Origin of the sequence: Bifidobacterium sp. ESL0732 (genome assembly GCF_029395535.1) — a bacterium.
Taxonomy (GTDB): domain Bacteria; phylum Actinomycetota; class Actinomycetes; order Actinomycetales; family Bifidobacteriaceae; genus Bifidobacterium.
In genome coordinates this window covers 173,015-230,685 of record NZ_CP113920.1, presented here as the reverse complement: position 1 = coordinate 230,685, position 57,671 = coordinate 173,015, and the positions used below count along the sequence as shown (strand labels likewise).

Annotated in this window: 36 protein-coding genes and 2 rRNA genes (2 of these 38 running past the window's edge); 18 read left to right on the top strand and 20 right to left on the bottom strand. The window is 56.0% G+C overall.

Features of this window, described 5'->3' with window-relative positions; translation table 11 throughout:
• Positions 1-83, bottom strand: the 5' portion of a protein-coding gene (dnaK, locus tag OZX70_RS00685; protein WP_277181143.1) for a molecular chaperone DnaK. It extends 1,807 nt beyond the left edge of the window; only the first 83 of its 1,890 coding nucleotides appear in the window; its start codon is at positions 81-83; its stop codon lies off the left edge, out of view.
• Between the two features lie 450 nt (positions 84-533).
• Positions 534-1,130 (bottom strand): helix-turn-helix transcriptional regulator, encoded by a 597-nt coding sequence (locus tag OZX70_RS00680; protein ID WP_277181140.1) that lies wholly within the window; start codon positions 1,128-1,130, stop codon positions 534-536.
• 450 nt (positions 1,131-1,580) lie between these two features.
• Here OZX70_RS00680 and OZX70_RS00675 point away from each other — a divergent pair, with 450 nt between their 5' ends.
• The 5 genes from OZX70_RS00675 to OZX70_RS00655 all read left to right on the top strand — a co-directional run bounded on the left by OZX70_RS00675 (position 1,581) and on the right by OZX70_RS00655 (position 6,904).
• Complete coding sequence (locus OZX70_RS00675; protein ID WP_277181138.1) at positions 1,581-2,738, top strand: ATP-binding protein; 1,158 nt, start codon at positions 1,581-1,583, stop codon at positions 2,736-2,738.
• A 337-nt stretch (positions 2,739-3,075) separates the two neighbouring features.
• Positions 3,076-3,903, top strand: a complete 828-nt coding sequence (locus OZX70_RS00670; RefSeq protein WP_277181136.1) for an MptD family putative ECF transporter S component — start codon at positions 3,076-3,078, stop codon at positions 3,901-3,903.
• On the top strand, positions 3,861-4,727 hold the full coding sequence (locus OZX70_RS00665) for an energy-coupling factor transporter transmembrane component T (RefSeq protein ID WP_277181134.1): 867 nt from the start codon (positions 3,861-3,863) through the stop codon (positions 4,725-4,727). Before OZX70_RS00670 ends, OZX70_RS00665 begins: the two co-directional genes overlap by 43 nt.
• Complete coding sequence (locus OZX70_RS00660) at positions 4,721-6,220, top strand: energy-coupling factor ABC transporter ATP-binding protein (protein ID WP_277181133.1); 1,500 nt, start codon at positions 4,721-4,723, stop codon at positions 6,218-6,220. Before OZX70_RS00665 ends, OZX70_RS00660 begins: the two co-directional genes overlap by 7 nt.
• Positions 6,221-6,235: 15 nt before the next feature.
• Complete coding sequence (locus OZX70_RS00655; RefSeq protein WP_277181130.1) at positions 6,236-6,904, top strand: hypothetical protein; 669 nt, start codon at positions 6,236-6,238, stop codon at positions 6,902-6,904.
• A gap of 591 nt (positions 6,905-7,495) precedes the next feature.
• On the opposite strand, the gene OZX70_RS00650 is transcribed toward OZX70_RS00655, so the two are convergent.
• Both OZX70_RS00650 and OZX70_RS00645 read right to left on the bottom strand, forming a co-directional pair.
• Positions 7,496-11,767, bottom strand: a complete 4,272-nt coding sequence (locus OZX70_RS00650; RefSeq protein ID WP_277181128.1) for an Ig-like domain-containing protein — start codon at positions 11,765-11,767, stop codon at positions 7,496-7,498.
• A gap of 445 nt (positions 11,768-12,212) precedes the next feature.
• A complete protein-coding gene (locus tag OZX70_RS00645) occupies positions 12,213-13,940 on the bottom strand; it encodes an MFS transporter (RefSeq protein WP_277181125.1) in 1,728 nt (575 codons plus the stop codon).
• A 365-nt stretch (positions 13,941-14,305) separates the two neighbouring features.
• Between OZX70_RS00645 and OZX70_RS00640 the strand changes: the two genes are divergently transcribed.
• The 4 genes from OZX70_RS00640 to nrdE all read left to right on the top strand — a co-directional run bounded on the left by OZX70_RS00640 (position 14,306) and on the right by nrdE (position 18,933).
• The gene (locus tag OZX70_RS00640) at positions 14,306-15,190 is read left to right on the top strand and encodes a TetR/AcrR family transcriptional regulator (protein ID WP_277181122.1); all 885 of its coding nucleotides are present in this window, start codon (positions 14,306-14,308) and stop codon (positions 15,188-15,190) included.
• Between the two features lie 476 nt (positions 15,191-15,666).
• On the top strand, positions 15,667-15,942 hold the full coding sequence (gene nrdH, locus OZX70_RS00635) for a glutaredoxin-like protein NrdH (RefSeq protein ID WP_277181120.1): 276 nt from the start codon (positions 15,667-15,669) through the stop codon (positions 15,940-15,942).
• Between the two features lie 58 nt (positions 15,943-16,000).
• Positions 16,001-16,612: a class Ib ribonucleoside-diphosphate reductase assembly flavoprotein NrdI gene (gene nrdI / locus OZX70_RS00630; protein WP_277181116.1), complete on the top strand. Its 612-nt coding sequence runs from the start codon at positions 16,001-16,003 to the stop codon at positions 16,610-16,612.
• Positions 16,613-16,773: 161 nt separating this feature from the next.
• Positions 16,774-18,933, top strand: coding sequence for a class 1b ribonucleoside-diphosphate reductase subunit alpha (gene nrdE / locus OZX70_RS00625; protein ID WP_277182053.1), 2,160 nt, complete (start codon positions 16,774-16,776; stop codon positions 18,931-18,933).
• Positions 18,934-19,113: 180 nt separating this feature from the next.
• On the opposite strand, the gene OZX70_RS00620 is transcribed toward nrdE, so the two are convergent.
• Positions 19,114-20,193 carry a LacI family DNA-binding transcriptional regulator gene (locus tag OZX70_RS00620; RefSeq protein ID WP_277181114.1) on the bottom strand — a complete coding sequence of 360 codons (1,080 nt, stop codon included), beginning with the start codon at positions 20,191-20,193 and terminating at the stop codon, positions 19,114-19,116.
• Between the two features lie 278 nt (positions 20,194-20,471).
• Here OZX70_RS00620 and OZX70_RS00615 point away from each other — a divergent pair, with 278 nt between their 5' ends.
• Together OZX70_RS00615 and OZX70_RS00610 are read left to right on the top strand one after the other, a co-directional pair.
• The gene (locus OZX70_RS00615; protein WP_277181112.1) at positions 20,472-23,183 is read left to right on the top strand and encodes an alpha-L-rhamnosidase; all 2,712 of its coding nucleotides are present in this window, start codon (positions 20,472-20,474) and stop codon (positions 23,181-23,183) included.
• Positions 23,184-23,402: 219 nt separating this feature from the next.
• Positions 23,403-24,740 (top strand): MFS transporter, encoded by a 1,338-nt coding sequence (locus tag OZX70_RS00610; RefSeq protein WP_277181110.1) that lies wholly within the window; start codon positions 23,403-23,405, stop codon positions 24,738-24,740.
• 175 nt (positions 24,741-24,915) lie between these two features.
• Here the strand turns inward: OZX70_RS00610 and OZX70_RS00605 are convergent, their stop codons facing one another.
• The 3 genes from OZX70_RS00605 to rhmD form a co-directional block, all read right to left on the bottom strand.
• Positions 24,916-25,710 (bottom strand): IclR family transcriptional regulator, encoded by a 795-nt coding sequence (locus OZX70_RS00605; protein WP_277182052.1) that lies wholly within the window; start codon positions 25,708-25,710, stop codon positions 24,916-24,918.
• 88 nt (positions 25,711-25,798) lie between these two features.
• Entirely contained in the window at positions 25,799-26,572 is a 774-nt protein-coding gene (locus tag OZX70_RS00600; protein ID WP_277181108.1) for an aldolase/citrate lyase family protein, read from the bottom strand.
• 11 nt (positions 26,573-26,583) lie between these two features.
• Positions 26,584-27,810, bottom strand: a complete 1,227-nt coding sequence (gene rhmD / locus OZX70_RS00595; RefSeq protein WP_277181106.1) for an L-rhamnonate dehydratase — start codon at positions 27,808-27,810, stop codon at positions 26,584-26,586.
• Between the two features lie 193 nt (positions 27,811-28,003).
• Between rhmD and OZX70_RS00590 the strand changes: the two genes are divergently transcribed.
• The 3 genes from OZX70_RS00590 (at position 28,004) to OZX70_RS00580 (ending at position 31,484) form a co-directional block, all read left to right on the top strand.
• Complete coding sequence (locus OZX70_RS00590; RefSeq protein WP_277181104.1) at positions 28,004-28,801, top strand: SDR family oxidoreductase; 798 nt, start codon at positions 28,004-28,006, stop codon at positions 28,799-28,801.
• A 189-nt stretch (positions 28,802-28,990) separates the two neighbouring features.
• The gene (locus OZX70_RS00585) at positions 28,991-30,007 is read left to right on the top strand and encodes an amidohydrolase family protein (protein WP_277181102.1); all 1,017 of its coding nucleotides are present in this window, start codon (positions 28,991-28,993) and stop codon (positions 30,005-30,007) included.
• Positions 30,008-30,269: 262 nt separating this feature from the next.
• Positions 30,270-31,484 carry a ribonucleotide-diphosphate reductase subunit beta gene (locus OZX70_RS00580; protein ID WP_277181100.1) on the top strand — a complete coding sequence of 405 codons (1,215 nt, stop codon included), beginning with the start codon at positions 30,270-30,272 and terminating at the stop codon, positions 31,482-31,484.
• A gap of 271 nt (positions 31,485-31,755) precedes the next feature.
• Here OZX70_RS00580 and OZX70_RS00575 read toward each other — a convergent pair whose 3' ends face one another.
• From OZX70_RS00575 to OZX70_RS00560, 4 genes are all read right to left on the bottom strand, one after another.
• On the bottom strand, positions 31,756-33,006 hold the full coding sequence (locus OZX70_RS00575) for a class C sortase (protein ID WP_277181098.1): 1,251 nt from the start codon (positions 33,004-33,006) through the stop codon (positions 31,756-31,758).
• A 335-nt stretch (positions 33,007-33,341) separates the two neighbouring features.
• Positions 33,342-35,435, bottom strand: coding sequence for a SpaA isopeptide-forming pilin-related protein (locus tag OZX70_RS00570; protein WP_277181096.1), 2,094 nt, complete (start codon positions 35,433-35,435; stop codon positions 33,342-33,344).
• Positions 35,436-35,579: 144 nt separating this feature from the next.
• The gene (locus OZX70_RS00565) at positions 35,580-39,233 is read right to left on the bottom strand and encodes a BspA family leucine-rich repeat surface protein (protein WP_277181094.1); all 3,654 of its coding nucleotides are present in this window, start codon (positions 39,231-39,233) and stop codon (positions 35,580-35,582) included.
• A gap of 603 nt (positions 39,234-39,836) precedes the next feature.
• Complete coding sequence (locus tag OZX70_RS00560; RefSeq protein WP_277181092.1) at positions 39,837-41,183, bottom strand: putative ABC transporter permease; 1,347 nt, start codon at positions 41,181-41,183, stop codon at positions 39,837-39,839.
• Positions 41,184-41,569: 386 nt separating this feature from the next.
• Between OZX70_RS00560 and OZX70_RS00555 the strand changes: the two genes are divergently transcribed.
• Complete coding sequence (locus OZX70_RS00555) at positions 41,570-44,176, top strand: YhgE/Pip domain-containing protein (protein ID WP_277181090.1); 2,607 nt, start codon at positions 41,570-41,572, stop codon at positions 44,174-44,176.
• Entirely contained in the window at positions 44,173-46,749 is a 2,577-nt protein-coding gene (locus tag OZX70_RS00550; RefSeq protein ID WP_277181088.1) for a YhgE/Pip domain-containing protein, read from the top strand. Before OZX70_RS00555 ends, OZX70_RS00550 begins: the two co-directional genes overlap by 4 nt.
• 136 nt (positions 46,750-46,885) lie before the next feature.
• On the opposite strand, the gene OZX70_RS00545 is transcribed toward OZX70_RS00550, so the two are convergent.
• The 6 genes from OZX70_RS00545 to OZX70_RS00520 all read right to left on the bottom strand — a co-directional run bounded on the left by OZX70_RS00545 (position 46,886) and on the right by OZX70_RS00520 (position 55,256).
• A complete protein-coding gene (locus OZX70_RS00545; protein ID WP_277181086.1) occupies positions 46,886-47,671 on the bottom strand; it encodes an ABC transporter ATP-binding protein in 786 nt (261 codons plus the stop codon).
• Positions 47,672-47,727: 56 nt separating this feature from the next.
• Complete coding sequence (locus tag OZX70_RS00540; protein ID WP_277181084.1) at positions 47,728-49,140, bottom strand: FtsX-like permease family protein; 1,413 nt, start codon at positions 49,138-49,140, stop codon at positions 47,728-47,730.
• A gap of 7 nt (positions 49,141-49,147) precedes the next feature.
• A complete protein-coding gene (locus OZX70_RS00535) occupies positions 49,148-50,512 on the bottom strand; it encodes an FtsX-like permease family protein (RefSeq protein ID WP_277181082.1) in 1,365 nt (454 codons plus the stop codon).
• A gap of 345 nt (positions 50,513-50,857) precedes the next feature.
• Positions 50,858-52,132, bottom strand: coding sequence for a Fe-S-containing protein (locus tag OZX70_RS00530; protein ID WP_277181080.1), 1,275 nt, complete (start codon positions 52,130-52,132; stop codon positions 50,858-50,860).
• A 559-nt stretch (positions 52,133-52,691) separates the two neighbouring features.
• Positions 52,692-53,333, bottom strand: coding sequence for an iron transporter (locus OZX70_RS00525; protein WP_277181078.1), 642 nt, complete (start codon positions 53,331-53,333; stop codon positions 52,692-52,694).
• A 108-nt stretch (positions 53,334-53,441) separates the two neighbouring features.
• Positions 53,442-55,256 carry an FTR1 family protein gene (locus tag OZX70_RS00520; RefSeq protein WP_277181076.1) on the bottom strand — a complete coding sequence of 605 codons (1,815 nt, stop codon included), beginning with the start codon at positions 55,254-55,256 and terminating at the stop codon, positions 53,442-53,444.
• 284 nt (positions 55,257-55,540) lie between these two features.
• Between OZX70_RS00520 and OZX70_RS00515 the strand changes: the two genes are divergently transcribed.
• Together OZX70_RS00515 and OZX70_RS00510 are read left to right on the top strand one after the other, a co-directional pair.
• The gene (locus OZX70_RS00515) at positions 55,541-56,248 is read left to right on the top strand and encodes a hypothetical protein (RefSeq protein ID WP_277181074.1); all 708 of its coding nucleotides are present in this window, start codon (positions 55,541-55,543) and stop codon (positions 56,246-56,248) included.
• Entirely contained in the window at positions 56,245-56,568 is a 324-nt protein-coding gene (locus OZX70_RS00510; protein WP_277181072.1) for a transcriptional regulator, read from the top strand. The genes OZX70_RS00515 and OZX70_RS00510 overlap by 4 nt, the downstream gene beginning before the upstream one ends.
• Positions 56,569-56,853: 285 nt before the next feature.
• On the opposite strand, the gene rrf is transcribed toward OZX70_RS00510, so the two are convergent.
• A 5S ribosomal RNA gene (gene rrf, locus OZX70_RS00505) occupies positions 56,854-56,970 on the bottom strand.
• A 162-nt stretch (positions 56,971-57,132) separates the two neighbouring features.
• A 23S ribosomal RNA gene (locus OZX70_RS00500) occupies positions 57,133-57,671 on the bottom strand; it runs 2,532 nt beyond the window's last position.

The window sequence follows — 57,671 nt, the reverse complement described above, 5'->3', positions numbered from 1 at the left end:
ACGATGACCGTGGGCTCGCCGCCTTCAAGCGTTGCGATGCAAGAGTTTGTGGTACCAAGATCAATACCTACTGCACGTCCCATATTCGTTTCTCCTTATATTCGTTACGTTTCACATCTGTTCGCTCGGGTCCGGTGCCGTTGCACGACGTTCGTTTCGTCGCTCGCGGCCCGCATCCAGGTTCGCACCTGTTACATGTTCCAAAACCTGAGCCTACTACACTCAACTTTTAATCTCAAATTATATTCCCGATTTCCCCAAAAAACTTGAGTCTTTTTGGCTCAACTTTTTGAAATCAGGGATTCTATAGCTGTAAAACGCTGAAATTTCAAGGCTTTGATAACTTATAAGGCATAAAATGATTTTGAATAAAAATCTTGGTCGACGTTGACTATTCTCGCGCAAGCCGTCAAATCACGAATTATTTCTCCTTATTGGCAAAGATTAACTTACACTAACCCATGGTTACCAAAAGAAAGACGTGAATACCTACATATTATCTTTAGCAGCCAAGAGTTAGTGCGAGTGCGCAATCATAGAAACTTGTACGAGAACAGACCCATTACGGCGCCGACGAAAGCGCAAATAATCGCAATGACAACAATCTGCTTGGTACTTAGCGGCTTGCCCTTGCGCGACGAACGGTCGACCTCATCCCCCGCCAGATATTGGCGCAGCTCCTTATAGGTCAGCACATCGATATCGCGTTGCAACTTGTAGCACCAGCCGACCGCAATAAGGCCGCACAAATAGAGCACCATGCTAATGGGCGCGAACCATCGCCATGCCTGGGCAGGGCCTTGGCCTTTGAAGACCATCAGCACCGTCATCACGAGCCCCGCCGCGATAAACACACACCCCACAATGAACAGCGTCAGTATGCGTGTGCCGTTGCGCTTGATTTCTTCGTTCATCTTTTCCACATCTCCTTTGACCAGTTCGTCCAGTGTGATGCCGAAAAGATTGCCCAGAAGCAGGAGGTTCTGCACGTCGGGGTAGGTACGGCCGGTCTCCCAATTCGAAACCGTCTGGCGGGAGACGAAGATCTTGCCAGCCAGATCATCCTGCGACAAGCCCATTGCCTCGCGATGGTCACGGATCTGACCACCCAACTGCATCTCGACCGCCATCGCTATGCCTTTCCATCTTTCTCGTCCTACAAACGCTTCACTGCCATGCGTTCATTCAAGAGTACTTCAATCACTCCCGTTTCTTGCGATATCGAACGAATGCTCTCGTCTGAGCCGCCGGCAACCGTTTCGGCAATTTCAACGTAACCCAACACGCACAAACACTCCAAGCCGGAACGCGAAAAAGCCCTGCCAAAAGTCTTTGACATGGCGGAATACCAACGATTTTGAGACGCACACACCGTATGCGATTATCATCAACCGACAGATTGCATAATCCTTAATTGACAATCTGCATAACTTGAACTGACAGATTTGCATAATTCGAATTGACAGATTATCATAACCTGAACTGACAGATTTGCATAATTCGAATTGACAGATTATCATAACCTGAACTGACAGATTTGCATAATTCGAATTGACAAATCATCATAAGAAAGCGCGACTATGATTCCTCGATTGCTCACTGAAGAAGCCAAGAAAATGGCAACCTGGTTCCCCATCGTCTCTGTTATGGGACCGCGCCAATCAGGAAAATCAACCTTGCTCCGCAACGCATTTCCTGACTACACCTACCTCAATCTCGAACTCGGACGCTTACGGGATTCAGCCAATACCGACCCTGAAGGGTTTATGGTCACCCAACCAGTTCACTCGTTCATCGACGAGATGCAATACGCGCCTGATTTGTTTCCAGAAATGCAAGCAGTCTCAGACGAACGTCACGAGACCGGACAATATTTGATTTCCGGATCGCAGAACTTCCTGATGAACAAAAACATCACGGAATCATTGGCCGGCAGAGTGGGGATTCTGGAGTTACTGCCGCTCAGCTACAAAGAAGTCCAAGGGATTCCGAGCGTTCCGAGCGTCGATGAATTCACCTTCCGAGGCGGGTATCCGCACCTTTACGAAACAGACGTGCCTGAAGGGACGTTCTATTCAAGCTATCTGTCAACATACGTCCGCCGCGACGTGAGTACGCTTTCCAATATCCGTGATTTTTCATCATTCGAAACGTTCTTGCAACTTTGTGCACAAAGTTCCGGAGAACTACTGAACACGACCCATCTCTCCAGGGAATCACAAATATCGTTGAACACTGCGAAGGGATGGCTGAATATCCTCGCAGCCAGTTATATCGTGTTTCTGCTGCCGCCATATTTCTCGAACGCACGCAAGCGGCTTACGAAGACACCAAAACTTTATTTCTACGACACGGGTCTGCTGTGCTACCTGCTCGGTATTCGCAGCGTTGACGAACTAATCCGCCACCCCAAACGCGGAGCCGTATTTGAAAACCTCATCGTCGAAGAGACGCTCAAACGCGGGTTCAACACGAACAGTGAATCCCGGCTCTATTTCTACCGTGATTCCAACGGCGTGGAGGTCGACCTGATGGACATGACCGATTCGTTGAAGCCACAACTCATCGAAATCAAGTCCGGCATCACACCAAAAGACGATTTCTTCCGCCATCTGAAAACAGTCGGCCGCGACCTCGATATCCCAATTGAACAGCGCCAGGTAGTCTATCGCGGAAACATCAGCTACCGTACACCCAACGGTCGGTTCGTATCAGCTAAAGATTATCTGCTGAAATAGCAACTCGGCACGAAATCTCTAATATTGCGTAACTCCAACGATTTCAAGAGCTCTGAATCGCTCCCATTCCACTGGCATGCAGTCTCGTAAAGGAGAGTCGGCCAGTCTCATAAAGAGGGAATTTACCTGCCACCTCATCACAAAGGTCGCGACAAACCTCAGAAAAAAATCTCAAAAACTCTTCCATATTTTGCGATTCTCCGCTAGCATTTTCGGATAGTGGCATGGCGCACTTGCTTGATGAAGAGACGTCCCATAAGCGCAGTTACTCTGCGAAACATGCTCACTGCATTGACGAAATGCACACAACGTGCACAATATCAACGAAAGATTGAGCATGAACACCAACGATTCGGACGGCGAAACCACCCGACAAGCCGCAGAAACGACACCAAATACGGCAGCTTCCCGAGTAACCGAACAAACCACGATGGCGGACGCAACGACAACTCCCGATGCGGCTACGATACTAAGCACAAGTGCAAAAACGACAGGAACGTCTGGCGATGCTGCGCCGGCGGCAATGCCCGCAAATTACCAGACCGCGGCCCCGATGAAAAACGACGCAGTGTCGCATCTCAAGCGCCTGACCATCCCCGACTTCGTTTCCATCGGCGTATTCACCGCGCTTTATTTCATTCTGGTATTCATCGCCGTGATGGTCTCTGGCATCCTCATCCCCGGTCTTTCAAGCATCGCGCCTGCCGTTGCCGCCCTTATCGCCGGCAGCGTCTATATGCTTCTGGTCGCCCGGGTCCAGAAATTCGGCGCCATCACCATCATGGGTTGCGTGATGGGCATTTTCTTCTTCATCTCGGGGCATTTCCCGCTTTCGTTCATCCCCTTCGTCATCTGCTCATTGATAGCTGACCTCATCGGACTCGCCGGCCATTACAAAAGCAAAATCGGCCTGCTCGTAAGCTACGTCATCTTCTGCTATGGCGACACCGGCCCGTCGCTGCCGCTCTACTTTATGAAGGACGCCTACGTGGCCAACTTACGGGCTCGTGGCAAAAGCACGCATTACATAAACGCGATATTCACCAACATCAACATGACCAGCTTCGCCATCACCATGGTGGCCATTCTTATCTGCGCCATCCTCGGTGGCATCTTTGGGCAATGGCTGATGCGCAAGCACTTCAAGAAAGCAGGCATCATCTGATGGAGGCCCGGCCAGCCAACAGCGTGACGACCATGACCATGACTATCAAAAGTGCCAGAAGCGACAAAGCGGTTGCACAACTCGAGCAAACCAGTTCTGCCGCAACCCAACCGACAGGGCGAAAGACAGGTTTTCGGCTAGACCCGCGGACAAAACTGTATCTGCTGCTCCTCTCGAGCCTGTTGCTGTTTTTCCACGTCCACGTCGCCATCGAAGCGAGCATCACGGCACTGTTGCTGCTGCCTTTCTTTTTGTCGGGACAGCACAAGCAATGGCGAACGGGCGTACGGCTCACGCTTATCTATGCGGCGATGCTGGCCGTCACCACGCTGCTTCCCGTAGCTTCCGGAGTCGCATTCTCGTTCATTGCGATGATCGTGGTCGGGTTGCGGGTCATGTATCCCTGCCTGGTCGCAGGCGCCTACACCTTCACCACCACCTCGATCGGCGAAATGGTCTGCGCACTGCGGAAGATGCACACGCCGGAATCAATCATCATCACGTTCATGGTGATGATTCGGTTCTTCCCCACCGTGCGCGAGGATTACCGCCAAATCCGCGCGGCCATGACTTTGCGCGGCATTGCTTCCGGCTGGCTTGGCCTGCTGCGACATCCGATGCGCTCGCTGGAATATATACTAGTTCCTCTGCTGATGAATAGCACGGAAGTGACCCAAGACCTTACGGTGGCAGCACTGACCAAGGGCATCAGCCTGCCTGGGACGCACACGAGCGTGGTGCAAATCGGTTTGCGGCCTCTTGATTGGTACTATATGGCCGTTTGCACACTGCTTTTGTGCACGTCCGTGGGAGGCTTATGGTGAACGAAACGAACGAAGGAACCGATACTTTATATATCGATGACAACGATAGCGCCACCCCGATCATTAACGTACGCGATGCCTCCTTCCGCTATCAAGGTGCCGACAGTGATTCGCTGCGTTCAGCCACTTGCCGCGTTGCGCCGGGCGAATGCGTGATGCTTTGCGGACAATCGGGCTGCGGCAAGACCACACTCACCAGACTGCTCAACGGCCTTTCCCCTACCTACTTCGCCGGGGCTTTCGCGGGTTTGGCGAACGTCGCGGGATGTGAGGCGGGCAAGACGCCCATCGAGGCCTACGTACCGTTGATAGGCAGCGTTTTCCAGAACCCGAAAACACAATATTTCAATACCGACACCACCGCCGAACTCGCCTTTCCATGCGAAAACAACGGTATGGAACCGAGCGAAATCAAGATGCGCATCGATAAAATTGCAAACGCATTCGACTTGCAACACCTGCTTGGACACAGTATTTTCGAGCTTTCCGGAGGCGAGAAACAACGTATCGCTTTCGCGGCGGCCTGTATGCTGAAACCGCAAGTCTTGGTCTTGGACGAACCGACGAGCAACCTTGACGACACTGCGATTGCGCAACTGCGCGACATGATCACGGCTATAAAGCGGCTTGGCGTCACCATCGTCATCGCCGAACACCGCCTCGCGTGGTCGCGCGATCTTGCGGATCGCTATATTCTGATTGAAGACGGACATGTCACCAATAGCTGGAAATCAGCAGAATTTCAACGATTCAGCGATCAACAACTGGCACAATTGGGCTTGCGCACTCTGGACCTGAAACCATACCAAGTTGAAGTCACCAAGAAAACACAATACATCGACAGCGCCAATGACAACGCCGAATCCACCGACAAAGACGATTTCGACAAAGCTCTTATCTCGGTGCACGACCTGACCATCGGCTATCGGCGCAACCGACCCGTGGCACACATCGAAAATCTCACGCTGCGAGCCGGGGAAAGTGTCGCACTGATGGGTCACAACGGATGCGGGAAATCAACGCTGGCCAAGACATTGTGCGGGCTGGTCAAGCCACTTTCCGGCACGGTGCAATGGAGCGGGCATGCTGCCAAAAGACGTGAACTCAACCAACATAGCTTTCTGGTGATGCAGGACGTCAACTACCAGCTCTTCTCCGATAGCGTGCGCGAAGAGGTGCTGCTCAGCGCAGGCGAACCCGAGAACTGTGATGATGTGCTTGCCTTGCTGGGGCTTGAAAATCTTGACGAGCGCCACCCGATGAGCCTTTCCGGCGGGCAGAAGCAGCGCGTCGCCATCGCCTCCGCCATGCTCTCAGGCAAGGAATTCATCGTGCTGGATGAGCCGACCAGCGGGCTTGACCGGTTTCACATGGAACAGGTGGGCAACATGCTGCGTCGGCTTACCGATCTCGGCAAATGCGTGCTGGTCATCACTCACGACGATGAACTTGCGGCATCAAGCTGCGACCGAGTCGTTCGGCTCGGATTATAACGAAAGGATAACCAAATGGAACTCAAGATTTCCGACTGGCAGGGGCGCTGGGAAAATTTCGAGCTGTGGCTCGATTCCGACGACCCCGTGCTCACACAGGCATGGCAGGAAGTGGAATCTGCGATTGCGAACGGCACCATTCCTGCGCGGTTCGCCAAGGCGTTCGGCCCCGACCCGCGCGCGTTCTGGAAGCCGCTGAACGCCACAGCCATGAACGGAAATGCATCAAAGCTTGGCAATTGGGAAATCCGACCCAGTACGGACGGAACCAACAGCATCGAAATCACCTGGTTTGCCGCCGATGGGCAAAACCTCGGATCGGCCCGTTACGCACCGGACCACACCGTAGCCAAGGGGTTGGAAGGCAAACCCAACCTGCTACTGCGAGCGGTGGAGCCGACAATTGTGAATCCTGCGAGCGAAACCGGATCAGCACAAGCCAATACCGACTGGCCATTCCGCTGGCTAATGATGATGGAACCTATGCCGGAACGCACCGAGCGCGAAAACGGTGGCCTAATTGCCCACACTCATTTCCAGTTCGGACCGGAAGTTGCGACCATTGTGGACGTCGATGACAAGCTGACCAATCCGCGCTGGTACGCCACGATGTGCGACGAACCGCGCAACAACGCCGAACGCATCCGCACCATCCGTTCCTTGCACGGGCTTGAATGGAAGTAAGAGAGGCCTCTACTCGACTTCGTCGCGTAATTAGAGATTTCACGGCCTGAATTTCTTTTCCGCAGCAGACTATCGGTTGGAAATTCGGGGGTGCAAACCCATTAAATGCGATGCTTGTTATACACCATCATTAGTAATTTTATTACTTTTGTTGCATTTTCAGCCAATGCCTTATAGACGCCCAATATCAACGAAACTGAACAGTGTTAGGTAATATAATCACACTCTTCGTTGTTCTGACGGCGAATTGTTCGCGCTCACCGTTGCTCCAAAGCAAAACGTCTAAAATCAGCTAGCAGCATAGAACTGAACATTCCATTTCGTAGCCGCATAAAGGTTCGTTTGGTCTTTTTAAGACAAACATCAGATAAATCGTTTCTAAAATTTGCAGCACTGGATCGTCCGCTCGAACGTGAGGATCGCCTCTCCCGCAACGATACTTTCCCTAAGCAAAGGGGCCACGGGATAAAAAGCGAATATAAAACTTGCGGCACCCTCCCGCAATCGGATCATTCGATTCGACTTGCAAGAAGATGCCGCAAGTTACTTTGCGTACTTTGTCCGGATTATTCGCACAATGTCATTGCACGCTCACCGAACGAATCTACGCCGCAACATGACCGCAGCAACGAGCGCAAGGGACAGAATGCCAGCCATCGCGGCCACCGCAATCACCGCGCTGACATTGGCACCCGTTTCGCTCAGGCTTGCACCGTTGGCATTCGCGAGGGCCTTGCCTGCACCGGACATTGCTCCCGGGCCGCCAGGCAGAGGCGACGGGGAACCAGGCAGTTGCGAGCCGGGACCGGGAGCTGAAGCTCCAGGACCAGAGCCACCGGACGGCGGAGTAGGCGTTTGCCCATCGCTGGGGTGTGACTGCTCGTAGTCGCTCAGCGATTGCACGCTGATACGAAGCGAACCGGACAGCCCCGGAACCTGCTCGCTTGTGGCCGATACCTCGTATTCTGCGGTTTCGGCATCAGAGGGGATGGTAATTGTGCCAGACTGGTCGATCGTCGGCTCGCCAGGCGTCCCGCCCTGCGCCGAAACCGATTCCGACTCCGGAGAAGGAGCAGGAGCGGGGGTCGCGCCAACGCGTGTCAGCGACCAGTGTACCGCCTTGCCCCAGTCGTCGGCCTGGGTATACGGCGCTTTTCCGGCTACATTCAGCGCGAGCTTCACCGAAGCCTGCTTACCGGCCACGATCGGCCCGGTGGAGCCAGTCGGCAACGCCAGCCTAATCGCCACCGGCAGCGGATGTGTGCGCACCTCCTGCCTCGGCTTGAGGTTTTCGGGATTCGATACACCGAGCGGCAGCACCAGCGAGCCCGGGAAACGATAGGTTCCCGGAGCGCTCTGATCGGTGTAGTTGGTCGGGTCATCGTCCCAACCGGGAATGTTGAGGGTGACCTGCCCACCGCTGGCAAGATGCGCGACGATGGTGCTCGGCATACCAAGCTGCGTACGACCTAGCCCCACCGGCTTATCGAGCGTAGGTAGCGGGTCGAGCGAGGTGATGGCATCGGATTTGACATGAATCGTCGCGGCCACCGGCCTGCCGATCTGCGGCACATCCGCGCTGACCGTGAAGTCACCGTCTGCGGTGAAGCTCTGCACATCGAACGTCGGCCATGTCACCGGCACGTCCATATTCCTGCCGTCAGAATACGTGACGTGTACCTGGTTCGGCAAGGTCGGCACCTCGCCGGGCTTGATGGTGGCTTCGACTGGCTTGACTGATGATATATAGGAGTCGGAGACGAGCAGCTTGGGCGCAAGCGCCGTGGCACTCATCGTAAAGCCCTTCATCGAATCGGGAAGCTTGAACGTCCCGGCTGTATAATCGATGAACGCCCGTTGCGCCCCCGCGGCGGAGAAAGCATCAAATCCGGCGTTGTCACGGTTGAAGTTCGTGGTATCGCTCATGGGGACGTCCACCAGGAAACTCACTGGCTTCATCGAGCCAAGGCTGCGCACATACTGCGTCACGTCGATATCCAACGCGTATTGGTTGTCGATGATTTCGCCGTTGGTCACCACCCGGCTACCCGCCGGTTTGAGGGTGTTGTAGGTGGGAATATTTTCGCCCGCCCCCAGCGGTTGGTGATTGGCCGCAGTGACGTCGGCATTGCCGGGACCGTTGTTCCACGTCACGGCGTTCGCATCCCAATTCGCATCAGTGGCATAGGCATCCACACGGAATGCGGTGTTGCGCAGCTGTTCATCAGGCGTGGAGCCGGCACTGTTGTTAAGGTTGAACTGGTTGACATATACACGCAGCTTCGCGTTCTTGATCTCGTCCGGCCGTCCTGCGTAGGCGGACGGGTCGAACTTCACATAGAACCTCCGATTGTAGCCTGCCAAGGAAGCATTCTTCAAACGCAGGATCAGATTGTTTGAATAATTCCTACCAAACGGCGACTTGGGGCTGCTGACCGCCGTGCCGCTACCAGCCTGTGCCGCCATGGCGGTGTCAGCGATGTCACGCTGAACGGAGGCATCCGCCGTATCGACGAATGCACTTTGCACATTCGCCCCAGACCCCAACGTGCCGGTCACCGTCACCGTGGCGCTGGCCTTCACAGCAGTGATGCCGTCAATCGCTCCGGAAACGTTGACGGTTCCAGCGCTGCCGTAATCATCCTGCTTGACGTAATCCCACTTGACCGCATGTTTTTCCGTACGCTGGGTGGTGGTTCCATCGACCGTTTCCTTGATGGTGACATTGATGGACTGCGGCAACTGCGGATAGACGCCGGCCGGCGTTGAAACATTGACGGCTTCGGGCGTGTAATCCGTGCGGATCTCGTGATCGGAGACCTGGTGGGCACCGATATCGATGCCGCGATCAACCGTACTACCGCCGAAGAGATCTTCGCTCGGCATGCCATCCTGCTTCTGGCCTTTGGCCACGGCAGGGCTGTCGGCGGCAATCTTGAACAGAGATGCGCGCTGGCGCAGGCGTTCCTTTGGATTGCCCCACGGCAGACTGGTTGCCGGGTTGTCGAGCACGGTGTTGATCTGGCCGTCCAACTCACCCACGCCGTTGGGCTGGGTTTCGATGGCGAGCTTCGGATCGCCGAAGACGTTGCCCGTGCCCTGCAGTCCCGAAACGGTGGTGCCGCTGGCCGCGCTGGCGATGTCGGCGGTCGAGAAGAGGTTATGGTTCAGATAGGACGCGGCATCGGCGTGCAGGCTGCGTTCCGTGGGGGCGCTGCCATTAGACGGATAGTTCGAAAGGAACTTCACCTTGCCTGCACCGGCCTTGGCGACGACATTGTTGTTAAAGTGGGCGATGGCGCCGCTGTTGTCACTGCTGTTGCCCTCACCGAACAGGGAGGTGGTCACCCCATCACCGACGTAGAACGTGTTGTTATAGATATTGGGCATAGCCGGACCGTCGTCCTTGATCCAATAATGGAAGAGGCTCTGTTCCTTGTAGGTGTAGGGAGAACCGCCCGCGCCCGACCCGTCCGCATTCGTGCCCTGGTTGCCGCCGCCGTCGTTGGCCGAGATGTTGTATCGCACCGTCGAATTGGCCTGGTCGCTCATCAAAAGCATGAAACCGCCACCATTGCCGTGGCTGTAGTTGTATTGGTAGGTCACGTTGCTCGATTGCATGTCGATGTCGAACGCCTCGGCGTCGTTGTAGCCGTATTTGTTGCCGTAGACCTCGTTGTATTGGGCGAGCACATTATGGCTGGCCATCACCCACAGGGCCGCGTAATTCTGCGTACCATAATCGGCAGCGCAGGCATGGACGACGATATTGCCTTCGATCAGACCATTGTCGCCGACTTCGGACATCACGATGGCGTCGCCGGCGATGTCTTCAAGATAATTGTTCTTGATGGTCACGTCGGTGAAGAGCTTCGGATAGGACCCGGTACCGCTTTCGGCCTTGGTGCGCAGGCCTTCGAGACCGACACGCTGAACGATGTTGTTCTGCATGGTCAAGTGGCTGAATCCGGTGTCGGCCACAGGGTTGGCGCTGTTGACGGCATTGCCATCGGGGTTAATCCAGTAGCCGAGCGCAATGATGCCGCCGCTGTGCTTGAGTTTCATCGGCAGGCGATCATGGTCCGCTTTGAGGTAGTACTCGGACTGCACATCGTGCACGTAATCGTTCTCAACGGTCACGCCGTTGAGGTTGCGGTTGAGGCCGTAGCCCAGCAGCAGGATACCCGCTCGTTGCTTGTCTCCGGGTTTCTTGAAGCCCTTCGGATTGGAGAGCTCCGGGGTGTTGGTCACCTCGAGATCGCGGATGGACCAGTATTCCTGATTGGTCAGCTGCACGGCGCCGGAAATGTAGCGCTTGAAGGTACCCAAGACGTTCTCAGTACCGTTGCCATTGATCACAGGCCGTTTCGAAGCGGTGTAAGTGGCCGCGCCACCCTCACCACGCGTATAGAGATCCACGACGATGGGTTTGCCGTCCACACCGTTGCCTTTGGGCATGAGCGTCTGGCCGTTCCACGTGCTGCCGGACTCCAGAAGGATGTGGTCGCCGGGGGCATAGGTTTGCGCCGAAACCTGGGTCAGATTTTTCCACGCGTGTTCGGCGCTCTTGCCGTCGTTGGCGTCACTGCCGTTGGTGCTGTCAACATAGTAGGTCGTGCCGTCGGTCGACGGTCCTACCGAAACGAAAGTGGCATCGCTTCCCCTTGTGCCGACACCTTGCGTCGACAGGGTTTTCGCGGAAACGCCTTTACCTCCACTTACCGGCGTTGCCATTGTCATCGACGGGCTTACCAGCACCATCGAAAGCAATGTGGCCGCCGCGGCAAAAACCGCCACCAGCTTCCCTTTTTTCGAACGCAGTCTTTCGGAACCGCGTTTGCCTGGCATTGAACCTATTCTCATAAGCCACCTCGCTTCGGGCTGATACCGCCGACCGCATCGTCGGAAGTATCGCTGAACGCACTTTGCGCTCTATCGCGATAATAACTATAGAATTGTAATAACGCGAAGGATTGCCGTTATTTGTCGTCAATCGTTTGCCCTTATTTTGGGACATTTTAGCAATTTCGCCGAAATAATAGGTATTACCTTAATTTGTAAGACATACAAAATACTGACATTTAAAATCAAACGATATACATAATGAGAAAAAACGAATCGTCCGACAACAAAACGATTACCGTCTTCGCGATAAACCCAGAGCCTCAATCCGACACATCTGCGCTGAGCACGACGTCGTCATCGAGTCTAGATTGATCACATGGATGGGCCCCGAAACTCGGCTCACATGAAAAAGCCCTGCCGAAAATTTTGGCAGAGCACAATTTCAAAATGATGAAATCTCTAATTACTCGACTTTGTCGCGCTGGGCGGCACGGGCGACCCAGATCGAGGCGATGAGGCCGATAGCGAGCAGGACGATGGCGGCGACCAACGTCCATTGGCTGGCACGGGTGAAGGCCGAGGTCATCGCGTCGACCACTTGCGGGCCGAGCGGACCAAGCTTGCCGTGAGCACCCTGAGCACGGATGCCGACGATGGCGGAACCAGCCGAAGCGTCAAGCGAAGTGGTGAGGCCGGAAACCAGCTGCGACGGCAGGCCGCGTACACCTTGAAGCGACGTGGGCGCGATATTCGTGACCATGACGGAAAGCACCAGGCCCGCGAGCGCCGCACCGACTCCAGTGCCAAGCTGACGGATAGTCGATTGCGTCGCGGAGCCTTCTCCCGATTGGGCGACAGGCACTTCGGAAAGCACCAGGCTGGTGAGCTGGGCGGCGGCGAAACCGAGACCGACGCCGTACATGACGAACGGCACGAGCATCCAGACCACGGAAAGCCCCGGACGCATCATCGCCATGAGGACGAGAACGCTCAGGATCTCCACGATCAGTCCGAACTGCACGGTGTGCGGGGCACCGATTTTCGCGGTGACCGGACGTGCGAGGCCGCCGGAGACGATGGCGCCGAGACCCATGGTCGCCAGCAGCGCGCCAGTGGGAATCATGTTGAGGCCGCGCACATTAATAAGGTAAAGCGGCAGGACGAACATGATGACGAATTCTCCGGCCTGGATGGCGCCGGCGGCGATGTTGCCCATGGCGAAGGTCGGGATGCGGAAGAGCGAGAGGTCGAGCATCACCGGCTGCGCACGGCGGGCGCGGCTGTTTTCGGTGTAGATGAACAGCGCGAAGAAAACGATGCCGAGTACGATGCAGATCGGGATGACCGAAACCGGCCAATTCGCGCCCCACTTGAAGCCGAAGATGCCGAAGTCGCCCTTGGGCTTGACCCAGCCGTAAGTCTGGCCTTCAATCAGACCGAAGAGCAGGAAGGCGGAACCCAGCGCGGAAAGCACGATGCCCAGCGGGTCGAAACCGTCGGGTTTGCCCGCGGACTTGGCGGCATCGACGGCAGCCAGTTTTTGGGCGGCGGCACCCATTGCGGAGGCTCCGGCCTTGCCGCCGGTTTTCGGCACGAAGAATATGGCGGAAACGAACACAATGATGCCGATCGGCAGATTGACCAGGAAGATCCAGCGCCAGCCGATGGTCTGGGTAAAGAGACCTCCGAGGAACGGGCCGACGGCGGCGGCTGCGCTCATCACCGAACCCCAGACGCCAAACGCGATGGCGCGGTTCTTGCCCCGGAAGGAAGCCGAGACGATGGAAAGCGTCGAAGGCATCACCAGCGCCCCACCGATGGCCTGCACCGCTCGGGCGCTGAGCAAGAGCGTGGCGCCATTTGAGGAGGCGGCAAGAATCGAGCCGGAGACGAAGATGACGACGCCGACCTGCAGGGTCATTTTGCGGCCTTTGAGGTCGCCGAGCTTGCCGAACGGCAGGAGCAGCGCGGCCAAAATGATGTTGTAGAGCGAAGTGACCCATTGCGCGTCGGTCAGGTTCAGGCCGATCTCACGAATCATCACCGGAATCGAGACGTTGACGATGGAGCTGTCGAGCACGATCATCGCCAGCGCCAACGCCAGCACCCACAACGCGTTCCACGGCGGCTTGACCGCGGAATCTGCAACTTTGTGACCTGGGGCGACTTGGCCATTTTGCTGTTCAGTCATAATCAATCTTTCGTAATGACGGCGATATACCTCAAATCCCATAAGGCATATCGTCAACAAATGCATATTTTTGCGACTAGGTGTCGCAAACCTTCAGCGACTATACGCTTTAACCTCGCGACGCGCAAATCGGATAGCGGCAAAATCCAAAATTCCGCAACCGGCAAAGCAAAGAGAGACTAAATACCGATAAAATCTACCACAACCGATGACAACGCGAATGGAATGCCTATAGTATGGTCGGGAAACATTTGTGGCGCACTCGGAAGTCTGCACAATGGGCAGGATTGGAATATGGACAAGCAGTGCAGATAATATGGAATATACGATTACCCAGCCGCGCCGCGAAACACGAGAGGGACGATATGCCACGCATCAATGAGGCCAATCTTGAGGAACATCGACGTCACACCATGAACGCGCTGCTCGATTCGGCGGAAAAAATCATGCGCGAGCAGGGCGGCGAGGCACTCACCCCAGCCAACGTCAGCAAAGGTGCCGGCATCGCACGAAATTCCATCTACCGTTACGTGCGTGACATGAAGGATCTGCGTCGCCAGCTGATGGCCCGGCACATGCCGCAGTGGGTCGAAGCGCTGGAAAAGGGCTTGGGCGGCATCACCGATCCGGCGGAAATCATCGTGCAGTGGGTCAAGATCAATCTCGAACAGTCCATCCTGCAGGGTCACGATTGGATGACGCAGATACCGCTGAGCGACGCCCAGACCTATCGCGACGACAAGCGGCTTTGGCCGAAACCCGACGACAAGGCTGGCGACAACGATGACGACCAGGACAATAACCACAACTCTGACATTCCACAAGAACAAAACACCGAATCGGAATCACAAGAAGTATCAGGCGACGCACTATCAGGAAAGAACCCTGAAGCCAAATCAGGCAATATTTCAAGGTGCCCAATCGCCGAACCCAGCAACGTTTCGAAGTGCCCGATAGACATACCGGCGAGCGTTCGCGGCGAAGACAATGCCCGGATGCCGAGCGACCAGCCGCTCGAACCCGCCCAACCAAGCCTGCACCAACGTGTCAATGCCCCAATCGTCGCCGCCTGGGGGCAGCTCAACTCAACCAGCCCACAGGTCGGCATCGCCATCTCCGAAGGCCTCGTTTCCAGCGGGATGAAACTTTTGAGCGGCAAAGAGCAGACGGAAGAACTCCGAAAAGCCGAAATCAGTGACATCGAACGCGCCATCCGCGCCATTGTCAAAGAGCTGCGCGAGGACGACTGAGACTCGGAGCAACCAGTATATTATCGCCCCACAAAACTACCTCTGTAATAACGGAACTGTCCACAATGCCATGCAATAGTCATGCCATCAAAAATCGGTCGCCGCGTTATCTGCTTACAGCCCGCTCTTCGCAGCAACCCGAATAGCAAAAACCGCAAGCAAAACAGTTTGCCGCCCGTTTCCGAAAGCCAGCAGCCAAAACTTACTTATCCACTGAATTATCCAGATTTTTCCACATCAATCCACTTGTCTATTTTCTTTTGCCGACCTGTATTGTGAAATAGCCCACATCGTATGTAATACGCAATGTTGCGTCCCTTTGCGACACCCCTTGCGCCATCTGCCTTTAGGAGCCGTAAGCACTATATCTAGTGGTTGATAAATCGACACGCTACTAAAAGTTGGGGTTCAGTTTGGAACTACATCCATGTAGTCTGGTCACTTGAAAGCTTAAAGACATCAATTCGGAGGCTACGATGACCGTTACCGTTTTCACCAAACCACGCTGCCCACAGTGCGAAGCGACCAAGCGCCAACTTACGCGAGCGAACATCGCGTTCGAGACCGTGGATCTGACTGAAAACCCCTCCACCCTCGAGCAGCTCACTCAGGCCAGCTTCCGTCAGGCGCCTGTCGTCATCACGCCGGATGCCTCCTGGAGCGGCTATCGCCCGGACCTCATCAAGCAGCTTGCATCCAGCGCCGTTGCGACTTCCGCCGACGCCAAGACCCAGCAGACCGTTCTCGCCTAGTTCGACGATGAACCGGACCAACCAGACCAACCAAACAGAACTTAGAGAGAAGGCGACGATGGCGGACGCGAGTATCGATAACGCCACCACACACGCAGAATCCGCCACAGGAACCGCGAACGCGGCAACCGAGCCGTACGACGACGAGTGCATTACACCAAGCGTTCCGGAGGCCAGGGCCAAAGGCGATCACATCGGCGCCGTGGTCTATTTCTCGTCGGTTTCGAACAACACCGCGCGCTTCATCGAAAGCTGCGGCTTCCCCGACGAGGGCATCAACGTTTACCGCATCCCGCTGCGCCCCAAAGAGGCTCCGCTGCAGGTGCGCGAGCCGTACATCCTGATTGTGCCGACCTACGGTGGCGGCAACGTCGCGAAAGCGTTGCTCCCCCAGATCCGCAAATTCTTGAACGGACACAAGAACCGCAGCTTCATCCGCGGGGTTATTTCCTCTGGTAACAGGAACTTTGCGACCGCGTTTTGTGCGGCAGGCGACATTATTTCCAAGAAGTGCCATGTCCCGTTCATGTATAATTTCGAGCTGCTCGGCACCCCGGACGACCAACGCCAGGTGCGCGAGGGTGTGAGGGACTTCTTCCTGAACGCGAAGAACACGCAAGCCACGCAGAACGAACAGAACATACAGAACATGCAGGACCAACAGCAATAAACTGCCGCCAAAAAAGTTATATAAGTTTTGCGCCGCCACCCTGCCCTACGCAGGAAGGCGGCCATAAAAATTAAATTTGATATCGCTATATTGCCGCCGGACTCACGACGGCGATCCAAAAAGATAGGAACACTATGGGACTCAACGATTCCGCGCTGAGCATGGACAACACCGTCGAAGACACCGGTTTCGACCCGGAGCACGACTACCATTCGCTCAATGCCATGCTCAACCTCTACGACGAGGACGGCAAGATCCAGTTCGACAAGGACAAGGAGGCCGAGCGCGCCTACGTCAACTCTCACGTCGCGCAGAACACCAAAAAGTTCAGCTCCACCGCCGAGCGTCTAAAGTACTTGATCGATAACCTGTATTACGACGGCAAGGTCTTCGACCAGTACACTCCGAAGTTCCTCGACTCCTTCTACCAGCACGTCGAGGACTTCGGCTTCGAGTTCGAGACCTTCCTCGGCGCCTTCAAGTTCTACCGTTCCTACGCGCTGAAGACCTTCGACGGCAAGCAGTACCTCGAGGACTTCCCGCAGCGTTGCGCCGCCGTGGCGCTCGAGCTGGCCGCCGGCGACGAGAAGGCCGCCGTCAAGTACGTCGACGAAATCCTCTCCGGCCGCTTCCAGCCCGCCACACCTACTTTCCTGAATTTGGGCAAGGCCCAGCGCGGCGAGCCCGTCTCCTGCTTCCTCGTGCGCATCGAGGACAACATGGAGTCCATCTCTCGCGGCATCAACTCCGCCCTGCAGCTTTCCAAGCGCGGCGGCGGCGTGGCTCTGCTGCTCACCAACCTGCGTGAACAGGGCGCTCCGATCAAGCACATCGAGCACCAGTCCAGTGGCGTCGTGCCGGTCATGAAGCTCTTGGAGGACTCGTTCTCCTACGCCAACCAGCTGGGCGCGCGCCAGGGCGCCGGCGCGGTCTACCTCAACGCGCACCACCCCGACATCCTGCGCTTCCTCGACACCAAGCGCGAGAACGCCGACGAGAAGACCCGAATCAAGTCGCTCTCCCTGGGCGTTGTGATCCCCGACATCACCTTCGAGCTCGCCAAGCGCAAGGAGAAGATGGCCCTCTTCTCCCCCTACGACGTCGAGCGCGTCTACGGCAAGCCATTCGCCGATATCAGCGTTACCGAGAAGTACGACGAGATGCTGCACGACGACCGCATCCACAAGACCTACATCGATGCCCGTGAGTTCTTCATGACCTTGGGCGAGGTGCAGTTCGAGTCCGGCTACCCCTACATCCTCTTTGAGGACACCGTCAACAAGGCCAACCCAATCGACGGCCGCGTCACGATGTCCAACCTCTGCTCCGAAATCCTGCAGGTGCAGGAAGCCTCCACCTACAATGACGACCTGAGCTACAAGCACGTCGGCAAGGACATCTCCTGCAACTTGGGCTCCCTCAACATCGCCAAAGCGATGGACGGCGGCTTGGCCGACCCGGTCGAGACCGCAATCCGCGCACTCACCTCCGTTTCCGAGCAGACCCACATCGACTCCGTGCCGTCCATCAAGCGCGGCAACGAAGAGGGCCACTCCATCGGGCTCGGCCAGATGAACCTGCACGGTTTCCTCGCCCGCGAGCGCATGCATTATGGCTCCGAAGAGGCGCTGGACTTCACCGACATGTACTTCATGACCGTGGCATACCACGCCTACAAGGCCTCGCACAAGCTGGCCGTCGAGCGTGGCCACGCCTTCGCGACCTTCGATACCTCCGATTACGCCAAGGCCGCAGGGCAGGGCAACTACTTCGACAAGTACACCGACGGCCGTCGTTCGCTCGAGCCGAAGACCCAAACCGTGAAGGACCTCTTCGAGCGCTTCGGCATCCGCATCCCGACCGTGGCCGACTGGGAGACGCTGCGCGACGAAATCCTGAAGGACGGCATCTACAACGAGTACCTGCAGGCCGTGCCGCCGACCGGTTCGATCTCCTATATCAACCACTCCACCTCCTCGATCCACCCGATCGCCTCGAAGATCGAGATTCGCAAGGAAGGCAAGGTCGGCCGCGTCTACTATCCGGCGCCATACATGACCAACGACAACCTCGAGTACTTCGAGGACGCCTACGAAATCGGTTGGAAGAAGATCGTGGACACCTACGCCGAGGCCACCCAGCACGTCGACCAGGGTCTGTCGCTGACCCTCTTCTTCCCCGCCGGCGTGACCACCCGCGAGCTCAACAAGGCGCAGATCTACGCCTGGCGCAAGGGCATCAAGACCCTCTACTACATCCGCATCCGTCAGCAGGCGCTTGAGGGCACCGAGGTCGAAGGCTGCGTCAGCTGCATGCTCTGATTCCAGAGCCACGCCAGCTCATGATTTTCGTTGATAACCATATGTTGGCGTGAAGCTCAATCAGAGACGAGAAGCATAGAAACCCGTCCAGATCATAACGGTCTTGGCGGGTTTCGCATATCCGATAAATCCTTCGGGACCGAAGCCGCACAACGATGTCGGAATTTCCGTAATTCCTTGTTATTTATTCGCGTCAGGATTCGGCTTCGTGGTCGCCCGTCGCACAAGTTTCGGGTCGACCAATGTGGTGGTATGGATGTGGGTCTCCGGATTCTCGATCTCATCAATGAGATGCGTCATGGCCTCGCCGCCCATCTCATTGGCTGGCGCGTTGACAACCGTCAGAGGCATGGGCGATATCACAGGCAGCTTCAACCCCTCGCAACCGACGATGCCGATATCGTCAGGCACGCAAATCGAACCACTTTGACAGAGACTCGTCACCAACCCCACGGCGAGCGCGTCACTTCCCACGACAATTCCATCCGGACGGTCCTTTTCGGGCATCTCGGCCAGATGCAATCCAAACTGATACCCGTCTTCGACCATCAACCCTCCGGTGTCGTAAACGCTGAACTTCACGCCGACCCCCGCCCCGATAGCCCCCTCCACGCCAAGCTGACGAAGCTGGATGGCTTCATAATCGAAAGAATGCGCGGCGAACATAATGCTCCTGCACCCTGTTTTGATCAGCTCCTCGGCCGCAAGCCTGCCCACGGTCACGTTGTTTTCCATCACCGCGCAAACAGCGTAAGGGTCGGCGGGCGCACTATGATCGAGCAGCACGACGGGTAAATGTATCCGCTGGCAACGCGCGATATCATCAATCGGATTGGTGACAGTACTGAGCAAAATACCGGCGACCTTCAATTCGATGAATCGCTCGACCAATTCGCTCTGCCTATCCTTGTCCGAAAAAGCATTGGCACCGATCACCTGCATATCGTGGTCTTCCGCCACTTCCTGAATACCTTCGAAAATATGGGTAAACAAGGAATGCTCGACATCGGTCAATACGTAGCCCACAAGGGACGAACCATCGCCATAGACGGATTCATTTTTTTTCGCAGTTTGTGCGCGATCCGTCAAAGCCGCGATTCTCGGAGGCTTTCGAGGCTGATAGCCTAGTTCAGCGATGACTTTGCTGATACGAGCTTTAAGCACATCGGAAACGCGGTCAGGATAATTGAGATAGTTGGAAACCGTACCGATGGAAACGTCGGCAAGACGCGCGATATCAGAGATGCTTGCTTTTTTCACGAAATCACCGGAACCTCGGTCATTGGGCGGACAGTACCTTTATTCTATTACTATTTTTGCCCTGTCCGATACGGCAAAATTGAAAAGTTCAAATATAGGGACGACTGTTTGAAATTTTCAAAATCTGGTCTTAGGATATAGGCATTCAGCCTTTTCCCGTTTATTGACACCGCAGAAAATGAACGAGAACCCGCCTCCATCCCGCGGACGACGATTATTGCCGCACGCCGATGAAGACACGAAAAGATGAAACCGTTGAAGCCAAGGAAGGATTATCAATGGACAATGACAACGCAATAACACCCAAAGGCGACAAGCCTCTGACACTCGATCCCGAGGCCGCGACCGAAGAATACAACGTCCACGGACTCACCATTGAGCATTTCCCGGGTGACGTCATGGGCATCGGCGTTCCCGCACCGCGAATGAGCTGGGTTTATGACTTCGAGCCCCCAGAAGGCGCGCAAATCCTCTTGAAGATTCGTCGCCGCGTTCCTGGCGGCAAACCTACTGACGAAAACACCTATCTACCGGCGCAGCAAAGCGTGATGGTGCCGTGGCAATTCAACCAGCTCACATCACGCGAACGCGTGGTCGCCAGCGTTCAGGTCGTCACCTCGCAGCATGCTCCACTCGGCAAACCGTCCGAGGAACTGCACTTCGAAACCGGCCTGCTGCAAGAAGCCGACCATGTGGCCGATTACGTGGGGCCTTCGTGGCCCGAGGCCGAAACCGACCATCGCCATCTGCCCTTGGTACGCGCCGATGTCACCCTGCGCGAAAAGCCCGCGAGCGCCCGTCTCTATCTGTCGGCATTGGGACTGGTTGAGGCCGAAATCAACGGTCATAAAGTCAGCGAGGACGCCCTGACCCCCGGTTGGACGCAGTACGAAAAGCGCATCCCCTGCTGGACCTACGACGTGACCGACGAGCTCAACGCCGGCGGGAACGCCATGGGCTTCTGGCTGGGTGACGGCTGGTACCGCGGTCGCATCGGCTTCGACGGCGGCTATGCCAATTATTACGGGGACCGCATCGGAGTCCTGGCGCAGCTTGAAGTCGAATACGCCGACGGTACCACCGAAAAGATCTGCTCCAATTCGTGGGACAGGCAGTGGAAGGTCACGTCCGGCCCCATCGTCAGCTCCGACATGTACGAAGGCGAATGCTACGACGCCCGCCTCGAACAGCCCGGATGGTCGACCTACGGTTTCGACGACAGCGCATGGAAGCCAGTTGCCGAATCGTTCTGCGACCCGGCGAAGATCGAGAATCCCGAAATCCTTTCGATTCGTCCGCAGGAAAAGCACGAGCCGATCTCCATTAAGAAGATCGGCGAGCGCAGTTGGCTAGTCGACTTCGGCCAGAACTGCTCCGCCCGCATCCGTCTGCATCTGCACGACCTCGCGTCCGGCGACACCGTCACGCTGCACCATGTCGAGGTGCTGGAACCCGACGGCTCCATCGCAACCCGCACCCTGCGCCGCGGCCAGCAGCTGGATTCCTACACCTCCAACGGCCAGGACGCCTGGTGGGAGCCTCGCTTTGTGATGCATGGTTTCCGCTACGTACAGATCGACGGCTGGCCCGGCGAGCTGACGGCGGACGATATGGACTGCAGGGTCTACCATTCCGAACTCAAGCGGACCGGCGAGCTGGAGACCTCCAACGAGATGCTCAACAAGCTGCACCACAACATCGTCTGGTCGATGCGCTCGAACTTCATGAGCATCCCTACCGATTGCCCGCAACGCGACGAACGGCTGGGCTGGACCGGCGACATCTGCCTGTTCTCACCCACTGCAGTATATTTGTATGACGTCGAGGCGTTCCTGAACAACTGGCTCCAAGACATGAGAACCGAGCAGCTGAAATGGGGCACCATACCCTACTACGTCCCGTTCGTCCCGCTGGGAGGCTGGGCACACCCATCAGCCATCTCGGAATGGGGCGACGCAGCGGTAGCAGTGCCATGGACGCTTTATATGGACAGCGGCGACATCGAGATTCTGCGCGAAAACTACGACCTGAGCCACGACTGGGTGGATGAGGTCGCGGGTTATCTTTCCCCAGACGGCGTATGGGACCGCAAGCCCGAATTCGCCTTGGGCCAGCTTGGTGATTGGCTTGATCCGACCGCTCCGCCCGAAAATCCCGCCCTTGCCATGACGCAGAAGGAGCTGGTGGCCACGGCATACTTCGCCCGCAGCTGCAGCGAAGTCACCAGAATGGCGCAAATCCTCGGCAAAGACGACGATGCCAAACACTTCGGTGAACTCTACAAGCGCGTGCGCCGCGGATACATCGATCGGTTCAGCAACATGGACGGCACCATGACCAGCGACACGCAATGCGCCTACGCGCTCTCCATCGCCTTCGGGCTGCTGGACGACGATGACGTGCGTCGGGTCAAAGCCGGCAACAGGCTGGCCGAGCTCGTGCGCGATTCGGGAGGCAAAGTGAGCACCGGTTTCGCCGGCACCCCGTTCGTCCTCCCCGCATTGAGCATGACCGGTCACGACAAGGAGGCTTTCATCCTGTTGGAATCCGACGAATGTCCAAGCTGGCTTTATCAAGTGAAGATGGGAGCCACCACCACCTGGGAGCGCTGGGACTCCATGGAACCCGACGGTGCGCTCAATCCAGGAGGCATGACCTCGTTCAACCATTACGCGCTGGGCTCGGTGGCTGCGTGGATGCATTCGCATATCGGTGGTCTCGAAGCCATAGATCCCGGTTGGAAGCACTTCCGTATCGCCCCGCACATGGGCGGCGATATCACCCACGCCTCCACGTCGCACATCACGCCGTTCGGCCGCGCTGCGGTCTCGTGGAAACTGGTCGACGCGGAAGGCAAGGAAAGCACCGACGGCAACAGGCTTGAAATGGACGTCACGGTTCCCGTCGGAGCCACGGGCACTGTGGAACTGGCGAACCACGAGCCTTGCGAGCTGAAAGCCGGCCATTACCAACTTACCGTCAATCGGTAAACAAATCCTGTGCAGGCGTTTGAACTCCTTCCGTTCGAACTGTTTCCATGCGAACCACAACATTCAAACGCCTACACACTTTACAGGTTTTGCCTGTGTACTTGACGCAATCCTAGCGCAGGCACACAGGCAAAGCCCAACCAACTTCAATATTGTTAAGGTCCTGAGAGAGCAACGTATCCGGGCCTTACAGCGGTACAACAAAGAAAAGGAAGAAATATGGAACTCAATGACGAGCCTCGTCCTGATACGGATGAAGGCCAGATATCTCCAGACAGCGGAACAGCCTCCGTTGCCGTGGACACAAGGAATCTTGCTCCCGATACCCACAAGCCGATGGACACAAAAACAAAGATTCGTTTCTGCGTCGGCTTTACGCTGTTCTCGCTGCTATGGATGACGGCAGGCACCGCCGGCTCGGCGGTTTTGCTGCCGCAACGTTTCAGCGACCTTCATATTGGTGTGCCGGAAGTCATTTTGGGAACGATGAACTCGGTGGGCTGCGTATTCGCCCTTGTGTCGAACATCGTCTTCGGCGCATTCAGCGATGTGACACGCTCGAAATTCGGAAAACGTACCCCTTGGATCATCTTCGGCGGCGTCATAGCAGGCATCGGTTACGCGATAACCGCCTATAGCGTCAACCTCTTCGGCATCGTGGCCGGCTGGTCCATCGTCCAGATCGGCGTCAACTGCATGATCGCCCCCTGCGTGGCCGTGCTTTCTGACCGCATCCCGGAGAATGTGCGAGGAACCTTCTCCGCGTTCTACGGCGGAGCTCAAATCGTAGGTTCTTCACTCGGCACTTTCATCGGAGCGAAATTCATTTCCAACATGACCCCCGGCTTCATCCTCGGCGTCGTTTTGTTCGGCATCACCGGTATCGTCGCCGTACTGCTCTTCCCGCGCGAAATGTCCTCGAAGAATGAGAACGCCGAAAAGCTCAAGGCGACAGACATCCTCAAGGCTTTCATCCCGCCGACCAAGAACTGCCGCGACTTCTATCTGGCGCTTGTCGGCAGGCTCATGCTGATCCTCGGCTGGCAGATGATCGCGGGCTATCAGCTTTACATCCTGCAGAAGTATTGCGGGTTGGGCAAGACCAGTTCCGCCGGTGTCATCTCGCAAATGGCGGCCATCGCCATGGTGGTCCAGATTATCATGTCGTTGCTCTCCGGACCGATTTCCGACAAGCTACAGCGCCGTAAGATCATCGTTGTGCTCGGTTCCGTCATCATTGCCATCGGCCTTTTAGTTCCGTGGCTGATGCCGACAGCGATGGGTATGCTGATTTATGCGTTCGTCGGAAACCTGGGTTATGGCATCTACATGGCCGTCGATCAGGCCCTCAACGTCGACGTGCTGCCGAGCAAGGATGAAGCAGGCAAAGACCTCGGTATTCTGAACCTCGCTAACACCTTGGGCCAGGTCATCGCACCGGTTATCGTCGGCGCCATTGTGGTGGCGACCAATAGCTATGCAATTCTCTTCCCCATCGCCATCGTTTCAGTGCTCGTTGGCGCTGCGGTCATCATGTTCATCAAGAAAGTGAAGTAATTTCTCAGAGACAGAAGTACACCGAAGAACGCCGCCCCCGAAAACCTCGGGAGGCGGCGTTCTTTATTATGATGCTTGAATACCTTGCTAGCTTTTTGGCCTAACTCGCTTTCGGAAAGAATCGCAGACAATTCCGCTTCACGGCTCCGCAAAAGACAAAAATAAACGCAAACGGCTATGCGCCTTTACCGGAAGATCCACCCGCCCAACCGAGCTCGGCGGAAATCGAAGCGGCGGCATCGGCCACCAGCGGGCCGACCTCGCGCATGCGCTCGAAAGGCATGAAGGTCTTGAAACTCGAGACGGAAATCGCACATACGATCTTGCCGGATTCGTCGCGCACCGGCGCGGCCACGCAGCGCACGCCCGGCTCGTTTTCCTCGAGATCGTAGGCCACCCCGCGTTTGGCGTAGCGTGCCATTGCATTGGCGAAGGCTTTCGCCCCGGAATAATTGTGCTCCGGCTGACGTTCCATGCGCTTGCGATCAGCGATATACTGCTTCTCCCAACGGTCTCTCTTGTCAAGCAGAAGCGCCTTACCGATGCCCGTGTAAGTCAGCGGCATCCGGCAGCCAGGCCACGAACGAATCTCGACGGAACGCGTGCCGTTGATCTTGTCAAGATACAGCGTCTCGCCATCGTCCTCGACGGCGAGATGGATGGTGTCGCGGGTGGCATCGGAAAGGTCAAGCAAATACGGACGGGCGACGGCGCTGATCGACGTGTCTTCCCTCGCCTGAAAGCCGAGCTCGATCAGGGCGGGGCCGAGCGCCAGGCTGCCGTCGACGTTGTCGCGCAGCATACGTTCGCCACGCAGCGCCTGAATCAAGCGATGCGTGGTACTGCGGCTCAAACCGGTGGCCTCGGTCAGCGCCCGCAGCGTGCGTGCCCCTGCGGCAACGGCTTTGAGCACCGCTATGCCGTTGATAAGAGTCTGGGCACCACGCACGTTCGTGGTTCCTTCATTCATATCATTCAACAATAGCCGCCTATCCTTCAGTTACGTGCAGTTATGTGCCAATGCCATTGCCGCCTCCTGCCCAATGCCACATGCGCAGTCACTTATATTGCGCAAGCGCGGCGTCAAGGCCGTGCACATAGACGTCGGTATCGCCGGCGACCGCAATGAAATCGGCACCCCATGCGAAATACTGCTTGGCGGTGGGAGCATCGAAGGCGAGCGAACCAACGGCCTTGCCATGTGCCTTGATGACGTCAAAGGCGTGATGGACCTCGTCGCTGATGGCGGCGGCGTCGTCGGGATGGCCGAGCGAGGCCGAAAGGTCGGCGGGTCCGATGAAGACGCCGTCGATGCCGTCGACACTGGCGATCTCTTCGATATTGCCGAGCGCCTCACGCGATTCGACCTGTACGATCAGGCAGATTTCGCTGGCCGCGTCACGCATGTAGTTCGGAATCATGCCCCAACGCCCGGAACGTGCGATGGAACCGCCGACACCACGGATGCCCTTGGGCGCGTAGTTGACGGCCTTAACCATCAGCTCGGCCTGCTCGCGGTTGTTGACCATCGGGATCAACAGCGACTGGGCGCCGATGTCGAGCACCTGCTTGATGCGCACCGGGTCGGCCGCCGCCGGACGCACAATCGCCGGGGTATCGTAACCCTGGCAGGCGCGAAGCTGCGCCTCGATCGTGGTCAGGTCGTTCGGGCCGTGCTCGCCGTCGATGAGCATCCAGTCGTAACCGATGCCCGCGGCGATCTCCGCCGACGTCGCGGATCCCATCGCGACCCACAGTCCCTTGAGCTGCTTGGGGCCGGGCTGGTGAATCGCCGCCTTGAACGGATTATGTTTCAATTGCTGTGTAGCCATGATGCTCTTTCTCAGTGCTGATACGGACGCTCAAGCGGGCAGTCGCGGTTGAGTTCGACGCCGAAACCGGGCTTGTCCAATTCCTCGGCGGTGATGATGCCATCGTGAGGGACCGGCTCGCCGATCAAGATCGGGTCGAATTGCGGACGGATATGGTCGGCCTTCGGCGCGGTCATCAGCATCTCGCTGAACGGGGTGTTGGTGAAGGTGATCACGGCGTGGTGCGAATAGACGGACGAACCGTGAGGCACGACCAGCTGGCCGTGGGCCTTGGCGACCGCCGCGATCTCGCACAGCGACGTGACGCCGCCGCACCAGCCGACGTCGGGCTGCAGGATGTCGACGCCCGCGTCGGAAAGCTCCTTGAAGCCCTCGAGCGTGCCGGTGTGCTCGCCGGTGGTCATCAGCATGCCCGCCGGCATCACGCGCTTCAACTCGCGGTAGGAATCGATCTGGCTGGCGGGGAAGCATTCCTCCATCCACTTGAGCTTGTAAGGCGCGGCCGCGTGGGCGAACTTGGTGGCGTAATTGACGTCCATGCTCATCCAGCAGTCATACATCAGCCAGAAATTGTCGCCGACCTTCTCGCGCATATCGGCGAGCGTCGCAATGTCTTTTTCAATACCCTCGTCGCCGAACGCGGAGCTCCAGTGGGTCGGCATCTTGCCGCCGATGAAGCCCATTTTCTGGGCCAGATCGGGCCGTGCGCCCGTGGCATAGAAGTGGATCTCGTCGCGTACCGCGCCGCCGAGCAGCTTGTAGACCGGCATCTTCAGGACCTTGCCGTAGAGATCCCACAGCGCCAGGTCGACGCAGGAGACGGTGTTGATCACCACGCCGCCACCGCCGGAATAGAAGAGCGTGGCGTTGAGCATCTGGTCGTGGATCAGCTTGATCTGATCGACGCGCTTGCCTTCGACGAAGCGCGAAAGATGGTGCTCGACGATGAAGCAGCCGATGGCCCCGGCCGTGGAAATCGCGAAGCCCGTGGTGCCGTCGCTGGCCTCGACCTCGACCACCAGCGTGCCCAATACATTGAGGCCAAAGCTCTGGCGGGACTGCTCGTATTCGGGGTACTTGCTCATCGGCGTGGCGATGTGGTCATCGATCCAGTGGCCGGGCCCTTGGTCGTGATAATCCCCGCCGCCCTGTCCGTGGACCTTGGCTGCGGCCCCGCCCATGGAATAGGCGCGGATCGCGGTAATCGTGGGCATCTTCAATGATGGTGCCAATGTCATAGCGATTCCTCTCCGTTAAAGAAAAAACAGTGCCGATATCCAGATTATCGCGCACATATATTTGTCCCTATATATGAAACAATGTTCCAAATATGGTGAAATAGGGGATATACAGGGTTTCGCACACCTCGACCACGCTTCGGCAGCCGTCGCCTGCGAAAGCCCGGAATCGTCAAGCAACGAAGGAGTGTTCATGACCAGCAATTCTTACGATTTCAATGGCAAGGTCGTCATCGTCACCGGCGGCGGCACCGGCATCGGCAAGGCCGTCACGCAAGGGTTCCTCGACAACGGTGCCACCGTGGTGGCCGTGGGTCTGCGCAAAGAACCGCTCGAAGATACCGTGAAAGGCTACGACAAGGGCCATATCCACATCACCGACGTTTCCGATCACGCGCAGGTCAAGGAACTCGTGCAATCCGTCGTCGACGAATTCGGCCATCTCGACGTGGTCGTCTCCAACGCTGGCATCTTCGAGGGCGGTGAGGTCGAGCACGTCTCCGACGAAGTCTGGCACAAGCTCTTCTCCGTCAACCTCGACGGCCTCTTCTATCTGACCAAGGAGGCCCTGCCCCACCTCATCGCTTCGCACGGCAACATCGTGGTCGACACCTCCGTTTCCGGCCTTTACGGCGACTGGGGGCAGACGGCCTACAACTCCACCAAACACGCCATGAACGGCTTCGTGCGCTGCGTGGCCCTCGACTACGGAGCCAAGGGCGTGCGCGTCAACGCCTTCGCACCCGGCTTCATCGAAACCGACATCAACAAAGAGGTGTGGAGCGACCCCGATCGCGTCGCCCCCTACACGCAGCGCGTGGCGCTTGGGCGCACCGGACGGCCCGAGGATTGCGCGGGGGTCGCGCTGTTCCTCGCCTCCGACGACGCAGCATACCTGACCGGCCTGGTCGTGCCCGTCGACGGCGGCACCACCGCAGCGACCGGGCAGGGTCGCAACTCCTACGAGAACGACACCCGTTCCGTGCTCTGAATTATCTGGCTGGCGGCCTGCGCTGAATCCGGTAAAATTCAATCATCGTAGGCTGCCACCCGCCTGGTTGCCAGAGAAACGATAGATACGATTTGCTTAAAATAGTCGACATATCGGTTATATCCGGCAAACAGAAATATGATGGTCCTTATTATTAAATAATAATTTTCAAGTCAAGGGTGACATCGAATGAGAACTTCATACGAAAATGACAACTCAAAAAATCCGGAGCCAGCAGGCAAGTCCGCGATTTTCAGTGAAACCGTAACGGACCGCCTGACGACTATCATCCCGGAAACGCGAGCGCAGTCCGCCAAGCCACGGCCATTCATTGACACGCACGTGCATCTGATGAAAACCTCACTCTATTCGTGGTTCAATCCTTCGAAACCCCCGACATTCGAGGGGCCTTGGGATCCGCTGTTCGCCATGGGCGACTTCACCAACGAGCAGCTGGAACAGGAAACGAACGGCACGCCAATCGAACTGAAAGGCGCCGTCCACATCCAAGCGAACGCCGACGACCCCATCGCCGAGATCGAAGCGGTGGAGACCATGGGCGAACGCGCCGCGTGGCCGATCATGATCGTCGGTGGAGGCGACCTGAGCGATCCCGGTATCGAAAGCCTGCTGGAACGCGAGGCTGCGTTCGCCGACGTGCGGGGCGTGCGGCAGAACCTCAACATGCATCCGCACCCGCTCTATAACTACGTCGACAAATCCTACATGGACGACCCGCAATGGCTCAAGGGACTCGCGCTGCTCAAAAAATACGGCATGAGTTTCGACATGCAGCTTTACCCCACCCAATTCGCGCGCGCCTGCGAGGTCATCGACGCCAATCCAGAGACACTGTTCATCATCGACCACGCGGGAATGTGGGCCGACCGAGATCTCGCCGGATGGCAGCTTTGGAGCAAGGGGTTGCGAAATCTGGCACAGCGCGATAATTGCGCCATCAAGATCTCGGCGCTGGCCTCGCTCGACCACCGCTGGACCCTGGAAAGCATCAAGCCCATCGTCTATACGATTCTCGACGCGTTCGGCACCGATCGCGTCATGTTCGGCTCGAATTTCCCCGTCGACAAGCTGCACGGCACCTACGGCGACATCGTGCACGGCTTCGCGCGCTGCGTCGAAACGCTTTCCGAGCCCGAGCAGGACGCGCTCTTCGTCGCCAACGCCCAGCGCTGGTATCGGTTCTGAAGCATTTCGCAGGATTCCAGAACAGTTCCACAAGTCCGTAGAAGGATTTTGAGGAATTTCCAGAACAATTCCCAAAGAGACTTTAATACATTATCGGAAAAGTTTCAGGAGTACTTGACGAATTCCAAGAGGTTTTCGAGAGAGAATTTCTGCGCTATTCTACGGACACCATCTCTCACATCTTTCGCTCAGCGAATACGAGAGCGGGCCTCGGTAATCTAGAAGGCAGAGCCCCTTTTATTAATCTACGTAAGGAACATCTATGCCCTTCACCGCTATGAACTGGAATCTCGCCGGCGCCAACGCCGATACGGACCGCGACGCCTTCAACGCTATGACCGCGAACCTGTGGGCGCCGGAACAGATTTCGCTGGGCGACGACGCCGAGGATATTCGCGGGTTGAGCGACGCCCAGCGGGTCGCGCTGAGCCAGATTTTCGCGGGCCTTGCCGCAGTGGAGTCGCTGCAGGCCAGCGGCGCGACCGGCGTTCTGAGCACCGACGCCGGCAAAGGCAATGACCGTGCCGGTATCGGGCAGGCCGTGTTGACTGCCATCGCACTCGGTGAATCCATCCACACGAAAGCCTATTCGGCGCTTATCGCGGCGCTCGGAAGCAACGACGACAACGATACGCAATCCCCGTTTACTTGGGCCGAGCAGAACGAATCGATGCAGGAAAAGCTGCAACTGCTCAATGATGTATATGCAACTGCTTTGAATATTCCAAACGTCACTGTTTCCGGCGCAACGGAGCAATCAAACCAAAACGCGGGCACTCCCGCCAATTCGCTGGGCATCTCGTCACCGGACGAGATTGCGACACCAAACTCTTCGGCTTCAGATTCTTCAAGTGTTAACAACGACAATTCCGGCGCTGGAAGTACCCCCGACCTCAGCTCGCTCAAGCGACTCGCGGCGGCAGTGTTGGCCGAGGCTCTGCTGGTGGAGTCCGGTTTCTACCTGCCGATGTGGCTTTCCAGCCGCGGAACGATGACGAAATCCGCCGATATCATCCGTCTGATCAACCGCGATATCATCACTTCCAGCTCATATCTCGGCTCCGTCTACCAGAGAAAACTCGAGCTACTCGACGACAGCACCCGCGAGGAGATGCGCCAGTATGTCTACGACTTGGCCAACAACCTCTATTTCGCCGAAGAGGATTACAGCTATACCCTGCCGTACGCCGACCTCGGCCTCGACGACGACATCGAAAAGTTCCTGAGCTACAACTCCAACAAGGCCCTCTCCTACTTGGGATATCCCGCCCTGTTCCCCGCCGACATCAGCCAGCCGAACCCGGCCGTCATCGACGAGCTCAACGACATAGAATCGCTGGCGTCCGCGCTTAAACCCGCCAGCCTGTTCGCAAGTTCCAGCACCAATTCCGTGACCGCCGCCGCAGTCTCGGCCTCTACTGGCGCCATCGCCGCCAACACAGCCGAGGAAACCAACGACGACGATTGGGATTTCTAATCCTTCCAATCTCAGCCTTGCCGCCGCGAAACAAATCCCGTCCGGGGCGTCCAATTCCCGCCATCAACAAGCGGTCACTCACCCGCAAGTAGCTCCAAAATAGGGTAACTGAGAAGTCCCGCTGTATTTGAAACACTAATCGAACTTAAACGGCTTGAATTTGGAAAACAGAAAATTTGCATCAGAAAAGCGGCTTGGCATGGGTCAGCAGCATCAAAACGGCGACTTCCCCTCTGGCAATCCGACCCCATCACATGAACCAATCCGGCCGTCAGGCGCCACGCATAGGCCTTTTGGGCTTGCTATGCCGCCCAATCATACCCATCGGAGGCAAACCACGAGAATCGAAACTGCGTGGGAAGACAGTGTGACGCGCGACTGGTGTGCCGTCATAATGCCACGGCGGCGGCACCAAAGTACGCGAATTATGTAGCAAGACGAGAGCGAAGCCGAGCAAAGCGATAATCGCGGCCACAATCATCGCGATAAGTTTCGCGTCCACCCCATCATCAAGTTTCGGTACGTCGTCGGGGATGTTTCCCCGCTCTCCGGTGATGATCAACCGGTGCGTATTGATGCCCTGCGGAGTACAGGTCATCAGTGTGACTAGATCACGGCCGGGCACGACCTTGTAAAGGTGAGTGTCTTCGGGCAGGACGACGTGGATGCCCGTGACCCGGTAACCCATGGTCCGCCCAAGCGTCTGTATATAAAACACGTCACCGTGCCTCAGCTCTTCGAGACGCGAAAAAAGCACGGCATCCGGAATACCGCTGTGCCCGGTGAGCACGGCGTTCGTCGACCCTCCGCCGACCGGCAGACTGGTACCGTAAAGATGCCCAACACCATTGGCCAGCGTCGCCTTCGAGGTGCCATGGTAAATGGGCAGATTCATAGAAATCTTGGGGATGCGAATCGAACCCATGCCACCGGATTCAGTACGCAGCAATGCCTGGTAACGCGTGTCCTTGCTCGATCCCGAGTCGTTGTCCTGCTTGCCTTCGTCGGTGAAGGGATCCAGAATCTCGCCCAAGGAGGTCTGCGGGGAAGCCGCAATCTGACGGTTATAGGCTTTTGCATCATTGTATTCTTTAGCCGCCTGGCCACGGGGCCATTTTGTCTGCTCCTGCTGAATTCGCATGGAAGCGATAGAGGCCTGACGGGCATTATAGACCCAATTGATCGGCGCCCACAGCAACACGGCAACGGTGAGCAGAACGAAGAGATCATGGACGGCGCGGATGCCTACCCGATATGCGATGCGTGAGCTATTCCTGCGTGGATGCATGAGGTCTTCAAACGAACGATGGAGAAAGTCCGTATGCGTACCAGCCCTACCGAAGGCGCGCACGGAACCGGCACCGCGCAAACGGCCGGCATCCTTCTCGTCATCCGCCGACCAGCCGCCTTTGCCCGAAGCGACGACGGCATCTCGAACACGACCGTCGCTTTTACAGTGTCGACCGTGAGCGTCAACGGCTTCGTCCATCCGTCGCACGCTATGCTTCGCATCTATCTTCACAGCGTTATACCTCTATCCGCCCAGGCCGACTATCTACTTGTAACAATCAAATCTTCAACGGCAAGAATGACCTGCCCAAGCGTCTACGGCCCATAATCCGACGCATCAGCGTCTAATATCCGTAATTACGCTTGGGCAGGTCATCCTACCATCATTCGCAAATTGGCTATTCGAGGATTCCGTGACCACCGGTTATATGGCGGTAGAATCCGGATTTGTCTAATCACAAGACTTGAATCAGCAGGCCTTGGTGGAATCCTCATGCCAATCATATCTGGGAGCCGAAGACCGAATCGATAGCGACCGATCTCTAGCTGACAGACCTGCGAACCGTATTACTCTTCCTGCTCGGAGCGATTCATCATCTCGCGTTTGCGCAACACGGTGGTTCCGACAGCCACGCTGCCAAACAACAGTGCGAGCACCACGAGCAGAATGAGTCCCGCGCCACCGGTCAGAGGCAACGAGCTGATCGAATCTACCGAGTCGACGGTCACCTTTCCATCGGTGTTGTTCTGTGCAGGGCTGACCGGACCCACATCGTGTGCCAGTCCCCAGAAGTCCGCCGTAACCATCTCGAACTTCGCAGGAGCCTGCGGAGTGGTGGTGGTGGCAGGAGTGATTCTGAAGGTAAAGGTCGGCAGCGTCGCGCCCACCATACCCGTAGCGGCCTTGGTCTGCTTGACTGTATAATCACCGGCAGGCAGGCCGTCGAACTTCAGATGACCCTTCGCCTCGTCGTTGCCGCCCAGCGTCTCTCCTGCCCCGGGGTTACCGTCAGAGACCTTCAGGGTCGTGACATTATCGGCATTGGTAGCGGTCTGGTTGTAGCTGTAAAGGCTCAGCGCATTTCTGTCAGCCTGGCCTCCCGTAGCCGCCACGTGCTTGTTGTTTTCAAACTTCAGCGGACTGTTGGCCACCGAATCCCCGGCAAAGACTTGGAATTCCGCGCCGGCCAGATCCTTGGTCTCGTCACGCTTGAACACGTTGTGAAGATCCATCGAGTAGTTGACGACGTCGACCTGGCCGCCGCCACCGTTGCTACCGCCGCCGCCACCGCCGTTGCCGCCGTGGTCGCCGCACGCTCCGTCGGTGGGCGGATTATCGACGTCACAGTTGTTATCATTCTTCGGCGGCTTTTGGTCGTTGTTGGAATAGATGACCATAGCGGAGTTGTGCTGCGCACCCTTCTCGGTAAGCTTCATCTCATACTCGATGGTAATCGGGGTGTTTTGGATGTAAGGCTTTCCAGCGCTCCCATAGGAGCCAACATTGCCGTTGGCGTCAAGGAGCTTCCAGAAGCTGAACTCGAGGTCCTTGTTTGACTGACCATATCGTTTGAAGGCCACGTCCTTGTTATCGCCAGCAGAACCGACAGAGAGCGTATCGTTGGTGGAAGTGGTTACGCCGGTTCCATTTGTGAAGTTGACGGCGTCGGAGCCAATCCAGATTTTCGCGCTGCCATCCACGTAATCGAGACCATCAGTAGGCTTATCCTGCACCTTGTAGATGTAATGCTTGAAACCAGTGGTCTGCGGTACCTCAGTCTTGATGCGGAACCGCAAAGTGTCACCGATTGCAGCGCTCTTATCGGTAGTCCAATTGTTGCCCTTCTTGGTGCCGACCCAGGTTTTCTCAATCGTTGGCTGGTTGTTCTTGATGTTGACCGTGCCCAACGTGTTCTTGTTGGTGAACGTGGAGAACGTTTTCGCGTTGCCACCTATCGTCGCCTTGATGGTGGTACCGACCAACACCGGAATGGTGTTCGTCTTGCCGGTTGAGTTCGAACCCGACACATCCTGAATCACATACAGACCTGCCGGAAGCTCCTTGCCGCTGGCGAATTCAGCCGCGGTACCCGTCACACCTGGCGCGTCCTTGAACGATTGCTTACCGACCAAATTGGTAACGAAGTCCCTCAGCTTTCCAGAATACAGACGAGGGCTGTCTGCGTCGAGGGTGGTTGAATTATTAGAGGTTTTGTCACCATTGGCGCTGTTGCCTGCAGCGTCATATCCAAGCCAGTTCTTGGCAACGTAGTCCATAGGATTGGCCAGTTCCTCGGTGGTGAGTGCGGGATCGCCGGAGGTCTTGACAGAGTTCACCGCGTCCTCGACATCTGCCACCTTCGGATTCGCAACAGGGTCAAGCGAAAGACCGTCAAGTGTGTCGTCATAATACTGGGCGTACTTATACGAGGCCACCAGAGTTGCCTTGAACTGGTGGTGCGTGGTGCTCGAACCCGTGCCGGTCGCAGTGTTGTCCGCATCGTTGATAGTGATGGTGCCTTTGGTGGTGCTGTCAATCGGCACGTTGCCGGTGGCCGGATCCGCGTTCGCAGTGCCGACACCGGTAGCGGCGAGCGCCACCAACGTGGCCGCCGACAGCACGATGGCTGTCATACCACGTAGTTTTTTGTGTATTTGCATGGTTTCCCTTTCTCGAGGAATCAATCGAATTACTGCTTTGTTTATTGTCTTTCTGTCATGCTCATGGTCGTAAAGGTCCTCATCCTCCTCTCAACCGTGCGCAGAATCGAGTATCAATCTGGCAAGTCTGGTCTTTCAGCTGGCTCATGATTGCATCGCCTGCTTTTTCTCTTTCCTCTCGCAGTGATGGCGATTGGAAAGGTAGACGGCAGGCAGACTGACCGCCAGCACGGCGACCACAACGGCGATACGCAACCACAGGTTCTGGTTGCCCGTCAACGGCAGACCGTTCAGAGGTTTGTATGGCGACTTCAACTCGACCTGGTCGGGCGAAGACTCATTGTCCAGCGCGTCTTTGGCCTGCAAGCTGACGTTCCCGTTCCACATGCCCGGCGGCACGGAAACGTTCCACTGGCCGGTAGTGGGATCCTCGTTAACCGTCTTTTTGCCGCCATTCGGCCAAGTCACAGTCACCCTGCCGTTCGGCTCCCTGCCGGGTGCCCGCAACGTCGGTGGCGTATCCGACACGTCCCTGTCCCAGCCTTCCGCTTTGGTCGGCAGCGTCAGACCGTTCGGGAGATTCGCCAAGGTGCCCGAGATATTGACATTCGTTGACCCGAGGGTGTAGCTGGTGGAAGAGGTGGTGATGACCGGAGGTGCGTAATCAAGCGGATGGGCGCGAACCTCCCATGTCGATTCGCTGACATTGGATGCGTCACCTGAGTCGGAATAGAACGCGATGGCGGTAAACGTCCAATCATATTCGGGGTACGTTCCGATGAACTTCAAAGTGCTGGCGTCGAGGTAGAAGGTCGCTGTGTTACCAGCGACGACGGCGCCAGGCAAGGTATACTCACCCGAACTGGTCATGGTATCACCTTGGCGCGGAATGTTGCTTCCCCTTGCAAAGGTTACGACATTGACCGGGAACCGCTTGATATCTTCCTCAGTGCCAAAGCTGTTGCTGCCAGGCTTGGCGTAGAACCTCAGCTTGGTGCCCGCCTTCAGCGGTCCGCCATATTGAATGGTCAGACGCACAAGAGCGGACGAGCTCGAATCATATTTGCCCGGAATGGCGGGGAACTGGCCATTGACTTTATGTCCATTTTGGACGATGCTGTCAAGGATGATCGGCGTCGGCAGCAGTTTTGTCCACTGCGCGGAGAATTTGATCATCGTATTGCCAGACGTATCCGGAGAAGTGTAATTCGCACCTTTCGCATATTCCTTTTTGTTGTCAACGCCTTTCCACACGCGGAAGCGATATCCATCGATTTGATAACCGCAAGAAGGCATGGCAAAGGACTTTCCGGGCTCTGCTGCCCAGACATCCATTGCACCTTTGACGCCACTCATGCTTGCTGCATCCGAATTTTTCGGATTGTTAGGAAGAAATCCAAACGCTACATAACCCTGAAGCACATAGGTTGTCGGCACGTTTCTAGGTGCTTGCGAAGTGGCGTATCCGCCGCCGACCATCTGCGGCCAGAACCCGGTCCACGTACCTGCCGGATCGACCTGCACCCAAGGTTTGCCCTCGTCATTCGTAGCATGGTAGAACGGATCGGTGCCTGAGTTTCCCGACGACCCGCTTCCGTCTACGGGCATTCTGGTTTTGCTTCCCAGAACAATGACCTTGATTTGGTTGTCGCCCGAGAACATCTGGAGAGCGCTCGTCACCTTACTCATGTCGAAGCCACTCAGATTGAGCCGCTGGAGTTTCGAGTTGCCGAAGAACATCCTGTCCATCTTGCGCACCAACGCGGTATTGAAACTCCCGGCGTTGATGCCTTGAAGCTCAGCATCGCCGTCGAACATGTTTTCCATAGTGCCGCAGGGATACTCGGCGTTGCCGTCGCCTACGCCTGCTGGCTTGCATGAGGGGTCTTGAACCAAAGATCCGACCGCACTGGTATCAAACGCAGAGACGTCGAGGACGGGGACATTCGCCAATCCCTGGAACATAGAGGACATGTCGATGACCTTGCTGGTGTCGAAACCACTGACATCAAGATTCGTCAGTGATCTGTCACCGCTGAACATCCCGGCCATGTTCATCACCTGTCTAGTGTCGAAATGGCTCACGTTAAGCTGTTTAAGAGCCAAGTCGTCGGAGAACATCCTGTTCATACGAGTAACCTGAGTGGTCTTGAAATCCTGGACGTTCAGGTCGGTAAGGGCTCTGCAATCCGAGAACATGCCGCTCATCGACGTCACCTTCGCGGTGTTAAACTTCTCCACCGCAAGCGTGGTCACCTTCCAGCAACCAGCGAACATGAAATCCGTGTTCTTGACCAGCCCCAAATCGAACCCGCTAACATCAAGTGCATTAACATTGGTGCAACCATTAAACATGTATGACATATTGGTCACTTTGGCGGTGTGGAAACCGCTGACATTGATGGTCGCGAGACCGCTGAGCCCGTAGAACATCTGCTGCATATTGCCGACGTTATCGGTGTTGAAACCACTGACATCAAGCGTATTGAGCTTTGAACAGTTGCGGAACATGAATGCCATATCCGTAACCAGGTCGGTTTTGAACTTCGTACTATCCCACCTAAGCGTCGCCAGGCTGGATTTGCTGGGATCAGTAGATATACCCAACGCATCATTGTCAGTATCAAACATGGCACCCATATCAGTAACATGAGCGGTATCGAAACTCCTGAGATCAAGGGCTTGCACCGCTTTCATATTGAAGAACATGGCATGCATGTTCGTGACGCTCGAAGTGTCGAAACCACTGACGTCAAGCGAGGCAAGCCGATCGCAGTTATAGAACATATTGGACATGTCCTTGACCGCAGAAGTCTTGAAATACCATGGATCGGTACTTGAACTCCGAAAAACCAGACGCGTCAAAGACCTCATACCTGAGAACATTCCGCTCATATTCTCGACTTTGGAGGTGTCGAAATTAGGCGTATTCAGCCACAAGCCAGTAAATGCCGTTCCGGCGAACATGTCGCTCATATTTTGGACTTTGGAGGTATTGAACGTGGAACGGTCAAGCCCGATCAGCTGAGACAGCCTCGTCATTCCATCAAACATGCTTTGCATTGTGGTGACGTTGGATGTATTGAAATTGGTACTGCCGCCAAATACGAAATTAATCGACGTGTAACTCGAATCCCCTGCGAACATATAGCTCATATCCGTCACACGGGCGGTGTTCACCTTTTCGAGACCGTTGATGAGCGTCAGGTTCGGCATATTACCGAAGAAATATTTGCCGGGCGTAGAAGCCAAATCCATCGGACCATCAATGTCTATCTGGGTGATGCCTTGTCTGTAAGTATCGCTGCTCCACGTAACGGGATTGCCATTGCCGGTACCGCCGCTGATGTGCAGAACGCACTGTCCGCCTTCCTGAGCGATCTTCCAAGCGAAGCCGCCTTCATTTTTCCCAGTGACTGTCGTGCAGGTAGCGTCCTGCGGCGAAACACCCATGGTTTGTGGGGAAATTTTGTTCTCCGACGAGCTGGGACTATTCGTTTGCTCGGATGGACCGACGCCCTGTGCCTGCGTGGCATCACTCTTCTGATTTTGCGCCTTGGTATTCGAAAGACCCGCTTCCGGCTGCGTCTTATCGTCTGGGGGTTGCACACCATCCACACCCTGTGCACCTGAACTGACTGTGCTGTTCTGAGCATCACCCTTAGCCGGCTGAGGAACAACCGAAGAGGCTGCAGAACCAGAATCCCCACTGGCCGTCGCAGCGAACGCAGGTACCAGCAAGGCACACACCGCCAGTGCAACGACTGCGGCGCGTTTGAGTCTTGTACCCTTACTCATCTATCCGTCTCTTTCTTCAAGCAACAAAAGCCACTACGTTATACACAACACGTTTTCTCTTTTTTCAAAAACGTTTTATGAACCCAAACACGCATTACACGTTCCAAAAATCTTCAGATTCAAAGTGCTCAGACATTACCCCCTAATAAAGGCGACATTTCAATCATTTAAATCATTGAAACCATCTGCTCATTTTCTTGTATCTCAATTAAGGCTAACGATATGTGATAAAAAGTCAAAAAATACGTCAAATGATTTAAATACCAAAAATAAAACCCGTATGATTAGTTTTTGCTCGAATAAACTACTCAACACAACATTCCGCTATACAGGAAAAATGGGACGCTAATTTAAATATATGATTTGATATTTTTCATCCCATTAAAAAATTTAGAGAAAATCTACTATCTACAAAAACATTCACAATTTATTTTAAAGTGATATCCGAAACGCCAAATCACTGTCATACAAACATCAGCAGTCTCACCGATCACGATTCGGCCGAGGGCACAAACCGATGTATTCCCGCTACTCAGGTCATGTCAATGGCACGATTATAGCGGTTTTTAGAAGCAAACGAAGTAAAAACAACAACGCAACAGCTTATGCACGACCGGACCACTTTGGGTTGATGCTCATCGTCTGGAAACGCTGTTGCATCACCGTGTTGTCGAAATGCGCGCCGAAGAAACGGGCGACCGGGGAGGTCTGCGGCAGCCCGGCAACGCGGCCATACCAGCAGTCAAGCGCCATCAGCGTGACGGCAATATCGATGAGCATGAACACCAGCGCGACGGCCGTCAGCGCATAACGCCACTTCCAGGGGATGAGATTGATGAATTTCAGGATCCTCGGCAACAATTCACGCAGCCAGATCAGACCCGCCAAACCCCAGAAGACCATGTACTTGCCGCTCGTCTTCCCACCGAAAAGCGGCAGCCAGTCATTCGAATAATTCCAGGCAATAATGCCGAACGCAATTTGCATGAACCATGCCACGAACGCTTCAAAACAACCGCCGATAATCGCACTGGAGAAGAAAATCAGAACGGCGTTGGCGTGCCAGAGACGGTTCAGACACATCGTCAGTACCACGACGCCGAACCCGTAAATCGGCGAGAACGGCCCCCAGATCAGCCCCGCACGATCCTGCCATTCGTTGAAGAATATAAGGTGATAGATTTCTTCGACTATCAGCCCGCCGACGCAACCGACCACGAAAAGCCAAAACACATTGAAAACATTGAGCTCGACGTAGCCTTTGCCGCTCGGGTCGCGGCCGAGCATGCCGGCGCCCTTGGCCTCGATGTATTCGTCGTGCTCGTCCATCCGCTTGAGCTTGCGTTGCACCGCACGTTCGCCGATCAGCGCCGGGTCGAGCGCGATGGCGAGCGCCACCAGAATCGCAATCTGAATCAGCGAGAGCCCAACACCGAGCCCGAGCCCTTGCAATGCCAGCGAAAGCATGCCCTGAACCACGGTCACCGCCATCAGCACGTACGCCCATCGAGCCGCGTACTTGCGCATGTCACGCAGCAACGTAATGCCAAAGACAATCAACGTCGCTGCGTTGGCCAACGAAACAACCGCCTGCGCGCAGGTGAGCAGGAACGTCAGATCGAGGGGGTCGGGGTGAAGGCTGCCGGTCAAGAATTTATGGATGCCATCGAAAATCGCGTAGCCGACGTACGGCACGCCGACGAGCCCGACTAGCAAGACCAGAACGCCGTAAATACGGCCAATGACGGTGAGGTGTTGGGATGCGTGATTCGCCAAGTTGCGCGAGGCACCGCCGACACCTTCCGCGGCGCGGGCGGCTGAATGCGCCATGGCTCCGGCGGCGGAACTTGCCGCTCTTCCGAGTGCGTTCGTTGAGGATTTGGCAGAGTTACGCGAAGTCTTGTCGCCAAGCATTTTCTTCGATTTTTCGCCGTCAGGAGCAGCTTTCATTGTCCCACTCCCCTTCATACAACGTCCTCAGCAATCCTTTTAAGGCTACCCTGCACCACGGTCGGGTTCAAATCGAGAGTCAAAGAGGTTGCGGAAATTAATTCATATCAATTTGGACAGGCGATCCCCCACTTGGATTCGGGCAAGCTTCGCTCCCGTCGTATTCTTTGTTTAGCAACAAAATATCTCGGCACCGCAAACGCTCCACACGTCGCAAAACCACCGAATATATTCGCTTTAAACAGAAGATTTAGGGCATCAAATATGGTGATACAACGGGGATAGAGTAAATACGAGCAGGAACCCAACAAATACGAACGGGAACCCGACGGCTGAGTCGGGCGTTTTTGATTTCATCCGACAAAGCAAGCCTAAAGGAGCCCACCATGAGCAATGTGTTCGCCATCGTGCGACGCGACGTCATCCGCTTGCTGCGCGTACCGGCGGCGTGGGTCGTGCTGTTCGGGCTCGTCTTCATTCCGCCGCTTTATGCGTGGTTCAATATCGCGGGTTTCTGGAATCCGTATGGAAACACCAACGGCATCGAAGTGATCGTAGTCAACAACGACCGCGGCACCGATGCGAAACCCATCGGCAAAATGAATATGGGCGATCAGATCGTGCGTCAGCTCAAGGGCAACAGCCAGTTGGGCTGGAAATTCGCCGACCAGCACGAGGCCATGCAGCGCGTGGAATCGGGGGAAAGCTACGCCGCCATTATCATTCCGAAGAACTTCAGCGACGGTGTGGCCGGAGTCATCGAGGGGCACGGCACGCGGCCGACGCTGCAATATTATGTCAACGAAAAAGCGAACGCGTTGGCAAGCCGCATCACCGATACCGGCGCTTCCACAGTCGACAGCCAGGTCAACGAGACGTTCGTTTCCACGATTAGCAAGGTCATTTCCGGTGTCGTCAACAAAACCGATAGCGATATCAACGCCAAAGCCGACACCGCCACGGCCGACACGCTTGCAGACCTTAATAAAGCTCAGCAATCCGTCGCCGATATCCGCAACAATATCAATGACTTGACCACTACGCTGGGCGGCGTTCCCGACAAAACCAAAACCGCACGAGGCACGCTCGATAAAACCCAAAAGGCCGGAGCTCAGACATCGAAACAGCTGGGTGACGCCTCAACAGCGATTACGAACACGCAAAACACCCTCAACGACTTCACCAATAACGCCGGTGGCACCCTCGACGAAAGCTCAAACCTGCTTTCGCAGGCCAGCTCGCAATCCAACGTCGCCATCAATTCCATCGCGGCAGGACTCACGAAAGCCAATGGCGACGTGGGTTCGGCGCTTTCCACTGCCCAGCAAATCAACACCGACACCGGTAGTCTTATCAATCGTTTGGAAGCGGCTGGCATTCCCGGCAGTTCCAGCGCCATCGCCGACCTTAAGGCGCAGAACAAGCGTCTCGGAGATTCAATTACGGCCTTGAACGACCTCAATTCCAGCAAAAACCTCGGCTCGACCGTTTCGAATACCGTTTCCGCGGCCAACGGCATCAATATTTCCACGCAATCGGCGCTCGGCAATGCCGCGAGCGCTCGGAAGACCATTACGACAGGCGCGCTACCGCAGCTGAACAATGGTCTCAACGGCCTCTCGACGGTCGCCGCGACATCTTCGGCCAATCTTGCTTCGCAGGGTTCTTTGATAACGCAATCAACAATTGTCCTGAATCAACTCGACCAAGCCGCTGCCGCCGCGGTCAAAGCGCTTGCCGGCACCGACAAAGGTCTGGCAAATCTGCAAGGTCACCTGGCGACAATCACTACCGATATCACAGCGCTTTCCAGCTCTTCCACACTTGGAAGCTCAGGGATTCTGGCACAATCACTGGGCAACGGCGGCCAGCTCGATGCCGCCAAAATCGCGGATTTCATGCTCTCACCCACCGTTCTCGACACGAAAGTCGTGTATCCCGTGAGCACCTACGGTTCCGGAATGGCACCGCTGTTCACGAACCTGACGCTGTGGGTTGGCGCGTTCATGTTGGTGGTGCTGATGAAGCTGGAGGTGGACGACGAGGGATTGGAAAACGAACCCACACCCGGCCAGCGCTATTGGGGACGCTGGATTCTTTTCGCGCTGATCGCCTCACTGCAAGCCATTGTCACCGTTCTCGGCGAGTTGCTCATTGGCGTGCAATGTTACAACGTACCGATTTTCATCATTACCGCAATGCTCGCCTCGATGGTCTACGTCAGCATCACCTACGCGCTTTCGACCTCGTTCCTGCACGTTGGCAAGGCACTGTGTGTGGCGCTGGTCATTGTTCAGATTCCGGGGTCTTCCGGGATGTACCCCATCGAAATGATGCCGAAATTCTTTCGCGACATGTACCCCTACTTCCCGTTCACTTACTCCATCAACGCGTTGCGCGAGACCATTGCGGGCTTCTACCGCGCCGACTGGTTCGTCAACATGGGTCGTTTGATGATTTTCGCGGTTTTGTTCTTTATTTTAGGACTTGCAGTCAAGCCGCATATGGGCAACCTGCAGCGCCTGGTCGACCGCCAACTCAAGGCCAGTGACATCATCACCAGTGAACCGGCATCGCATAAAACCCACGAATATCCGATTTCGCAAGCCCTGAGCATGCTGACCAATAAAGAGGAATATCGTGCGGGCATCGAGGAACGCGCACGGAAATTCGCCTTGCTCTATCCGAAGCTCATGCGCGGGGCGCTGGCTTTCGGCATCGCCATTCCGGCGGGTATGGCCATCACCTTCTCGCTGACCACCGGCACTAAGGTGGTCGCGCTGGCGGCGTGGGTCATCTGGTTCCTCGTCACCATTATTTTCCTGGTCAGCGTCGAGTCGATTCGAGACAGCCTCGCCCGGCAGGTGCGTCTCGGCAATCTCGAGGATGACGCTGTACGAACCTTGCTATATGAACGTCAACGGCCACGCACGAAGGCAAAAATCAAAGCACCATTGTCTGGAAATAACGGGGAAGGAGGCGACCAGCGATGAAAACGATATGGAAACTGTTCACCGGTGACATACGGCGAATCACCAGCAACATCATCTCAATCATCATTCTCATGGGACTCGTCGTCATTCCCGCGCTGTTCACGTGGTTCAATGTCACCGCAAGCTGGGACCCGTTCGGCAATACCAAAAACCTCAAATTCGCCGTCGCGAGCGAGGACGTTGGCTATTCCAGTGACCTTATGCCGGTAAAAATGAAACTCGGCGACCAAGTCATCGGCCAGCTGCGCGCCAACAGCCAGCTCGACTGGACCTTTACGACCAAAGAGAAAGCATTGGAAGGCACCAAAGCGGGCACCTACTACGCTGCGGTCATCATTCCCAAGGATTTCAGCCGCAATATGATGACCTTCTTCTCCTCAGACGCCAAGCACGCCACGCTTGAGTATTACACCAACGAGAAAAAGAACGCCGTCGCGTCGAAGGTCACCGGTCAAGGCGCGGACCAGATTTCCAAAGAAGTCAACGAGACGTTCGCGCGCACCATCACCGGCACCGCGCTGAGCGTGGCGAACGGCCTTTCCAAGCAACTCGATTCGGCCGATGCCCGCGGACGCCTGACCACATTTAACGGCAACATCAACGACCTGGCCAGCCAGCTCAACGATTCCGCCATCAACGTGGATGCCTACGCCAGCTTGATCGACATCTCCCAAACCCTGCTTTCGAGCTCCGCAACATTGCTCAACAATGCCTCGAAGGACAGCAACAAGTCGCTCAAACAGCTCAACAAAGCCGGCGGGGGTGTCAAAGACGTTTCAGGAGCACTCAATACAGCAACTTCGGCGCTCTCTCAGGCGCTCAGCGCCAGCAGTACAAGCAACGGTGCCATCGGCACAGACATCGACAACGCCTTTGACAGCGCCGGCAAATCCTCTGCCGACGTCTCGGCCACGATGCGCAAACAGGCCGACCTTATCGGCGACCAAGCGACGCAATATCAGGAAATCCGAGATACGTTGGCGACGCTTCCTTCAACACCTTCCGATACGCTTGCCACCCTCGACAACATCATCGCGCGCCAAAAAGAATTGCAAACCGCGCTGAACACTTCGGCCAACGATCTTGACGCCAAAACCGGCGACGCGACCCAGCAACGCAAGCAAATCGTCAGCCTTGCCAGCCAGTCGAAAGCGGCCATTGACGGGCTCAGCACCAATCTTTCCGAAACGCTAAAACCACAAATCACCAGTATCACTTCGTCGCTTTCGTCCGTTTCCGGCACTTTAGGAGCCGGCGCCGCCGATCTCAACGATAGCGTGTCGGCGCTCAACGACACCGCCAAACAGGCCAGCGACAAACTCAAGCAGGCGCGCACGATGCTCAACGATACGTCAACCACGCTTTCGGACGCCAGCGGCAAGCTGACCACGTTCAGCCAGCAACTGACCGAAGCACTCAACAGCGGCGACATGGCCAAGGTCAAAAAGCTGCTTTCCGGTGACCCTGACAAGCTCGCTGCAGCCCTCGCCGCGCCCGTTGCACTCAAACGCAACGCCGTGTTCCCTGTCGAGAATTTCGGCACATCGCTAACCCCGTTCTACACGTTCATTCCGCTTTGGGTCGGTTCGCTGCTGATTGCGCTGATCATCAAAACCGACGTTTCACATGAAACACGGCGCAAGCTGGCAGAAGCGGGCTCAGATTCCGGCTTCGGGTGGGGCCGGCTGCGCAAACGTCGGCATCAGCGGGAATACAAACCCGCAAATCAAGCCAAAGCAACTGGCCTTGCCGCTTCAATAAACAGTGCAAACGCAGCTCCAATCACCGGTATCAACGCGGGCCCATCGGACAGAAACGGCAATGACAGCACTGCGATAAACACTTCAGCAACAAGGGCGGTTACTCGAGACAATGAGGACACCTTGGTTTTCGATTCCCCGGTTGCCGCTGACGGCACCATCACGCAACGTATGGATTCCCCCAAGGTCGATACCGATGCTGATACCAACGACACACAACGTATAGCTACCGTCGAGGCCACCGCAGAACAATCTGCTTCACCAGATAGCGAATCCGCCTCCATTGAGAATGCTGACGGTCTTTTCAGCGCGCCAAAGCCCTACCAACTCTTCCTCGGCCGTTTCGGCATCTTTGCGTTCATCTCGCTGCTGCAGAGTACATTCTCCTGCGCCGGAACACTGCTTTTCCTGCGGGTCCATGCCGTCCACCCGATGCTGTTCATGCTCGCCGGCTGGGTTTCCGGCTTGGTTTATGCGTTCGTGATTTATACGCTCGTGGCCTGCTTCGGCACCATCGGCAAAGCCCTGACGGTTATCATTCTTGTCATGCAGATTTCCGGTTCCTCCGGCACCTATCCACTGCAGGTACTGCCGAAATTCGTCCAGGTCATCAACCCGTTCCTGCCGGCCACCCACTCCATCCAAGCCGCACGCGCCGCCATCGCCGGCATCTACCAGAACGATTTCTGGATTCAGATGGGCATTGTCCTCGTCTATGCTGCGGTCATGCTCGTCATTGGCCTCATCATGCCGAAGCCCTCAAAATTCAACACCTGGTTCTCCGGCCAATTGGAACGCACCAAGCTGATTTAATAACGCAATTCGCCGGTAAAATCTGTGGAACCATATCCGCTTGATGATATGCGAAAAGGCATGCGAGTTGCAACTATTGAATTCGATAATTGCAATCCACATGCCTTCAAAATTGAACCATTCCCGCCAGCTATCCCTAGACTTTGGCGGCTTTCGTCGGATTGGCGAACGAGATTGGGGCATCGCCCTGCTGGGCGCCCTCGACCTGGGCACCAGTGGAGGCAGGTTTGCCGCCTTCCGCTTCGTAAACCTCTCGCGCCTTGTCATCGTTCCACTGTTCGCCGACCAAGACGCCGTGGTTGAGCATGATCTCGCGCTGTGCGCACGAAGCGACCAACGCATCGTGCGTCACGACGATGATGGTCGTGCCCTGCTCGTGCAGCTCGCGGAAGAGGTCGAGCACAATCTTCTCGTTCTTCTCGTCCAGATTGCCAGTCGGTTCGTCGGCCAAGATCAGTTTGGGGTGGTTGATAAGCGCACGAGCGATGCACACACGCTGCTGCTCACCGCCGGAAAGTTCGCTCGGCAAGTGCTTTGCACGGTCTTTCAGCCCAACATGGTCGAGCGCCTCGAGCGCCTCTTTCTCATCGACCACAGAATGGTAGTACTGTGCCACCATCACGTTTTCGACAGCCGTCAGATGCGGCACGAGATAGAACTTCTGGAAGACCAGGCCGATGACGTTCTTGCGCACGTCGGCCAACTGAGTCGCGTTCAAATCGTTGAGTTCGCGGCCCTCAAGCGTCACCGAGCCCTTGGATGGCGAATCCATACAGCCGATGATGTTCATCAGCGTGGTCTTGCCAGACCCGGACGAGCCGACGACCGCGAGCCACTGCCCCGCCGGCACGGTGAGGCTGAGGTCGTCCACCGCGTGAAGGTCGCCGTAGATCTTCGAAATATGATCAAGTTCGAGCAGCATAGCCACTCCTTTCGATAGTTTCTTACACTGTTACGTTTATTTCGGCAGGACTTTCGTCATTCTTCCTGCAGCACGACGGCCGGATCGATCCGCACCGCGTTGCGCACCGGCGGCAACGAGGCGAGCACCGCGACCAGCATGCTGACCAGCACGGAGGCGAGCGCCAACGGCCAGTTGAGAGAAAGCTTCTGCCCGAAAACGGAAGCGCTCAACGCGCGCGCGAGCACATAGCCGATAGCTGTGCCGAATAATCCACCAATCAGCCCGTAAAGTGCCGCTTCAACGGTGAATTCCACCGCTATGTTCCGCGATGAAGCTCCAAGCGCCTTGCGCAGGCCGATTTCATTGCGACGCTGAGAGACGATGGACGAAATCGTGGTCCCGACGCCGACGAGCGTCAGCACGAGCACAACAACCGTCACGATCCAGAACAAGGTCTGCAGCATCGTGATGATGTGGACGTTGGACGAAGTGATTTTCGTGACCTTCTGTGCCTTGGCGTTGAGCGAGGCCGTCTTGTTGACACTGCCTACGAGACTGCTCAGACCCGCATCCGACGTATCGACCGAGAATTCGACCACATCCGCCCCACGCTCAAAGCCGGTGAGCTTATCAACGTCGAGGTTGTTGGCGTAGACCATATCGTCTTCGCTGCCGCCGGTGTCGACGATGCCGTCCACGCGGAATTCCATGCCGCCTGCGTTGGGAGCGGTGGGCTTCCACTCGGCCAGGTGAACAGAACCGGAACGATTATCGGCATTCTCTGCGCTAGTCTTTTCAGGCGATTTCCATTCCGCAAGATTGACGGAACCGGAACCCGTGGCAGACATTTTCATGCCTTTCATATTCGACATGTCATGTCCGGAAGAATTGCCGCCTGTAGATCCCGAGGATTGGCCCGATTCTGCGCTTCCGCCAGTCGTGGTAGCCACGCTTTTACCGGGGCTGTATTTGATGGTGATAACCGAGCCGATTTTGGCGTCGAGCTTCGTCGCCGCGTCACGTCCGAGCATCACCCCGCCGTTCGATGGCCACTTGCCCTCGACGCTCCAGTGATGGTTGAGCGCCTTCACATCGTGCGGATCAATGCCCGCCACCACGAACGGCAACGAGTTGATACGCGTGTTTTCGTACCGATACGAAGCCGAGCGTTCAGAACCGGCGTCTTTGACCGTCTCGTTCAGCGCCGTCACGGTTTTCTGATTGAACCCGTAATCCGCGACATTCGCGGTCTTGGAACCGTCAACGGCCTTACCGGCGACAGTCCGTTGCGTCGGAGTGATAATGAGATTGGCGCCGTAAGCCCGCATCTCCTCGTTCATCTGTTGTGGCACCGCCACGCAGATGGCAGCCAAGCAGAACAGCGTTGCCGCGCCTACCAGCGAAGCGACCACAGCCATCAACGCCCGCGAGCGCCGCCGAAACACAGCGCTGAACAGCATACGGAAGAACATCTGTCGATTTGTCATTGAATGTTTACCTTCCATGGAGCACCTCCGCCGGACGCAAATGCAGAATCGAGCGAATCGAGGAGAACGATGCGATCAGAATGGTCACGGCCAGCAACACGAACACCAGCACAAACACCATCGGTCGCATCACTACTCCCGAACCGAAAACGACATGTCCGATGACTTGTGCAAGCAAGGAGCCAAGCCCAGCGCCGACCAGCCCGCCGATCAGCGAAATCACCGCCGTTTCGGTAAGCATCAGCCTCGAAACCGCGCCGTCCGTGGCACCGATGGCTTTGAGCAGCGCAAGTTCCGAACCACGCTCGCCAATCGACGATGCCATAAGATTGGCCACGGCGATGGCGGCCGCGATAAGGCTCAACGCAGTCATCAGGATCATCACCGCTTGTGTCTTATGCAGCACGTCGCCCTGCAAGGCCGCCACCTGCCGTACCTGCTTGGCCACGGCTCCTGGCATGACCTCCTCGATCTGATAGGCGATCGAAGACGGATAAGCCGTACAATACCAAGTCTCCCACTCCTCCTGGCTCAGCGCCGCCGGGTCCTTCTCTGCCTTGCGCGCCAAATCGTTTTCAGGGGTCGTGAGCGCCTTGACCTCGATTTTGTCGATGGAATCCGGCAAATCGGAAAGCCGTTGCGCCGACCACGAAGGAATATAAAGACCATTGGCATCGTTGTCGCCGGAATCGAAAATCCCGACAATCCGCACGCGTTGGCTGCGGTGTTGCCCGTCGGCCGTCGCCTTGGAAATCGTAACGGTCTGCCCGACTTTGGTATGGGTGGCATTCGCCAGGTCCTTGCCCATCATGCCTTGCACGACGGTAGCTTGATTGGTATCAGCCGCTGCAACGACCTTGCCAGTGCCCGTTGCCCCAGAACCATCCTTGGCCCAAGCCCCGTCGACCTTCCACCATGAGCGCATGCCCTTGACTCCGGCGACCACACTTTGGCCCGTCGCCAATGGCACTTTCTTGTTGAACCACGTTCCCGTCACCGGCACATTGCGCCCGTCAATCGTGGCGTTCACGTTGAGTTCCGGCGCAAAATCGGTAATGTTGAACGCCCAGAACGTCGTTTTGATGCTGGGCACGTCCGATTCCTTGAGGAACGAAGTCGGATCCGCAGCTTCGTCGCCATTGCCGGCGTCCGCAGTATTGTATAAATCAGACACCACCGCATCGGCTTTGGGCTTGACGACAATATTGGAGCCGTACGTCGACAGTTCGGCGTTGAGCTTGTCGCCCACGTCGAAGACGACACCAAGCATCGCCACGCAAATCGTGGCCGACAGGCACACGGTCACCGCAATGAGCAACCGCCGCTTGAGCTGCCGCGAAAACGAGCGAAACACCATTCGTAACAGGAACATCGTTACCTCCTACACCAACTCGTGCACGTTCGGAGCACACTGACACTGTGCGCGCAACCGCCGTATCCCAAACATTGATATCTCTGCACTCAAATGACCAATATCTTGCATATTCAAAAGCAGATGCAAGAAAATGGCCATTGAGTGACGCCTAGTGACCGGTTTCTGGCATACGCGCGCACTAATGCAAGAAAAGGGTCGGTGAGAGCTGCTCCGTGGCTGGTTTCTTGCATATTCATACGTCGCTGCAAGAAAATGGCCATTCGGGTTTCCCCAACTGAGCATCTTGTGCGTACCCGTTCCATGACGCATGAATATTTCCATCTCGTTTGTCATGCGTCCGCCTCATTCCTTGAAATGGCTCGACAACGCGTCGAGGTCGGAGGTGTGGATGGTGATCTTGCCGTGCGAGGCCTCGTAGGGGAACGGTATCGGGTTGCATCCGCCCTTGAAGCCGATGGTCGCCACGTTCATCTCCACCTCGCAACGCTTGCAGATGATCTTGCCGTCCTTCTCGTAATAGCCCGCATCGCCACAGGTCAGGCAGGCGTCGAGGCCCACGCCGAAGGACCCGCCGTTCTTCTTGATGATGATGAAGCGCATCACCGTGCCGTCCTTGGCTTTGTATTGGAAGCGGTGCAGATGGCCATCGTCCACCTTGTTGAAGGCGATGGTCGCGATGCCATTGTGCTGCGAATACCCTTCCGGCGGCGAAAGCGTCGGCTGCTCATGGACTTTGGCGACGCCTGCGGTCAGCGCAAACGTCACCACAATCATCGCAATCAGGCTCCACACACCAGCCGCTTTCGCGCGTCTCCGGAACGCTTTGTGCTCGCGAACCACGGCATCGTTGTCACCTGCCAGCGGAGTACGGAAACCGGCCGCAATTGAAGCGATAACGGGGATGATAAAGACCAGTACCGAGGCGATGACCAGTTTCATATCATTGTTCGCCGCCAGAATCAGCACGTTAAACGCGGTGCCGTCGAATTCGACAAACATCATCGACATCAGCAGCGAGCACAGCTGCGTCACATGACGGGCCAGCAAGATCAGCAGCATCAGCATCGATGCCGCAAGAAAACTACCACGCACCGCCGTGGTGCGCATGGTACGGAAAATAGCCGCTACTACAACGGCCGTCGCGATGCCCAGTGCAAAGCCGAGCGCACGCAGCAGCATCTTGGAAGTAAACGGAGATTCACCGGTCTCCACAAAGCTGGTCAGCTGCATGAAAACGTCCTGCGAAGCGAAAAACGTGGTCAGGGCAATGCCGATGGCGGAAATCGCGTTGGCCACATGCAGCCGAATTGGATGCTCATGCCAGTCACGCACAAGTCCCTTCGAACAAGCCATAATCGCAAGTATCAAGACATCACAGACCACGCAGCCGATAAGCACCGGCAAATTGACCCCGGAACGCCGGTCGACGATGACCAGCACGCGCAGCACTGTAAATACGAGCGCCGCGCCAATCCCCACGAGCAGCCCGTAAAGCCGCCACTGTCGACTAATCGGCCTATCGCGCCCTTCACCGACCCCGAGTAGCACACTCAGTGTCATCACGAGCAGCGCCGGCGCCACCATCCCCGGCAGCGCCCCCACAAATTCCTCGAGCATTTTCTCGAATCCTTATCCTTGCCAGCCGTAATCCACTGGCTTTTATCTCGATCACGAAGGAATCAACTGACGCAGTTGTCTGGGAATATACTTGCTTCGACACCCTCCAGGCCGGTAGGCCAAGCTTTATGTCTCAGCAAGCATATTCCCAGACAACTACTCAACCAACGAATCATTGCTATCTCCGACTAGTTAAACGAAATAGCAATACGAAGCAAACGAAACTGCTAAATGTCCAAAAGTTAAACGTTACGTAAGCTAAAACATTCGCAACCACGCAAAAACTATTTTTTATCCGCCCCAGTCGCTTTGCATCATGGTGAGCATCCACCTTAGCGGGTCTATCCGTTGAGTGGTGGAGGAGGGGGATATGTTTGCTGAGGAGTAAAGCTTGGCCTAAGCAAAATCAGAGATTTTGCCTTCGCGCTCGATACATCGCGCTCACCTCGCCTACGGGAAGTCCACAGGGCTTCCCGCTTAACGGCTCAGCCGGTAAGGGTTCCGAAGCAAATATATCCCCCTCCTCCACCACGTCAGTTATCATTCCGTTACAGCAGTCTCACCATTGATGCACGACGTAGTTCCAGTCGAACGTGGCCACAATCGGCTTGGTCCAGAAGCGACCTTTGACACCGGTATCCGGGTCGACGTGCAGCGTCCAGCCGTTGGTCTCCGGGCTGTAGATGGTGTAGGTGAGCTTATACTGCCCCGCCTTGTCAAGCTTGATGTTGGCGCCGTAGTGCGGACCGTCGTCGGCGTTCATCTCCATGAACGTGCCATCCTGCTTGTTGTTCGGGTCGTTCTTGTCCTGAATCTCATACTTGACAGTGAGCTTCGGGATGAAGTCGCCGGTGCCGTAGCCGAGGTTGTTGTCCTTGAGCGCGTGGATGTCGGCCTCGAGGTGGAGGTTCGATTCGGCCGCAGAAAGTCCCATCCCCTGCGGATACATGTCGACCGGCTGGAAGTAGACGGTCGCGATATTGAGCGGGAAGATCTGCTGGTCGTGTCCGATCGGAATCTCCTCGAACTTCGCACCGTTACTGTTCGCTTTCTTCTGTGCGTTCTGCGAGGACGACGAGCTCGACTTGCCCTTGTCTCCGGAAGCTGAATTCGAGCCGTTCGACCCGCACGCTGCGAGTGAGAACGCGAGCGCCCCTGCGACCACCGCGGTCAGCAGGCCGGTCAGTTTGCTTTTCTTCATTATCTTCTCCTGTTTTATTTGGGGATATTTATTATCGAATATTTAGAAAATGGAGTATGACGAACGAATCGTCACAACGGATCCGTCTCGTTCTCTCCCAAGCCACATTTACGCCGCGGATCCAGAGGAATGAGCCGATTGTGCAGCCTTCATCACCTTTTCGCGATGCTTGCGGATTCCGAAAACGATAAACAATCCGATAATCACAACGGCAGCGATTATCTGCGCGACGATGGTTTCGGTGTACGGGTACAGCCCGAGCCATTCGTTGGTCGGCATGCTCGCCAAGTAGGTTCCGTTGATGGCATCGCCTTCGATCAGCGAGTGCACGCCGCCACCGGCGAACGTAACGGCCAAAACCGCTAGCAACGCCGATGTAATAAGGAAGAACGGATGCAACGGAATGTGCACGGAAGTGAAGCGAATCAGCACGAAGACAACAACCAGTACGACCGCGGCTGCCAAGCCGCCGATCCACATACCCTTTGAATCCTTCGTCATCGAGTAGACGCTCTGATAGAACATCACCGTCTCGGCGCCCTCGCGGAAGACGGCTAGGAAGCTCAGCATTGCAAGCGAAACAACGCCGGCAAACGTCAACGAATCAGAGGCCGCCACGTCGGAAACCGCCTTTTTCGCCTTGTCGCCGATATAGCTCTGCCAAGCGTCAGCATCGGATTTCGAAAGCATCCAGTTGCTGGTGTAGACGAGCATGCACATCGCAATCAGCGCGACCACGCCCTCCATAATCTCCTGTTGCGGCCCGTTGCCGTTGAAGAACACCGCGAACAGCACCGCCATCAGCCCCGATCCCAGTAGTCCGACGACGACGCCGAGATAAATCCACTTCACGAGTTTCTTGTTATCGCTTTTGAGCATGTAGGCGATAATGGCCGCGACCACCAGCAGTGCCTCGAGTCCTTCGCGCACCAGGATCAGGAACGACTGCCCGATTGAGCTGGTAGCGAATTTCGTGGCACCGTTAACCTGATCTTCTGCCCCACCGTCGAGTTTCTTCGCATCGACATTGAGGTTGGCCTTCAGCTCGTCCGCTTGCTTCTTGATACCGGCCGGCGCATCCCCGCGCACCATGGCCTTACGCAATTCCTTGAAGCAGCTTTCCATATAGGAGACGCGAGAACCCGAAATCGCGTTCATTACGTTCTTTTCGAAGCCAAGCTTTTCGTAATATTGGTAATAGGCCTCATTGACCTTGTCGGCACCCTTTTCGCCGTCCCTGGCTTTCGCCGCGGCAACGCCCTGATCGATGACCTTGCCCATCTGCCCGGCAACCTCAAGCCAAGTGCGGTTCCCTTTGCCATAGAACTTTGTCTTCTTGTTCTTCTGCAGGACCTTGCGCTGTTCCTTGACCATCTGCTCGATCTGGGCTGCATAGGCCTTGGGCTTGGCGAGATTCGGACTGGCGTCGAGCTGTGCTGCAGCGTTGTCGAGTTCGCCGGAAAGTGTAGAAATCTGCGCGGCTAAATCGGCCTCATGCCCGTCGCTATACGTCAGTTGCTGCACGGACTGAAACTGGTTCATTTCGCCTTGCTGACGATTTGCACCAAGCGTTTCCTGCACAGCCCTGCTGAAATTGGAGGCCGTATATCTGGTCGAAACCGCGCTCATCTGCGAGGCGGCCGTAGTCCTGTCACCTGAAGCGTAGGTACCATTGACCTGCTCGAGACCCTTACCAAGGTCCTTGGCCACCGAGATCCAAGTGTCGTCGTCCTCCGTAACGGTATCGGCCACAGCCCGCGCCGAATAATGCTGATTTGTGCTGGCCCCATTTACGGCATTCGAAGATTTTTGATTCGCTGCGATTGCAGGGTTCTGCGGCACCAGCAACGACGCGATCATCGCCACTACCGCCAACAGTGGCAACAGTGTCACAAACTTGGCCAGCCTTGTCCTCGCACGCATTGGCGCTCCGCCTCACTCTATTCCGCGACAGTCTTGTGCCGTGATGTCTTAAAACAGAGTAAAGGAAAATGAATCAGAAAAAAAGACTTGTTTTTAAAATTTTTTTATGGTAAGTAGATCGAGATTTCAACGTTTTCTAACATTCTATCCAATTTTACAACGACACACATCGACCGAAGAGTCCCGAATAAGCGAAATCAAATTTGATGAATCAGGTTTATGTTATAAACTACTTTGTAATTGCAACAATTATCAGTAATTCAGTTCCTCGGAAGGCATCCACCATGCTAGAAGACAAATCTTCAGATAAAGAGCAAATCCCGAATCCAGCTGATGCGCTGAATATCGTGAAATCACAACGGAAACGGACAAATCTGGCTAGGAATCAGGGATCTTATATTCATTTTGGCATCTGGGGAGCCGCTTGGCTCATCGGTTACTCGGCTCTCGCTCTCGGAACCACACCTCTTGCCAACAATGACACCACGACCAACGCATGGTCGTTTACCATCTTCGCAATCGTATTGGTACTGGCTTTCGTCGTTTCCTGCTTTCTGAACGCACGAAACGCATCCGGTATCCGCTCTGGAAACCAGATGTTCCATTATTTCAAACGAATGGGGAAAGTGGCCGGTTGGTCATACCCTCTTGCGTTTATCTTCAGTATGTGCGGTCTTGCGATATTTGCAGACAAATACGGCCCCGAAAACACTGAAATGTCAGTACTCTACAACTTCGTGGTGCCACTGATACTCGGACTCATTTACTGGTTGCAAGGCGCGATGTACAACGACCGCACACTGTCAATCACCGGCTTATGGATGATGGCGCTGAGTTGGAGCACAATTCTAGCCGGCATACCTGTAGGATATTGGATTATGGCCTTGCTTGGCGGCGGAGGACTTTTGATTGCCTTCCTTGTGGCATTAATATTCGCGCATCATCGAGCGGCAGAGGCCGTTGCCAATCTGGATCAGGAGCAGCATGCATGAGTGAGCAACTCAATCCGGTCATTCACGCACCTTCACGGCTGCGGATCATGACCACACTGACCAGTCTGAACGATGACGAATCCATATCATTCACAAAACTGAAGCAGCTCTTAAATATGACCAACGGTAACCTCTCGGTTCACCTGACCAAGCTGGAGGAAGCCGACTACGTCTCCATCGACAAGACTTTCGAAGGCAGAAAACCTGTCACCTACGTTTCAGTGACTTCGGCAGGCCGAGACGCGTTTGCAACGTATCTACACGATTTGCAGGCTTTGTTGAAGCCGGCAACAGACAAAACATCTTCTCCAAAAAAATAAAATCACAATCTATGTGCCAAGTTATATTCGTTGTATAGCCAAGTGAATATAACTTGGCATTCCTTCAATAAGAAACAAGAGATGGCACATATCAGCGACGATATGATTAACCCAGAACTACGAGACACCGGTCAAATGATGAGGTTTGTGAGGTTATGATTGCCGAGGTCCCCGGCCCGTTCCGCTGTGCCGCGTGCGCTCCGCGTGTGCGGGGGCCCTGTGGTGTGTGTGGGGTATGAGAAAAGGGGAGCCGTCCTTTCGGGCGCTCCCCTTTCGTGGAGTGTGGTGCGGCGGCGGGCTACTCTCCCACACCCTGTCGGGTGCAGTACCATCGCCGTGCCAGGCCTTAGCTTCCGGGTTCGGAATGGGACCGGGCGTCTCCCCTGGGCTATGGCCGCCGCAAATCTTGAATTGTACGCAACCCTCGGGCTGCGGCATGTGGCGGCTCGGGAACCGGAAAGCGGACGCGTTGGATGCGGATGAATCGTGATGTGACATCGAAGTGCTCAATGCCGTCTTCGTTTATCGCAGAAGATGCCTCACGTCCCAACCGCAACGGTTGGGGGTGTGATTGCCTTTCGGCCGTTAGTACCGGTCGGCTCCACCCCTCGCGGGGCTTCCACGTCCGGCCTATCAACCAGGTGTTCTCGCCTGGGGCCTACAGAGGCTCGAAGCCTCAAGGAATACTGATCTCGGAGCAGGCTTCCCGCTTAGATGCTTTCAGCGGTTATCCCTTCCGAACGTAGCCAACCGGCCGTGCCGCTGGCGCGACAACCGGCATACCAGAGGTTCGTCCACCCAGGTCCTCTCGTACTATGGGCAGGTCTCCTCAATATTCCAACGAGCGCAGAGGATAGAGACCAAACTGTCTCACGACGTTCTGAACCCAGCTCGCGTGCCGCTTTAATCGGCGAACGGCCGAACCCTTGGGACCTGCTACAGCCCCAGGATGCGACGAGCCGACATCGAGGTGCCAAACCATCCCGTCGATATGGACTCTTGGGAATGATCAGCCTGTTATCCCCGGGGTACCTTTTATCCGTTGAGCGATGCCGCGCCCGTGCGCCGGCACCGGATCACTATCTCCGACTTTCGTCCCTGCT

What these genes read in the sequence shown, in the direction of transcription:
- OZX70_RS00605 (WP_277182052.1), bottom strand. Translation starts at nt 25,710, where the DNA reads ATGAATGAAGGAACCACGAACGTGCGTGGTGCCCAGACTCTTATCAAC.
- OZX70_RS00650 (WP_277181128.1), bottom strand. Translation starts at nt 11,767, where the DNA reads ATGAGAATAGGTTCAATGCCAGGCAAACGCGGTTCCGAAAGACTGCGT.
- OZX70_RS00665 (WP_277181134.1), top strand. Translation starts at nt 3,861, where the DNA reads ATGGCTGATGCGCAAGCACTTCAAGAAAGCAGGCATCATCTGATGGAG.
- OZX70_RS00580 (WP_277181100.1), top strand. Translation starts at nt 30,270, where the DNA reads ATGCCCTTCACCGCTATGAACTGGAATCTCGCCGGCGCCAACGCCGAT.
- OZX70_RS00675 (WP_277181138.1), top strand. Translation starts at nt 1,581, where the DNA reads ATGATTCCTCGATTGCTCACTGAAGAAGCCAAGAAAATGGCAACCTGG.
- nrdI (WP_277181116.1), top strand. Translation starts at nt 16,001, where the DNA reads ATGGCGGACGCGAGTATCGATAACGCCACCACACACGCAGAATCCGCC.
- OZX70_RS00510 (WP_277181072.1), top strand. Translation starts at nt 56,245, where the DNA reads ATGAGTGAGCAACTCAATCCGGTCATTCACGCACCTTCACGGCTGCGG.
- OZX70_RS00540 (WP_277181084.1), bottom strand. Translation starts at nt 49,140, where the DNA reads ATGACAAATCGACAGATGTTCTTCCGTATGCTGTTCAGCGCTGTGTTT.
- OZX70_RS00535 (WP_277181082.1), bottom strand. Translation starts at nt 50,512, where the DNA reads ATGTTCCTGTTACGAATGGTGTTTCGCTCGTTTTCGCGGCAGCTCAAG.
- OZX70_RS00530 (WP_277181080.1), bottom strand. Translation starts at nt 52,132, where the DNA reads ATGCTCGAGGAATTTGTGGGGGCGCTGCCGGGGATGGTGGCGCCGGCG.
- OZX70_RS00570 (WP_277181096.1), bottom strand. Translation starts at nt 35,435, where the DNA reads ATGCAAATACACAAAAAACTACGTGGTATGACAGCCATCGTGCTGTCG.
- OZX70_RS00520 (WP_277181076.1), bottom strand. Translation starts at nt 55,256, where the DNA reads ATGCGTGCGAGGACAAGGCTGGCCAAGTTTGTGACACTGTTGCCACTG.
- OZX70_RS00550 (WP_277181088.1), top strand. Translation starts at nt 44,173, where the DNA reads ATGAAAACGATATGGAAACTGTTCACCGGTGACATACGGCGAATCACC.
- OZX70_RS00660 (WP_277181133.1), top strand. Translation starts at nt 4,721, where the DNA reads ATGGTGAACGAAACGAACGAAGGAACCGATACTTTATATATCGATGAC.
- nrdH (WP_277181120.1), top strand. Translation starts at nt 15,667, where the DNA reads ATGACCGTTACCGTTTTCACCAAACCACGCTGCCCACAGTGCGAAGCG.
- OZX70_RS00560 (WP_277181092.1), bottom strand. Translation starts at nt 41,183, where the DNA reads ATGAAAGCTGCTCCTGACGGCGAAAAATCGAAGAAAATGCTTGGCGAC.
- OZX70_RS00545 (WP_277181086.1), bottom strand. Translation starts at nt 47,671, where the DNA reads ATGCTGCTCGAACTTGATCATATTTCGAAGATCTACGGCGACCTTCAC.
- OZX70_RS00655 (WP_277181130.1), top strand. Translation starts at nt 6,236, where the DNA reads ATGGAACTCAAGATTTCCGACTGGCAGGGGCGCTGGGAAAATTTCGAG.
- OZX70_RS00565 (WP_277181094.1), bottom strand. Translation starts at nt 39,233, where the DNA reads ATGAGTAAGGGTACAAGACTCAAACGCGCCGCAGTCGTTGCACTGGCG.
- nrdE (WP_277182053.1), top strand. Translation starts at nt 16,774, where the DNA reads ATGGACAACACCGTCGAAGACACCGGTTTCGACCCGGAGCACGACTAC.
- OZX70_RS00670 (WP_277181136.1), top strand. Translation starts at nt 3,076, where the DNA reads ATGAACACCAACGATTCGGACGGCGAAACCACCCGACAAGCCGCAGAA.
- OZX70_RS00590 (WP_277181104.1), top strand. Translation starts at nt 28,004, where the DNA reads ATGACCAGCAATTCTTACGATTTCAATGGCAAGGTCGTCATCGTCACC.
- OZX70_RS00585 (WP_277181102.1), top strand. Translation starts at nt 28,991, where the DNA reads ATGAGAACTTCATACGAAAATGACAACTCAAAAAATCCGGAGCCAGCA.
- OZX70_RS00515 (WP_277181074.1), top strand. Translation starts at nt 55,541, where the DNA reads ATGCTAGAAGACAAATCTTCAGATAAAGAGCAAATCCCGAATCCAGCT.
- OZX70_RS00610 (WP_277181110.1), top strand. Translation starts at nt 23,403, where the DNA reads ATGGAACTCAATGACGAGCCTCGTCCTGATACGGATGAAGGCCAGATA.
- rhmD (WP_277181106.1), bottom strand. Translation starts at nt 27,810, where the DNA reads ATGACATTGGCACCATCATTGAAGATGCCCACGATTACCGCGATCCGC.
- OZX70_RS00600 (WP_277181108.1), bottom strand. Translation starts at nt 26,572, where the DNA reads ATGGCTACACAGCAATTGAAACATAATCCGTTCAAGGCGGCGATTCAC.
- OZX70_RS00640 (WP_277181122.1), top strand. Translation starts at nt 14,306, where the DNA reads ATGCCACGCATCAATGAGGCCAATCTTGAGGAACATCGACGTCACACC.
- OZX70_RS00615 (WP_277181112.1), top strand. Translation starts at nt 20,472, where the DNA reads ATGGACAATGACAACGCAATAACACCCAAAGGCGACAAGCCTCTGACA.
- OZX70_RS00645 (WP_277181125.1), bottom strand. Translation starts at nt 13,940, where the DNA reads ATGACTGAACAGCAAAATGGCCAAGTCGCCCCAGGTCACAAAGTTGCA.
- OZX70_RS00680 (WP_277181140.1), bottom strand. Translation starts at nt 1,130, where the DNA reads ATGGCGGTCGAGATGCAGTTGGGTGGTCAGATCCGTGACCATCGCGAG.
- OZX70_RS00525 (WP_277181078.1), bottom strand. Translation starts at nt 53,333, where the DNA reads ATGAAGAAAAGCAAACTGACCGGCCTGCTGACCGCGGTGGTCGCAGGG.
- OZX70_RS00555 (WP_277181090.1), top strand. Translation starts at nt 41,570, where the DNA reads ATGAGCAATGTGTTCGCCATCGTGCGACGCGACGTCATCCGCTTGCTG.